This window comes from Arthrobacter sp. SE2 (assembly GCF_058244265.1).
The window spans coordinates 1-55,999 of sequence record NZ_JBZAYA010000017.1; the positions used below are offsets into that span (position 1 = coordinate 1).

General features: G+C 64.4%; 53 protein-coding genes, 5 tRNA genes and 1 riboswitch (1 of these 59 cut by a window edge). Of the genes, 24 read left to right on the forward strand and 34 right to left on the reverse strand.

Translation table 11 applies throughout. The features are described 5' to 3' along the window. Window positions 1-100: 100 nt before the first annotated feature. The 14 genes from hisF to AC4CS3_RS19060 all read right to left on the reverse strand — a co-directional run bounded on the left by hisF (window position 101) and on the right by AC4CS3_RS19060 (window position 11,736). Window positions 101-877 (reverse strand): imidazole glycerol phosphate synthase subunit HisF, encoded by a 777-nt coding sequence (hisF, locus tag AC4CS3_RS18995; RefSeq protein WP_345446576.1) that lies wholly within the window; start codon window positions 875-877, stop codon window positions 101-103. Between the two features lie 24 nt (window positions 878-901). Next, window positions 902-1,762 (reverse strand): ATP phosphoribosyltransferase, encoded by an 861-nt coding sequence (gene hisG / locus AC4CS3_RS19000; protein ID WP_345446579.1) that lies wholly within the window; start codon window positions 1,760-1,762, stop codon window positions 902-904. Window positions 1,763-1,903: 141 nt separating this feature from the next. Continuing rightward, window positions 1,904-2,167, reverse strand: coding sequence for a phosphoribosyl-ATP diphosphatase (locus tag AC4CS3_RS19005; RefSeq protein ID WP_018778638.1), 264 nt, complete (start codon window positions 2,165-2,167; stop codon window positions 1,904-1,906). 117 nt (window positions 2,168-2,284) lie between these two features. Further along, the gene (gene ribH / locus AC4CS3_RS19010; RefSeq protein WP_490784732.1) at window positions 2,285-2,770 is read right to left on the reverse strand and encodes a 6,7-dimethyl-8-ribityllumazine synthase; all 486 of its coding nucleotides are present in this window, start codon (window positions 2,768-2,770) and stop codon (window positions 2,285-2,287) included. 56 nt (window positions 2,771-2,826) lie between these two features. Further along, window positions 2,827-3,528 (reverse strand): GTP cyclohydrolase II, encoded by a 702-nt coding sequence (ribA, locus tag AC4CS3_RS19015; RefSeq protein ID WP_490784733.1) that lies wholly within the window; start codon window positions 3,526-3,528, stop codon window positions 2,827-2,829. Next, window positions 3,525-4,145, reverse strand: a complete 621-nt coding sequence (gene ribB / locus AC4CS3_RS19020; protein WP_490784784.1) for a 3,4-dihydroxy-2-butanone-4-phosphate synthase — start codon at window positions 4,143-4,145, stop codon at window positions 3,525-3,527. Before ribB ends, ribA begins: the two co-directional genes overlap by 4 nt. Window positions 4,146-4,216: 71 nt before the next feature. Then, window positions 4,217-4,855: a riboflavin synthase gene (locus AC4CS3_RS19025; RefSeq protein WP_490784734.1), complete on the reverse strand. Its 639-nt coding sequence runs from the start codon at window positions 4,853-4,855 to the stop codon at window positions 4,217-4,219. Then, a complete protein-coding gene (gene ribD, locus AC4CS3_RS19030; protein WP_490784735.1) occupies window positions 4,855-6,006 on the reverse strand; it encodes a bifunctional diaminohydroxyphosphoribosylaminopyrimidine deaminase/5-amino-6-(5-phosphoribosylamino)uracil reductase RibD in 1,152 nt (383 codons plus the stop codon). Before ribD ends, AC4CS3_RS19025 begins: the two co-directional genes overlap by 1 nt. Next, window positions 6,003-6,701, reverse strand: coding sequence for a nicotinamide riboside transporter PnuC (pnuC, locus tag AC4CS3_RS19035; protein WP_490784736.1), 699 nt, complete (start codon window positions 6,699-6,701; stop codon window positions 6,003-6,005). Before pnuC ends, ribD begins: the two co-directional genes overlap by 4 nt. A gap of 84 nt (window positions 6,702-6,785) precedes the next feature. After that, window positions 6,786-6,940: riboswitch (FMN riboswitch) on the reverse strand. A 79-nt stretch (window positions 6,941-7,019) separates the two neighbouring features. Further along, entirely contained in the window at window positions 7,020-7,682 is a 663-nt protein-coding gene (gene rpe, locus AC4CS3_RS19040; RefSeq protein ID WP_234750213.1) for a ribulose-phosphate 3-epimerase, read from the reverse strand. A gap of 91 nt (window positions 7,683-7,773) precedes the next feature. Then, complete coding sequence (locus AC4CS3_RS19045) at window positions 7,774-9,324, reverse strand: RsmB/NOP family class I SAM-dependent RNA methyltransferase (protein WP_490784737.1); 1,551 nt, start codon at window positions 9,322-9,324, stop codon at window positions 7,774-7,776. Continuing rightward, window positions 9,321-10,241, reverse strand: a complete 921-nt coding sequence (gene fmt / locus AC4CS3_RS19050; protein ID WP_490784738.1) for a methionyl-tRNA formyltransferase — start codon at window positions 10,239-10,241, stop codon at window positions 9,321-9,323. The genes AC4CS3_RS19045 and fmt overlap by 4 nt, the downstream gene beginning before the upstream one ends. Further along, window positions 10,238-10,804, reverse strand: a complete 567-nt coding sequence (gene def, locus AC4CS3_RS19055) for a peptide deformylase (RefSeq protein WP_345446608.1) — start codon at window positions 10,802-10,804, stop codon at window positions 10,238-10,240. The genes fmt and def overlap by 4 nt, the downstream gene beginning before the upstream one ends. 50 nt (window positions 10,805-10,854) lie before the next feature. Continuing rightward, window positions 10,855-11,736 carry a cytochrome gene (locus AC4CS3_RS19060; protein ID WP_490784739.1) on the reverse strand — a complete coding sequence of 294 codons (882 nt, stop codon included), beginning with the start codon at window positions 11,734-11,736 and terminating at the stop codon, window positions 10,855-10,857. A gap of 538 nt (window positions 11,737-12,274) precedes the next feature. Between AC4CS3_RS19060 and AC4CS3_RS19065 the strand changes: the two genes are divergently transcribed. Continuing rightward, window positions 12,275-13,048, forward strand: a complete 774-nt coding sequence (locus AC4CS3_RS19065; RefSeq protein WP_490784740.1) for a GGDEF domain-containing protein — start codon at window positions 12,275-12,277, stop codon at window positions 13,046-13,048. A gap of 93 nt (window positions 13,049-13,141) precedes the next feature. Here AC4CS3_RS19065 and AC4CS3_RS19070 read toward each other — a convergent pair. Beyond that, window positions 13,142-13,216, reverse strand: a tRNA-Val gene (locus AC4CS3_RS19070). A 261-nt stretch (window positions 13,217-13,477) separates the two neighbouring features. Here AC4CS3_RS19070 and AC4CS3_RS19075 point away from each other — a divergent pair. The 6 genes from AC4CS3_RS19075 to AC4CS3_RS19100 all read left to right on the forward strand — a co-directional run bounded on the left by AC4CS3_RS19075 (window position 13,478) and on the right by AC4CS3_RS19100 (window position 17,307). Then, window positions 13,478-13,550: transfer RNA gene (locus AC4CS3_RS19075), tRNA-Gly, on the forward strand. A 55-nt stretch (window positions 13,551-13,605) separates the two neighbouring features. Then, window positions 13,606-13,676, forward strand: a tRNA-Cys gene (locus tag AC4CS3_RS19080). Between the two features lie 41 nt (window positions 13,677-13,717). Next, a tRNA-Val gene (locus AC4CS3_RS19085) sits at window positions 13,718-13,807 on the forward strand. Between the two features lie 56 nt (window positions 13,808-13,863). Next, window positions 13,864-13,939 (forward strand) — tRNA-Gly (locus tag AC4CS3_RS19090). 258 nt (window positions 13,940-14,197) lie between these two features. Beyond that, complete coding sequence (locus AC4CS3_RS19095) at window positions 14,198-15,625, forward strand: amino acid permease (RefSeq protein ID WP_441413326.1); 1,428 nt, start codon at window positions 14,198-14,200, stop codon at window positions 15,623-15,625. Window positions 15,626-16,089: 464 nt separating this feature from the next. After that, a complete protein-coding gene (locus tag AC4CS3_RS19100; RefSeq protein ID WP_490784741.1) occupies window positions 16,090-17,307 on the forward strand; it encodes a benzoate/H(+) symporter BenE family transporter in 1,218 nt (405 codons plus the stop codon). A gap of 34 nt (window positions 17,308-17,341) precedes the next feature. Here the strand turns inward: AC4CS3_RS19100 and zapE are convergent, their stop codons facing one another. After that, window positions 17,342-18,379 (reverse strand): cell division protein ZapE, encoded by a 1,038-nt coding sequence (gene zapE / locus AC4CS3_RS19105; protein ID WP_490784742.1) that lies wholly within the window; start codon window positions 18,377-18,379, stop codon window positions 17,342-17,344. A gap of 209 nt (window positions 18,380-18,588) precedes the next feature. On the opposite strand from zapE, the gene AC4CS3_RS19110 reads away from it, so the two are divergent. The 3 genes from AC4CS3_RS19110 to ybaK are packed head-to-tail and all read left to right on the forward strand — an operon-like array spanning window position 18,589 to window position 20,533. Beyond that, window positions 18,589-19,512 (forward strand): sulfurtransferase, encoded by a 924-nt coding sequence (locus tag AC4CS3_RS19110; RefSeq protein ID WP_490784743.1) that lies wholly within the window; start codon window positions 18,589-18,591, stop codon window positions 19,510-19,512. Between the two features lie 56 nt (window positions 19,513-19,568). Continuing rightward, complete coding sequence (locus AC4CS3_RS19115; protein ID WP_345446647.1) at window positions 19,569-20,024, forward strand: SufE family protein; 456 nt, start codon at window positions 19,569-19,571, stop codon at window positions 20,022-20,024. 17 nt (window positions 20,025-20,041) lie between these two features. After that, entirely contained in the window at window positions 20,042-20,533 is a 492-nt protein-coding gene (ybaK, locus tag AC4CS3_RS19120) for a Cys-tRNA(Pro) deacylase (RefSeq protein ID WP_490784744.1), read from the forward strand. Between the two features lie 49 nt (window positions 20,534-20,582). Here the strand turns inward: ybaK and AC4CS3_RS19125 are convergent, their stop codons facing one another. Beyond that, on the reverse strand, window positions 20,583-21,833 hold the full coding sequence (locus AC4CS3_RS19125; protein WP_490784745.1) for an alpha/beta hydrolase family protein: 1,251 nt from the start codon (window positions 21,831-21,833) through the stop codon (window positions 20,583-20,585). 142 nt (window positions 21,834-21,975) lie between these two features. Between AC4CS3_RS19125 and AC4CS3_RS19130 the strand changes: the two genes are divergently transcribed. The 9 genes from AC4CS3_RS19130 to AC4CS3_RS19170 all read left to right on the forward strand — a co-directional run bounded on the left by AC4CS3_RS19130 (window position 21,976) and on the right by AC4CS3_RS19170 (window position 32,278). After that, complete coding sequence (locus tag AC4CS3_RS19130; protein WP_236817103.1) at window positions 21,976-22,467, forward strand: hypothetical protein; 492 nt, start codon at window positions 21,976-21,978, stop codon at window positions 22,465-22,467. A gap of 13 nt (window positions 22,468-22,480) precedes the next feature. Next, window positions 22,481-22,972, forward strand: a complete 492-nt coding sequence (gene msrB / locus AC4CS3_RS19135; RefSeq protein WP_490784746.1) for a peptide-methionine (R)-S-oxide reductase MsrB — start codon at window positions 22,481-22,483, stop codon at window positions 22,970-22,972. Window positions 22,973-23,186: 214 nt separating this feature from the next. After that, window positions 23,187-24,557 (forward strand): DUF6421 family protein, encoded by a 1,371-nt coding sequence (locus AC4CS3_RS19140; protein ID WP_490784747.1) that lies wholly within the window; start codon window positions 23,187-23,189, stop codon window positions 24,555-24,557. Then, window positions 24,554-25,285 carry an SDR family oxidoreductase gene (locus tag AC4CS3_RS19145; protein ID WP_490784748.1) on the forward strand — a complete coding sequence of 244 codons (732 nt, stop codon included), beginning with the start codon at window positions 24,554-24,556 and terminating at the stop codon, window positions 25,283-25,285. The genes AC4CS3_RS19140 and AC4CS3_RS19145 overlap by 4 nt, the downstream gene beginning before the upstream one ends. A gap of 9 nt (window positions 25,286-25,294) precedes the next feature. Next, window positions 25,295-26,407, forward strand: coding sequence for a threonine aldolase family protein (locus AC4CS3_RS19150; protein WP_490784749.1), 1,113 nt, complete (start codon window positions 25,295-25,297; stop codon window positions 26,405-26,407). Window positions 26,408-26,468: 61 nt separating this feature from the next. Next, complete coding sequence (locus tag AC4CS3_RS19155) at window positions 26,469-27,134, forward strand: DUF3000 domain-containing protein (protein ID WP_490784750.1); 666 nt, start codon at window positions 26,469-26,471, stop codon at window positions 27,132-27,134. 69 nt (window positions 27,135-27,203) lie between these two features. After that, window positions 27,204-28,556: an HRDC domain-containing protein gene (locus tag AC4CS3_RS19160; RefSeq protein WP_490784751.1), complete on the forward strand. Its 1,353-nt coding sequence runs from the start codon at window positions 27,204-27,206 to the stop codon at window positions 28,554-28,556. Window positions 28,557-28,838: 282 nt separating this feature from the next. Continuing rightward, window positions 28,839-30,131 (forward strand): thiolase family protein, encoded by a 1,293-nt coding sequence (locus AC4CS3_RS19165; RefSeq protein WP_490784752.1) that lies wholly within the window; start codon window positions 28,839-28,841, stop codon window positions 30,129-30,131. After that, a complete protein-coding gene (locus AC4CS3_RS19170; protein ID WP_490784753.1) occupies window positions 30,128-32,278 on the forward strand; it encodes a 3-hydroxyacyl-CoA dehydrogenase NAD-binding domain-containing protein in 2,151 nt (716 codons plus the stop codon). Before AC4CS3_RS19165 ends, AC4CS3_RS19170 begins: the two co-directional genes overlap by 4 nt. Here AC4CS3_RS19170 and AC4CS3_RS19175 read toward each other — a convergent pair. From AC4CS3_RS19175 to AC4CS3_RS19210, 8 genes are all read right to left on the reverse strand, one after another. Next, complete coding sequence (locus AC4CS3_RS19175) at window positions 32,275-33,360, reverse strand: nucleoside hydrolase (RefSeq protein ID WP_490784754.1); 1,086 nt, start codon at window positions 33,358-33,360, stop codon at window positions 32,275-32,277. The genes AC4CS3_RS19170 and AC4CS3_RS19175 overlap by 4 nt on opposite strands. Before the next feature lie 10 nt (window positions 33,361-33,370). Beyond that, window positions 33,371-34,348, reverse strand: coding sequence for an aldo/keto reductase (locus AC4CS3_RS19180; RefSeq protein WP_490784755.1), 978 nt, complete (start codon window positions 34,346-34,348; stop codon window positions 33,371-33,373). 39 nt (window positions 34,349-34,387) lie between these two features. Next, window positions 34,388-34,603, reverse strand: a complete 216-nt coding sequence (locus tag AC4CS3_RS19185; RefSeq protein WP_028266791.1) for a helix-hairpin-helix domain-containing protein — start codon at window positions 34,601-34,603, stop codon at window positions 34,388-34,390. 30 nt (window positions 34,604-34,633) lie between these two features. Then, window positions 34,634-35,194, reverse strand: coding sequence for a hypothetical protein (locus AC4CS3_RS19190; RefSeq protein ID WP_490784756.1), 561 nt, complete (start codon window positions 35,192-35,194; stop codon window positions 34,634-34,636). Window positions 35,195-35,288: 94 nt separating this feature from the next. After that, the gene (dxs, locus tag AC4CS3_RS19195) at window positions 35,289-37,262 is read right to left on the reverse strand and encodes a 1-deoxy-D-xylulose-5-phosphate synthase (protein WP_490784757.1); all 1,974 of its coding nucleotides are present in this window, start codon (window positions 37,260-37,262) and stop codon (window positions 35,289-35,291) included. 142 nt (window positions 37,263-37,404) lie between these two features. Next, window positions 37,405-40,236 (reverse strand): aconitate hydratase, encoded by a 2,832-nt coding sequence (locus AC4CS3_RS19200; RefSeq protein ID WP_490784758.1) that lies wholly within the window; start codon window positions 40,234-40,236, stop codon window positions 37,405-37,407. A gap of 139 nt (window positions 40,237-40,375) precedes the next feature. After that, complete coding sequence (locus tag AC4CS3_RS19205) at window positions 40,376-41,773, reverse strand: class I SAM-dependent RNA methyltransferase (protein ID WP_490784759.1); 1,398 nt, start codon at window positions 41,771-41,773, stop codon at window positions 40,376-40,378. Then, complete coding sequence (locus tag AC4CS3_RS19210; protein WP_490784760.1) at window positions 41,773-43,746, reverse strand: APC family permease; 1,974 nt, start codon at window positions 43,744-43,746, stop codon at window positions 41,773-41,775. Before AC4CS3_RS19210 ends, AC4CS3_RS19205 begins: the two co-directional genes overlap by 1 nt. A 110-nt stretch (window positions 43,747-43,856) precedes the next feature. On the opposite strand from AC4CS3_RS19210, the gene AC4CS3_RS19215 reads away from it, so the two are divergent. Further along, entirely contained in the window at window positions 43,857-44,531 is a 675-nt protein-coding gene (locus AC4CS3_RS19215) for a potassium channel family protein (RefSeq protein ID WP_490784761.1), read from the forward strand. Continuing rightward, window positions 44,528-45,256 carry a potassium channel family protein gene (locus AC4CS3_RS19220; RefSeq protein WP_490784762.1) on the forward strand — a complete coding sequence of 243 codons (729 nt, stop codon included), beginning with the start codon at window positions 44,528-44,530 and terminating at the stop codon, window positions 45,254-45,256. Before AC4CS3_RS19215 ends, AC4CS3_RS19220 begins: the two co-directional genes overlap by 4 nt. Here the strand turns inward: AC4CS3_RS19220 and AC4CS3_RS19225 are convergent. From AC4CS3_RS19225 to dut, 4 genes are all read right to left on the reverse strand, one after another. Then, entirely contained in the window at window positions 45,229-46,014 is a 786-nt protein-coding gene (locus tag AC4CS3_RS19225; protein WP_490784763.1) for a DUF3159 domain-containing protein, read from the reverse strand. The genes AC4CS3_RS19220 and AC4CS3_RS19225 overlap by 28 nt on opposite strands. Continuing rightward, the gene (locus AC4CS3_RS19230) at window positions 46,011-46,364 is read right to left on the reverse strand and encodes a hypothetical protein (protein ID WP_441413348.1); all 354 of its coding nucleotides are present in this window, start codon (window positions 46,362-46,364) and stop codon (window positions 46,011-46,013) included. Before AC4CS3_RS19230 ends, AC4CS3_RS19225 begins: the two co-directional genes overlap by 4 nt. Beyond that, entirely contained in the window at window positions 46,357-47,106 is a 750-nt protein-coding gene (locus AC4CS3_RS19235; RefSeq protein ID WP_236817035.1) for a DUF3710 domain-containing protein, read from the reverse strand. Before AC4CS3_RS19235 ends, AC4CS3_RS19230 begins: the two co-directional genes overlap by 8 nt. A 111-nt stretch (window positions 47,107-47,217) precedes the next feature. Beyond that, on the reverse strand, window positions 47,218-47,730 hold the full coding sequence (gene dut, locus AC4CS3_RS19240) for a dUTP diphosphatase (protein WP_345446722.1): 513 nt from the start codon (window positions 47,728-47,730) through the stop codon (window positions 47,218-47,220). 120 nt (window positions 47,731-47,850) lie between these two features. On the opposite strand from dut, the gene AC4CS3_RS19245 reads away from it, so the two are divergent. Continuing rightward, window positions 47,851-48,351, forward strand: a complete 501-nt coding sequence (locus AC4CS3_RS19245) for a DUF3093 domain-containing protein (protein ID WP_490784764.1) — start codon at window positions 47,851-47,853, stop codon at window positions 48,349-48,351. Here AC4CS3_RS19245 and AC4CS3_RS19250 read toward each other — a convergent pair. Beyond that, a complete protein-coding gene (locus AC4CS3_RS19250; protein ID WP_078105507.1) occupies window positions 48,348-48,647 on the reverse strand; it encodes a DUF4193 domain-containing protein in 300 nt (99 codons plus the stop codon). The two genes, AC4CS3_RS19245 and AC4CS3_RS19250, sit on opposite strands and share 4 nt — an antisense overlap. Window positions 48,648-48,930: 283 nt before the next feature. On the opposite strand from AC4CS3_RS19250, the gene sepH reads away from it, so the two are divergent. Then, complete coding sequence (gene sepH / locus AC4CS3_RS19255; RefSeq protein ID WP_490784765.1) at window positions 48,931-50,301, forward strand: septation protein SepH; 1,371 nt, start codon at window positions 48,931-48,933, stop codon at window positions 50,299-50,301. A 23-nt stretch (window positions 50,302-50,324) separates the two neighbouring features. On the opposite strand, the gene AC4CS3_RS19260 is transcribed toward sepH, so the two are convergent. The 4 genes from AC4CS3_RS19260 to AC4CS3_RS19275 form a co-directional block, all read right to left on the reverse strand. After that, window positions 50,325-51,041, reverse strand: a complete 717-nt coding sequence (locus AC4CS3_RS19260; RefSeq protein WP_490784766.1) for a thymidine kinase — start codon at window positions 51,039-51,041, stop codon at window positions 50,325-50,327. Then, window positions 51,034-52,263, reverse strand: coding sequence for an alkaline phosphatase family protein (locus tag AC4CS3_RS19265; protein ID WP_490784767.1), 1,230 nt, complete (start codon window positions 52,261-52,263; stop codon window positions 51,034-51,036). The genes AC4CS3_RS19260 and AC4CS3_RS19265 overlap by 8 nt, the downstream gene beginning before the upstream one ends. Further along, on the reverse strand, window positions 52,263-52,991 hold the full coding sequence (locus AC4CS3_RS19270; protein WP_236817024.1) for a DUF5998 family protein: 729 nt from the start codon (window positions 52,989-52,991) through the stop codon (window positions 52,263-52,265). Before AC4CS3_RS19270 ends, AC4CS3_RS19265 begins: the two co-directional genes overlap by 1 nt. Before the next feature lie 67 nt (window positions 52,992-53,058). Continuing rightward, window positions 53,059-55,761 carry a bifunctional acetate--CoA ligase family protein/GNAT family N-acetyltransferase gene (locus AC4CS3_RS19275; RefSeq protein WP_490784768.1) on the reverse strand — a complete coding sequence of 901 codons (2,703 nt, stop codon included), beginning with the start codon at window positions 55,759-55,761 and terminating at the stop codon, window positions 53,059-53,061. Between the two features lie 54 nt (window positions 55,762-55,815). Between AC4CS3_RS19275 and AC4CS3_RS19280 the strand changes: the two genes are divergently transcribed. Next, a protein-coding gene (locus AC4CS3_RS19280) for a DNA gyrase/topoisomerase IV subunit A (protein ID WP_490784769.1) crosses the window boundary here: on the forward strand, window positions 55,816-55,999 show its 5' portion. The gene runs 2,354 nt beyond the window's last position; only the first 184 of its 2,538 coding nucleotides appear in the window; the start codon lies at window positions 55,816-55,818; its stop codon lies beyond the right edge, outside the window.

Here is a 55,999-nt window from a genome sequence, read left to right on the forward strand (position 1 = left end):
ACCTACTCTGCCAGCCAGTCCCAGACCAGCCACAACAATCCTCACAGTCGTTATGAGGCTTCAAAACGACGTTAACTGCGAGTCAGTTGGGTTGGAAGCCTTAGCGGACCAGGAAGCCCGCTTCGCGGATCGCTGCCTTGACTTGGGCGATCATGTCATCCGGACCGAAGTGGAACACCGAGGCGGCCAGAACCGCGTCGGCACCTGCTTCCACTGCGGGCGGGAAATGCGCCGGTTCTCCAGCGCCCCCGGAAGCGATGATCGGGATGTGGACGGCCGCACGGACCAGGCGGATGAGTTCGAGGTCGAAGCCGTCCTTGGTGCCGTCGGCGTCAATGGAGTTGAGGAGGATCTCCCCCACGCCGCGTTCCGCAGCTTCCTTGGCCCACGCGATGGCGTCGATTCCCGTTCCCTGGCGTCCGCCGTGGGTGGTCACCTCGAAGCCGGAAGCCGTCGGCTCGGAGCCGGGCCTCGTCCGCCGCGCGTCCACCGACAAAACCAGCACTTGCGATCCGAAGTGGCGGGTGATCTCGTCGATGACGTCCGGGCGTGCGACGGCGGCAGTGTTGATGGATGCCTTGTCCGCGCCGAAGCGCAGGAGCTTGTCCACTTCGGCCACGCCGCGGACGCCACCGCCGACGGTCAGCGGGATGAAGACTTCCTCGGCGGTGCGGCGAACGACGTCGAACGTTGTTTCCCGGTTGCCGGAAGACGCCGTGACGTCGAGGAACGTGAGCTCGTCCGCCCCGGCGTTGTCATAGCGGTGCGCCAGCTCGACGGGATCTCCGGCGTCGCGAAGACCCTCGAAGTTGATGCCCTTCACCACACGGCCGGCGTCGACATCTAGGCAAGGGATGACCCGTACTGCTACAGCCATTGCTACTCCTGGAATTGTCTCGTGTCAGATGCGGCAGGCGTGGATGCTGCTGACCAGGATGGCGCGGGCGCCGAGGTCGTACAGCTCATCCATGATCCGGTTGGTTTCCTTTTTCGGAACCATGGAGCGGACGGCAACCCAGTCCGAGTCGCGCAGCGGCGACACCGTGGGCGATTCGAGACCCGGTGTGAGGGTGGCGGCTTCTTCCACGAGATCCTTGCGGATGTCGTAGTCCATGAGGACGTACTGGCGGGCGACGAGCACGCCCTGCAGGCGCCGGATCAGGACCTCGATCTCCTTCGCGGTGCCGTTTGCGGCACCACCCTCGCCGGTGCGGCGGATCAGGACGGCTTCGGACTTGAGGATGGGCTCGCCGAAGATCTCCATTCCGGCAGCCTTGAGCGTGTTTCCGGTTTCGACGACGTCGGCGATCGCGTCGGCGACGCCGAGACGCACGGAAGACTCAACGGCGCCGTCGAGGCGGACGACCTTGGCTTTGACGCCGCGCTCGGCGAGGTAATCGCGTAGGAGGCCGTCGTAGCTCGTCGCGAGGCGCTTGCCTTCAAGCTGCTCGACGCCGGAGAAGTCACCGACGGGGCCGGCGAAACGGAAGGTGGACGCGGCGAAGCCCAGGGGAAGCAGCTCTTCTGCTTCGACCTGTGCGTCCAGCAGGAGGTCGCGGCCGGTGATACCGACGTCGAGCGTTCCTTGGCCGACATACACGGCGATGTCCCGGGGGCGGAGGAAGAAGAACTCAATGTCGTTGTCGGGATCGACCATGACGAGTTCGCGGGTATCGCGGCGCTGGCGGTATCCCGCCTCGGTCAGCATCGCGGAGGCGGCTTCGGACAAGGACCCCTTGTTGGGGACGGCTACTCGCAGCATTGGGGGACTTTCTTGGGGAGTGGAAGGGGATGTTTCAGGCATTGTGCCCACGGCACTGTCCGCAGAGGGACGTGCAGTGAGCGCTGGGGCCACGCTGGGGCACTGTCAGGGCCTCTTCAGGTCCTGACAGAGCGGACGTGGCTAGAGATGCTTGTAAACGTCTTCCAGGCTCAGACCCTTGGCGAGCATCAGGACCTGCAGGTGGTAGAGCAACTGGGAGATTTCCTCAGCCGCGGCTTCATCGGATTCATACTCTGCAGCCATCCAGACTTCGGCTGCTTCCTCCACGACTTTCTTGCCGATGCCGTGGATTCCGGAGTCCAATTCGGCGACGGTGCGGGAGCCTGCCGGACGGGTCGCTGCCTTTTCGCTCAGTTCTGCGAACAGCGTCTCGAAATTCTTCACGCCCTACAGCCTACTTGCTCGGGGCCGGTGACCGCCTGTCGGGTCATTGCATGACGGAAGGGATGTGAGCGAACGCACAATGTGCGCAGGCACGCCCACATCCCTTTCGTCGATTTGCTAGGTGTACTGCTTGAGAGTCAGAGCGGTGGAGAGCGCGGCGGTCACGGCTTCGTGGCCCTTGTCCTCCGAGGAGCCTTCCAGTCCGGCGCGGTCCAGGCCCTGCTGCTCGGTGTCGCAGGTGAGCACGCCGAAACCTACCGGGACTCCGGTGCGGACGCTGACTTCAGTGAGTCCTGACGTCGCTGCCTGGCATACGTACTCAAAGTGCGGTGTACCTCCGCGGATGACGACGCCAAGGGCAACGACGGCGTCAAAGTGCGGCGCGAGCCGTGCCGCCGCGACGGGAAGCTCAAAGGATCCAGGGACGCGCAGCACGGTGGGCTCGGCGATGCCGGCTTCCTTTGCGGCACGCAGCGCCCCGTCGAGGAGCCCGTCCATGATCTGGGTATGCCAGCTGGCAGCAACGATGGCGAGTTTCAGCTGGTGGGTTTCCTCCGGGTTGAGGGTGGTGAGGTCGATGGTGGGGGCGCCGTGTCCGCTCATGGGTGTGTGGTAGTCCGTTCAGTCTTGGTAGTGCAGTTCAGTCTTGGTAGTGCAGTTCAGTCTTGTTCGAGGTCAAAAGTGCCGGCAGCTGCATGGGTACCGGCCGGTTCGGTGTCGCCGAGGGTCAGGCGGTGGTCCATGCGGTCCTTCTTGGTCTGAAGGTACCGAAGGTTCTCTTCACGGGACGGAACCTCGGTGGGCACCATCTCGATAACCTTCACGCCAGCCGCGGCAAGCCTGTTCTGCTTGTCCGGGTTGTTGCTCAGGAGGCGGATTTCGTGAAGGCCCATTTCGGCAAGGATCTGCGCAGCCGCTTTGTAGCAGCGTGCGTCCACCGGCAGCCCGAGCTGCTCGTTGGCCTCGACCGTGTCGAATCCGGCCTCTTGCAATGCGTAGGCCTTGATCTTGTTGGCCAGGCCGATGCCGCGGCCTTCCTGTCCGCGCAGGTAGAGCAGGGTGCCGCCCTCTTCGCGGATCAGCTCAAGGGCGTAGGCCAGCTGTTCGCCGCAATCGCAGCGGTACGAACCGAAAACGTCGCCCGTGAGGCACTCCGAGTGAAGGCGCACCAGCGGGGCCTTGCCTGCACGCGGCGCTTTCGGGGAACTCACCGCCAGGTGCTCCGCACCCGTTGCAAGGTCGGTCCATGCTTGTGCCACGAACTCACCGAAGGCGGTGGGTAGCTGGACAATCGGGCCGCCGCTCACGGGATGCGTTGCGCGCGCGGGCGTGCCGCCGTCGTGCGTTGTCGCTGTAGTCATCGCTGCTCCTCGTTTCCTGCCGGAATTGCAACCTGGTTCTCAGCCTCCGACGCTACAACATAAGCCACGAGGTCCTCGATCGAAATCAGAGGACATCCGTGCTCGGCAGCGAACTCCCGGAGGCTGTCCAGGCGCATCATTTCACCATCGTCATGTACCAACTCGGCGATCACGCCCACCGGGGCGAGCCCCGCAAGCCTGCAGAGATCAACTGCCGCTTCCGTGTGTCCCGGACGTTCACGCACTCCCCCATTAACGGCCCGGAGCGGAAAAATATGCCCGGGCCGGGTGATCGAGGACGGTGTGCTGCTCGAATCAGCGAGAATCCGGGCCGTCAGGGCCCTGTCCGTGGCGGAAATACCGGTACTGACGCCCAAAGCGGCATCGCAGGACACCGTGTAAGCAGTGCCCTTGGCGTCTTCATTGACCAGGACCATGGGCGGCAGCGCCAGGGCATCAGCCCGCGAGCCCTCGAGGGGAACGCAAATAACTCCCGAGCTGTAGCGGATGGTCCAGCCCATGAGAGCAGGCGTGGCGTGTTCGGCGGCGAAGATGATGTCGCCTTCGTTTTCGCGGTCTTCATTGTCCACAACAATGACGGGACGGCCGGCCCTCATGGCCTGCACAGCTTTCTCAACGGGATCCAGCCCCTGGCGCACCACTGTGGTACTGCCGTTGCTTGCGGCGCTCACTGGGCAGCCCCAGCGGCGATTGCCGGCGAACGGAAGGACAGCAGGCGCTCGGTGTATTTCGCGAGGACGTCCACCTCAAGGTTGACGCGCCCGCCTATGGCCTTGGCCCCGAGACCGGTTTCGTCCAGCGTGGTGGGAATGAGGCCCACTTCAAACCAGGGCTTCTCTTCTTCGGCCGGGCTGACGGCCGTGACGGTGAGTGAAACGCCGTCGACGGCGATCGACCCTTTTTCGGCGATGTAGCGTGCCAGCGGGGCCGGCACGGCGAAGCGGAGGCGGTCCCAGTTGCCCAGCGACTCGCGCTCCAGAAGCTGCCCGACGCCGTCGACGTGGCCCTGGACAACGTGGCCGTCCAAGCGGCCGCCCGCCTGGACACAACGCTCGAGGTTCACAGTGTCACCCGCCGTCAGTTCGCCGATGGTGGTCCGGACGAGGGTTTCGCCCATGACGTCGACGCTGAACTCCCGGCCGTCGATGTCCGTTGCGGTGAGGCACACGCCGTTGACGGCGATGGAGCCGCCCAAGCCAAGGCCTTCAGTGGTGCTGGGGGCCATGAGGCGCAGCGTCGCGCTGGCCTCGCCGTCGTGCCCGACGGACAGGACCGTGCCTTGTTCAGCGACGATTCCGGTAAACATCAGTGTCCTCCTGTGGTGGTGTCCGAGGCGTCCTTGCCCGGAAATGGTTCGTGGTGTTCGGTATGGGCCTTCATCCAGGCCGGCTTGTTTCCGTCCGATGGTCCGGACCTCAAATGCAGCCTGAGGTCTCGGCCCAGTGCATGGACCGCACCGCCACCGGCGTCGTCCCAGTTCCAGCGCTGGGCGTCGGCGAGGGTGGAGATGCCGAGATCCGTCAGGGCAGGTGTACCGGAGCCCAGCAGGGTAGGCGCAAGATAGACGATCAATTCGTCCACAAGACCCGCGGCGAGGAAGGCGCTCAGGATGCGGGAGCCGCCTTCCACCATGACGTGCCGGACGCCTTCGGCGAACAGCAACTCCAAAGCTTCGGCAGGATCGCGGGTTGGCAGGTGGATGAACTTGCCGTCGCTCCCCCGGACAGCGGCATCCGAAGGGACATCCCGCAGCCCCATGACGGCCCGGAGTGGCTGGCTTTGCGATACTTCGCCATCCGGCTCCCGCGCCGTCAGCCGCGGGTTGTCCACCAGGACGGTTTCGGTGCCCACCAGAATGGCGTCGATCAGGCGGCGCAGTCCGTGGTTGTCGGCGAGTGATTCCGGACTGGAGATCCATTGGCTGGTCCCGTCGGTAGCCGCGATCCTACTGTCGAGGGTCTGCGCAATGTGAAGCGTAACGAACGGACGCCTCGCCTCCACCGCATTGAACCACTCGCGGTTCAGTTTCCAGGCCTCGGCGTCAGCCAGCCCGGACCGCACGTCCACGCCGGCAGCGCGCAGTCTGCCGGCACCTCCTGCGGCCGGATCGTGGGGGTCGTCGACGGCGTAAACCACACGTGAGATGCCAGCGTCAATGATCGCCTGGGTGCAGGGTCCCGTGCGCCCTATGTGGTTGCAGGGCTCCAAGGTCACCACCATGGTTGTTCCGGCGAGGTCGAGGCCCCTTGCCTGCGCTTTCGCGATCGCATCTGCCTCGGCGTGGGGCGTGCCGGCGCCGCGGTGGTAGCCCGTGACGAGTTGCTCTCCGTTGGGCCCAAGCACAACCGCTCCCACCAAGGGATTGGCGCCACGGTGTCCCCGGAGGGCCACGTGCAGCGCCGTCTCCATGGCCGCGGACTCAGCCTCCGGGAAATTCAGCTTCGAGGCGTCGCTCATGAAAGGGCTCCTGCAGTTTCCGGCTCGGGCGTTGGCCTGAGCGGCCGGCTTTCACGTCGATCTGCGCGCCACCAGACAAAGAGTCCGGCAAGTGTGAAGAACCCGTAAAAGAGGTACATGAATGCGCTGGCAAAATAACCCGCGCTGAAAAGCAGCGGAACTCCCACAATGTCCACGGCAACCCAGATCAGCCAGAATTCAGTCCAGCCGCGTGCCATCCCATACGTTGCCAGAAGTGAACCCATGAAGGTCCAGGCATCTGCCCATACAGGAGGGTAGGAACCCATGGAATCGAAGACGGGAGTCAGGGCGGCGGTTCCCGCAATCATGGCTGCCACCATTCCGATCCGCACTTTGGGGCTTGCCCAGCCGGGCACGATGGCGCGGCCGTGGGTGCCTGCTTGGAGGCCTTGCCGCCAGCGGTACCAGCCGTAGGCGGCAACGCTGATGAACATGATCTGGCGTCCGGCTTGGCCCCACAGGGTTGCCGGCGAGGCGGCACCGAAGACGTTGCCAAGAAATACCGTCAACAGGAGCAGGTTGCCTGCGATCCCGACGGGCCATGCCCAGACTTTGCGGCGCATGCCGCCCAGGGCGCTGGCGAGCCCGAAAATATTGCCTAGCACTTCGCGAAGAACAAGGACAGATCCACCTACGGGAATCTGTGCTTCGAAGAGCCATCGCAGAAAGTCCATGTCGTTCCTTCCCTCGAATGCCGCGATGGCTCCGGGGGTGTACGACAGCGCAATGCCGGGCGCACGGAACGCCCAAGCATGACTGTACGTGCTTCTCCCATCCAGACTTTAACTGTCGGTACTGGAATTCCACCAGTTCAACCGTCCGCCGTCGTGATTCCCGTGAAGGAAACGCGATGGCTCGCGGGTCGCGGACTATAACCGCCGGTTCGGAATTACACCGACCCCGGAGCACGTATGTGTGTTGCTATTCTGACACAACTGGAGCAATGGCCGTTGTATTCCCTGACCAATATGCAGGCAATTGCGTCATTGTTGTCACATAGCCGCGAGGCCGGCGGCGCGCAGCCGCTCGATAGCCGCAGCGGGGTCCGCATGGCCGTAGACGGCGGATCCGGCAACGAACACATTTGCGCCGGCTTCTGCTGCCCGGACAATGGTCTCCTCCGTGACGCCGCCGTCGACCTGGATTGCGACGCCGATGCCGGAGCCGTCGATCGCCGCACGCGCCCGCCGGATCTTCGGCAGCGTGACGTCGAGGAAGGACTGCCCGCCGAAGCCAGGCTCCACGGTCATGATAAGGAGCATGTCCAGCTCGCTGAGCATGTCCAGGTATGGTTCCACGGGCGTGGCCGGACGAAGGGCCATACCTGCCTTGGCACCGCGGGCACGGAGCTCACGGGCGAGCTTGATGGGAGCCATCGCCGCTTCCGCGTGGAAGGTCACTGAAGCCACACCGGCATCGGCGTAGGCCGGCGCCCAGCGGTCGGCGTCGGCGATCATCAGGTGGGCGTCCAGCGGGACCGGGCTCACAGCCTGGATCCGCTCCACGACCGGCAGGCCGAGCGTCAGGTTCGGGACAAAGTGGTTGTCCATGACATCGACGTGGACGGCGTCGGCGTTGCTGATTCTCTTCAGCTCGGCTTCCAGGTTCACGAAATCCGCGGACAGGATGCTCGGGTTGATACAGCACTCAGTCAAGGCAGTTCCCTCAAGGTTGGTGGCGGTCTGGTGGTTGGCAATTCTCCAGCTTAGGCACGCGGGACTTTCAGCCGGGGAAAGGCGCCGAAAGTTACGGCTTCTTCCGGATAAGCGCCAGGAACATCGCATCGGTTTGATGCACGTGGGGCCACAATTGTGCGGTCAACTCGTGCCCGGCGCCGAGGTTGCCGGTCAGGCTGACCGAGTCCAGGGCCGCACCGGAGTCGATCTGCTCCAGGTCGTCCCGCTTGCGCAGGACATCGCTGACGACGGCGGTGGTTTCGGCCGGATGCGGGGAGCACGTCACGTACGCCACCACTCCGCCCGGTTTGACGGCGTCGATTGCCGAGTTGAGCAATTCACGCTGCAACGGACCGAGATCGGCAAGGTCCTTTGGGGTCCGGCGCCAGCGTGATTCGGGGCGGCGGCGCAGCGCTCCGAGGCCGCTGCACGGGACGTCGACCAGCACGCGGTCGAAAGTTTCCGGTTGTTCCTTGCCTACATCGCGGCCATCGCCTACCCGCACGCTCCAGGCGTCCCCCGGAACCGCCGAGAGGGCTTGGCTGACCAGCTTTGCCCGGTGTTCTGCGGGTTCATTGGCCAAGAGGCTCGCACCTTCCTGGCGGGCGAGGGCGGCCAGCAGCGCGGCCTTGCCACCGGGGCCGGCGCAAAGGTCCAGCCACTTCTCGCCTTCTTTGGCGCCCCGTCCGAGGTCCACGGCCGCAACGGCGCGGGCTACCAACTGGGAACCGACGTCCTGGACGCGCGTGGTGCCTTCGCGGATGGAGGACATGCGCCCGAGGTCGCCGCCGCTGGACAGCGCCGAGTCGATGACGAGTTCGCCGGGAGTGGCCCCGCTTTCCAGTGCTTCATCAAGATTGCCGATGCCGGGCAACGCCACCAGGTTCACCACAGGGGCCGCGTTGTCGGCTTCGAGCAGCTCGGTGATTTCGCTCGCGGGACGGCCATGCATGACGAGCGATTGGCGCAGCGCCCTGACAATCCATTCCGGGTGCGCGTGGCGTACGGACGCGATCCTGGTCTCGTCGGTCTCGTTTTCCAGCAGGTGGTCGAGCCACTCCGGAAGCGTCCTTGCGGTGACTTTTCGGAGCACCGCGTTGATGAGCGACGACGGGCCTGCTCCGATGACCGCGCGGGCCAGCCCGACAGTCTGGTCGAGTGCGGCGTGGGCAGGAACGCGCATCGCGAGCAATTGGTGGGCACCAAGTCGCAACGCATCCAGGACTGCCGGATCCAGTTGGGCGAGGGGCCGGTCGACACACTCGGCCAGGACGGCGTCGTACATCCCCTGGCCGCGCAGTGCCCCGTAGCTCAGCTCGGTGGCGAATCCGGCGTCGCGCTTGTCGAGGTGGTGGTGGCGGATCCGTGAAGGCAGCACGAGGTTTGCGTACGCGTCTTCCGAAGCGACTGCGCGCAGGACTTCGAACGCCACCAATCGTGCCGGATCCGCGCGCCGGGTCCGCTGGGACGGTGCGTTGGTGGAGAAACCGCGTTGCGGGCCCCTGTTGCGTTCGCGGCCTTGGGCGTCGCGGTTGCTTTCGCCGCGGGGACCGCGGTTGCCGTGGCCCCCGCCGTCCCTGTTCCCACTGTTGTTGGGGCCGCGCCGGCCGGACTCATTCATTCGAATTCCACGCTTTCTGGTGTTGCCAAACCACGGGCCCAATCGGCCGACGGCATCATCTTCTTGCCCGCAGGCTGGATCCCCCTGAGCTGCACTGCATGTGATCCGGTCCCGACCAGGACGTTCTTGCCGTCAACCCGGACCTGGCCGGGTGCAAGGTCCCGGATGTCCGGGCGCAAAGCTACAGGCTCCAGCTTGACGCGCTGTCCGTCGAGCATGGTCCATGCTCCCGGTTCGGGCGTGACCCCACGGGACCTGCGGTTGATGGCGAGGGCCGGTTGCGTCCACTCGAGCCGGCCGTCGCCGAGCGTCAGTTTGGGCGCGAGCGAGACGTCGCCTTGCTGCGGCTGGGGGGCCGCTTTGCCGGACTCGACGGCGGAGAGGGTCTGGGCGAGCAGGATCGCGCCGCTGCGCGAGAGCCGCTCCAGCAAGTCTCCGGCCGTGTCTTCAGGGCGTACGGTTTCCGTCAACGTCCCGAAGACCGGTCCAGTGTCGAGTCCTTCCTCGAGGAGGAAGGTAGCGGCTCCGGTGATGTCGTCGCCGGCGATGACTGAACGTTGGACCGGCGCGGCGCCGCGCCAGGCAGGGAGGAGGGAGAAGTGGAGATTGATCCAGCCGTGGCGCGGTACTCCGAGCGCGGCCTTGGGGACGAGGCCCCCGTAGGCGACGATCGCTGCGACGTCCGGCTCGTACGAAGCGATCCGCTCGGTGGTCCCGGCGTCCACCTTGGAGGCGTGGATGATGTCGATGCCGAGTTCAGCTGCACGTGCTGCCACGGGCGACGGCGTCAGGATCCGTTTGCGGCCGGTAGGGGCGTCCGGCCTGGTCAGCACCGCCACGATCTCAAAACCGGCCTCGATCAGCGCGTCAAGGGAAGGGACTGCGACTGCCGGAGTGCCGGCGAAAAGCACCCTCATTCGGCGGCTCCGAAGCTGCCGAAGCTCGAGCCCACAGTGTTGGCCCTCTTGGCGGTGGTCCGTTCAGTCACGGAGTGGTAGTTCGCTGCGCGGATGGCACGGAGGGCGGTTTTCCGGTCCTCACCCTCCAGGCGGTCCGTGAACAGGATCCCGTCCAAGTGGTCGGTCTCGTGCTGGAAGCAGCGGGCGAGCATGCCCTCTGCCTCGACGGACACGGGGTTGCCGTTCAGGTCCACGCCGGTGGCGCGGGTGGTCCTGCGGCGGCGAACCGGGAACGCGAGTCCGGGAATGGAGAGGCAGCCTTCTACCTCGTCAGGTTGGAAGTCATCGCTGCTCTCGAGCACGGGGTTGATGATGTGGCCTTCCACACCCCCGATCCGGTAAGTGAAGACCCGCTGGCTGACGCCGATCTGCGGCGCGGCGAGCCCGGCACCGTCCACGTCTTCCATGGTCTCGGTCATGTCCGACACGAGTTTGGCGAGCTCTGGCCCGAATTCCGTGACTGGATCAGCAACCGTGCGGAGCACGGGGTCGCCGATGATACGGATACTCAAAATGGCCATGTGCTGTCTTTCCTCACGATCGGCGAAGCTTGGATCCCCGCAAAAGGGGCCTAGGCCAGTTTAGTTGAGGCCGCGGGCGCCGCGGCGGCAGGGTACGACGGCGGAGCTACAGGGAGCAACGCCGTTCCGGCTGCGGCCACATCGGCAGACATCTCCCACACCCGTTTCAAGGCGCAGAACTTCCACCAGTGGTGCTTGAGGACGTCCGGGTTGGCGCGCTGGGGACGCACCTCGGTCTCGCCGATAGCCACCGCGAGCAGGACAGGGTTTTCACCGTATTTCCACGGCTCCCACTCCCCTGCCACTGGATCCACAAGGCTTTCTTCGGCCTTCATGCCCGCAACCAGTTGCATCACCACCTTGTCGTCGAGAGGTTTCACTGTTCCATCGCGGGTGGTGCCTTTGGTCTTGTAGTCGATCAGGCAGACCCTGCCGTTGATTTTGGCGACGAGGTCCAGGGTTCCGGCATAGCCAACGCTGGCGTTCCACACAGTGATCTCCGGCGCAATGGGCTCCACCCGGTACAGCTCCCACCACTCATCGAAACGGGCCGCGAAGGCTTCCTCGCCGTTTGAAGCGAGCTCGTCGCGCGTTTCCTTCACGCGGTGCGGGCGTCCGAGAGCGCGGAGGGCCACTTGCTCGCAGTAGTTATGCACGCGGTCACCACGGCGTGCGGCATCGTCCCGGTACACCTCCGCAGCCTTTGCTGCCTTGTTGACGGCCTGCCTCATCTTGGCAGGACTGGAAAGATGCTGCGGGAGCTCAGGGTCTTTCGCCAGGCTGCTGGCACCCATGTAGCCGAACCAGCCGTCCAGGGAGTGGGCCTGCTGGCCGATCACCGTGGTGATGGAAGGGACCGAGAAGGTCTCGGACGTGGACCGGGCATACATCCGGCCGTATTCGGTGGCATGGGCAAGCAGTGGATCTGTCATAGGAAAACTCTTTCACACACCGCTGACAGGAAGATGCGGAGCCTTAGTGGCTGCGGACGGAACTTCACGGCCTGGTAATTAATTAAACCCTCATGCATGGCGCACAGGGTTCTTTGACTCCCGGTGCCATAATTGGTCACGTCCGCGGATACGGGAGCGAATAGTGGTCCTCGATATAACAACACTGCGAGTGGCTCTAGGCGTGGTCGCCCTTACCCTGCTCCTTCTGTTTTACGCATCGTTTAGGCGCACGCGGTCGTCCTACAACGGGTGGTGGTGCATCGCCCTCTTGTTCTTCCTCGCTGGAAACCTCGCCTTCCTTCTCAACGGGACGCCACACCAAATCTGGGCGAATCCCTCGGGGAACGTCCTCTTGGTGGCTGGAGCGCTGAGTGTGTGGACCGGCGCCCGGTCTTTGAGGATGTTGCCGCCGCCAAAATGGCAGTTTGCTACGGCCTGTGGAATCACGGCCCTCGCGTCCGTATTGGAGAGCCCCGGTTACAACACCTGGTCCGGGGGCTTGGTATATCTAGGATTCATGACGTTGGGCATCGCGTTGGCGTCGCGCGATCTGTGGCTGCTGGATTCCAGCTACTCCCATGTGCACAAGTCGATGGCGTTGGCCGCGGGATTCCTTGCCGCGTACTATTTCTGCCGCCTGGCCGTGTACCTCGTCGAAGGTCCAACCGGGCCGACCTTCCGCATGTATTTTGGCCCGTCGATTGCCAGCCTGGTCACGCTGATACTTCTGGTTGCCGTGTCTTTCAGCATGACCGCCCTGAGCAACGATCAGTTGATCAACCGGCTCAGTGAACGCGCTGCCCGCGACAACCTGACCGGGCTTCTCAATCGCGGCACGTTCATGGACCTGGCCACGAAGGAACTCGAGCGCCTGCACACCACAAACTCCGTCGCTTCCTTGATCCTGGCCGACCTGGACCACTTCAAAGCGATCAATGACGAATACGGTCATGCCGCCGGGGACGCCGCGCTACAGGCGTTCGCGGTTGCGTGCACCGAGTCGGTACGATCCACGGACCTGGTGGGAAGGTATGGGGGCGAAGAGTTCATCTTGCTCTTGCCGGGGGCCAGTCAGGAGCGGGCTGAAAGCATCGCGGCCGACATCAATCGCTCTTTGGCGACAGCCAAAAAGCTCGACGACATCCACGTTCCAACGGTGAGTTACGGGGTCACCTCAACTGAGTTCGACGCCGTCGACCTCACCGCGATGATTGCGGCCGCCGATGCTGCCCTCTACGAAGCCAAGTCACTCGGAAGGAACCGGGTGGTAAGGGCAGAGCCTCGCGCATGATCGGGTCTCGATGGGCTTGACGCAAGGAACTCGTGGGCAACGACAAGAGGTCCTGTGCGAAACATGAACAATGTTTCGCACAGGACCTCTTCTTGGTGGGCGATACTGGGTTCGAACCAGTGACCTCTTCGGTGTGAACGAAGCGCGCTACCACTGCGCCAATCGCCCGTGCACAAGAAGACTAGCCGACCCCGGCCGGAATTCAAAAATCCGGAAAGTATCGGCTCGACCGACTAGGCAACAAACCAGGAAAAGGCCTACGAATCACACTGGTGTAATTCGCAAAATCCGCGCCAATTCAAGGAACTTAAGCCCATTGCCTACGATTCGGACAGATCGATTTGGAGTTTCCCGGAACCTCCTATAGAGTTTTTACTCGTCGGAAAGCGACGGAATGCCCCCTGCGGGCAGGCCGCCGAAGAAGACTATGCGGACGTAGCTCAGCTGGTAGAGCACCACCTTGCCAAGGTGGATGTCGCGAGTTCGAATCTCGTCGTCCGCTCGCAGGACACTGTCACGGCATTGATTTCTTGGAACCCCAGGAATAGTGCTTACACGGTGGGTTGGCCGAGAGGCGAGGCAGCGGCCTGCAAAGCCGTATACACGGGTTCGAATCCCGTACCCACCTCGGTGAAAACCTTGGTTTCCGGTCCAGGCCGGATTGCATTTGGGCGATTGGCGCAGCGGTAGCGCGCTTCCCTGACACGGAAGAGGTCACTGGTTCGATNNACACTGGTTCGATCCCAGTATCGCCCACCAAGGCAAGGCAACTTGCTTGTTGATGAGAGTCCGGCCTCACCGGATGATCGTCATGTGCGGACGTAGCTCAGCTGGTAGAGCACCACCTTGCCAAGGTGGATGTCGCGAGTTCGAATCTCGTCGTCCGCTCCATTTCCTCGACATCTGGCCAGCGCCGCTGGTCAAAAGCAGTGACACCGCCCAAGCAGCTCCGCCGGAGCTGCTTTTTTTGTGCCCGCAGACGCCCATCACCCGCGCCCCCTACTCAAAAGATCAGCAAAACCGATCAATACCACTCAGCAAAAATCACTTTATCCAATGTGATTCCTATCGCATACTTTCTTCAGTCCCAATTCGTCCACGCCCACACGCAGGAGCACGGTGAATCAACAAACAGTCGTTCGTTCGATCATGAGAAAGAAACCCATTGACGACATCGAGGAGGAAAGCAAGCACAGCGGGCTCTTCAAAAGCCTGGGCCTCTGGCAACTGACAGCCATCGGCGTCGGCGGCATCATCGGCGTCGGGATCTTCTCCCTGGCCGGGCTCGTGGCGCATGGAAGCGCGGACACCCCGGGTGTCGGCCCCGCAGTGCTGATCTCGTTCCTGGTCGCGGGCCTTGCCTCAGCGGCCGCGGCACTTTCCTATGCCGAATTCGCCGGCATGATCCCCCGCGCCGGATCCGCCTATACCTATGGCTACGTTGCCCTTGGCGAGGTCATCGGCTGGTTCATCGGCTGGGACCTCCTGCTGGAGTACATCGCAATCGTCGCCGTCGTCGCGATCGGCATTTCCGGCTACTTCGACGCGTTCCTTTCCGGGATCGGCGTCCACATGCCGGCGTGGATGACCTCGACGGCGGACGAAGGACATGGCGGCATCATCAACCTGCCGGCCATCCTGGTCTGCCTGCTGGTCACCTGGATCCTGTCGCGTGGAACCAAAGCCTTCGGCCGCTTCGAACTCGTGGCGGTGGCCATCAAGGTGGTCCTGATCCTGTTCATCATCGGCCTGGGCATCTTCTACATCAACACGAACAACTACAATCCGTTCATGCCCAGCGGCTTCGGCCCGGTGGTGGCCGGTTCGGCGACCGTGTTCTTCGCGGTGTTCGGCTACGACGCCATGAGCACCGCGGCCGAGGAAGCCAAGGACGGCAAGAAGCACATGCCCAAGGCAATCGTGCTCTCCCTTGTCATCGCGATGCTTCTCTACGTTGCGGCGACCCTGGTGCTCACCGGCATGCAGAACTACAAGGACATCAACCCGACGGCCGGTTTCGCCTCCGCCTTCAGCAGTGTGGGCCTACCTGTCATCGCCACCATCATCTCGGTGTTCGCCGTGCTGTCGATCCTCACCGTGATGTTGACCTTCCTGCTCGGCGTTACTCGAGTCTGGTTCTCCATGAGCCGCGACGGTCTGCTCCCGGGCTGGTTTGCCAAGACGGACCGCCATGGCACCCCGCAGCGCGTCACCTGGATTGCGGGCATTACGTCAGCTTTCCTGGCGGGCGTGTTCCCCATCAAGGCCGTTGCGGACCTGACCAACATCGGCATCCTGGCCGCGTTCGTCGTCGTCTGCCTCTCGGTCATCATTTTCCGGTACAAGAAGCCGGACGCGCCGCGTACCTTCCGGCTACCATTCATGCCGCTGGTTCCCGCGTTCGGCATGCTGGCATCCGCCTTCCTCATGACCCAGTTGCACTGGGAAACCTGGCTTCGCTTTGTCGTGTGGCTGGTCATCGGACTGGTCATCTACTTCGGCTACGGTCGCAAGCATTCGCTCATGAATCCGGACAGTCCGCGCCACCATGAGCTTTCTCCCGACAAGCAGCTGTGACCCCCTCGAAAATTCGTTTGACATCCCAGTCAAAATTTTTCCTTGGCACCTCCAAGGTCTCGGGTTAGGATCGAAAACGGAGGAGCGAACTGGCTCCGTGATTGAAGGGAGGTGCCCGTGGGATTATTTGACGATCTGAAGGGCAAAGTTCAGGACCTCGTTGGTGGCAAGGAAGAAGCCATCAAGGACGGCATCGAATAGGCCGCCGATTTTATCGACGACTAGATGCGGTTCAGAGAGCCGCTTCCGAGTTCGTGGGCAACCTCGACGGTTTGCTGTAAGGGCTACGGCCTGGACAGCTCCCTCCGCCAATGAGGCTCCGTAGCCGGTCCAACCGGCCAGAGCTCCCGAATACAGTTACGTCAACGGGGCACCGGTCCCGCCGCGAGGCGCCGCCGGTGCCCTTGGCGTTTAACCGTGGTCGCCTCGGCAGGCGGGCCACGGCTCCGGTAACGTGATGGACTATGCCAGCGTCATCTCTCCACACCGGACAGTCACGTCCAGCCACCGCTTCCCGGCAGCTCTCCCGTCCGCTCGTGGCCGGAATTGTGACCGCGCTGGTCGGCTTCACCTCATCCTTCGCGGTGGTACTCGCAGGCCTCCGGGCGGTCGGGGCCACACAGGAACAGGCCGCCAGCGGTCTCCTGGCCCTCACCCTCACCTTCGGGCTCGGCGTGCTCTGGCTGTCCTGGCGGTCGCGCTTGCCTGTCACGCTTGCATGGTCGACGCCTGGTGCGGCGCTGCTCGCAGGAACCGGAGTGCCCGACGGCGGGTGGCCGGCCGCCGTCGGCTCCTTCCTCATCGCTGGTGTGCTGATCGCCCTGACGGGGCTCATCCCGGCCCTTGGAAAGCTGATGGCGAAGATTCCCACGGCCCTCGCGCAGGCGATGCTGGCCGGAGTGCTCCTGTCCCTCTGCCTCGCCCCGTTCAAAGCCTTGGGCACCGCTCCCCTATTGGTGGCTCCCGTGATCCTCTGCTGGCTGGTCATGATGAAGCTGGCGCCCCGCTGGTCGGTACCTGCCGCGCTGATGGTGGCTCTCGCGGTTATCGGAATCTACATCGTCGTCAACGGCGTAAGCATCCCCACGAACCGGCTGTTGCCTGAATTGCATTGGACCACTCCCGCTTTCACGCTCAGCACGGTGGCCGGCATCGCCTTGCCCTTGTTCATTGTCACCATGGCATCCCAGAACATTCCGGGGGTGGCAGTGCTGAAGTCCTTCGGCTACACCGTCCCGTGGCGCCAGTCGATGCTGGTGACAGGCGCAGGGACTGCGCTGGGGGCTCCCTTTGGCGGACATGCGATCAACCTAGCCGCGCTGAGCGCCGCGCTGGCTGCAGGAGAAGAAGCGGGTGAGGACAGGGGCCGGCGCTGGATCGCAGCCTTCACGTCAGGCCTGGCCTACCTCGTGCTGGCAGGCTTCTCCGCCGCGCTGGTAACGGTCGTGGCGGCGGCACCGCCAGGGCTCCTGGAAGCCGTCGCGGGCTTGGCGCTGCTGGGCACCCTGGCCTCAGCCATCGCTTCGGCCCTGGCTATTGCCGAAGAACGCATCGGAGCCTCCGTGACGTTCCTGATCGCCGCCTCGGGCCTCAGCTTCGCAGGGATCGGCGCCGCGTTCTGGGCGCTTGCCGCCGGAATCCTGGTGCGTTGGGTCCTCAAGACGAGGGAACCCCAAAAGTAGAGCGGCGTCTCTGATTCTTACCAAGGCTCGTGTTCTACGAAGGCTCGTGGTTTTGGCCCTCACGCGCCAAGGCGGTCAGACGGGACACGGCGCGGAAGTACTTCTTCATGTACCCGCCGGTCATCATTTCCTCCGTGAAGAGCTTGTCGAAGGGCACGCCGCTGGCGAGGATCGGGACGTCCTTGTCGTACAAACGGTCGGCCAGCACCACGAAGCGAAGGGCGACTGCCTGCTCTGTAATGGTTTCGACGTCACGCCAGACAACCGCATCGATTCCTGCGATCAGCTTGCGATACCGGCTGGGGTGGACACCGGCCAGGTGGTCGATCAGGCCGCGGAAGTCGTCCACGGCCACGGTCTGGCCATCGAACTCGGCGTGCATCTGCCGCTTGAGGTCTTCGGTCTTCAAGGGTGCCGGAGCTGCGGGCAAGCCGCGGTGCCGGAAGTCTTCCCCGTCGATCCTGACAACATCGAACTGGTCCGCGAGGACCTGGATCTCCCGCTGGAAGTCGACGGCCGCAAAGCGGCCGTCCCCCAGTGAACCAGGCAGAGTGTTGGACGTGGCAGCAAGCTTCACACCGGCGTCGGACAATTCACGCATGAGGCGGGACATCAGCACCGTGTCGCCCGGATCGTCGAGCTCAAATTCGTCGATGCAGACAAGCTTGTAGGTGCTCAAAGCCTCCACGGTCTTCCGGAAGGACAGAGCACCCACCAGGTTGGTGTACTCCACGAACGTCCCGAAGGCTTTCGGTCCCGGAGCCGAGTGCCACAGTGAAGCCAGCAGGTGGGTCTTTCCGACGCCGAATCCGCCGTCGAGGTAGATCCCGGCCCTGCTGTTGACCTTCTTGCTGAAAAGGCGCTTGAACAGGCCGTCTCCGTCGCCGGCCCCCACTGTCGCCCCAAACGCTTCCAGGGACTTGACCGCTGCCGCTTGGCTGGGCTGGTTCGGATCAGGCCGGTAGCTCTTGAAGGACACCTCTCCGAACCGTGGCGAAGGGTAGAAACCCTTGAGAATCTCATCCGCTGAGACCGCCGGCGTGCGAGCGGCGAGCTGTTCGATCTGTACCAATGCGGTCCGTTCTTCGTGTCGTAAGTCCCCAGCAAGAATACCGGCAATGCCACGCCCCGGGCGGACACGTGATGAAGGCCATATTTCACCATATGAACGGGGAGGAGCTTTAGTCCCCGGCCCTCGATACTGTGGGATTAATGCCCGGGCACGTCTTATCGCCCGGCGCCGCCCGGTGTCAGTGAAAGTGTCAGTGAAAGGCCATACCAATGTCCTACCCCGTTGAACAGAACGAGAAGTTCGCCGCGTACGCCCACCCCGAACGTCTGGTGTCCACCGAGTGGCTTGCCGCAGCCCTTGAGGGCGGCGCGCTCGGCGACGGCAAGCTGGTTGTTGTCGAATCCGACGAAGACGTCCTCCTGTACGAGACCGGCCACATTCCGGGCGCAGTCAAGATCGACTGGCACACGGACCTGAACGATGAAGTCACCCGCGATTACGTCGACGGTGAAGCGTTCGCAGCCCTGGCAGCCGCCAAGGGCATCTCGCGGGACACCACCGTGGTGATCTACGGCGACAAATCCAACTGGTGGGCCGCTTACGCCCTCTGGGTTTTCACGCTCTTCGGCCACGAAGACGTCCGGCTCCTGGACGGCGGCCGCGACAAGTGGATCGCCGAGGGCCGCGAAGTCACCACCGACGTCCCCCAGCCCGCCCCGGGCGACTACCCCGTGATCGAACGGAACGACGCCCCGATCCGTGCCTTCAAGGATGACGTGCTGGCGCACTTCGGCAAGCCGCTGATCGACGTCCGCTCCCCCGAGGAATACACCGGCCAGCGCACCCACATGCCGGCTTACCCCGAAGAGGGCGCCCTGCGCGGGGGCCACATCCCCACCGCAGCTTCCATCCCGTGGGCACGCGCCGCTGCCGAAGACGGCACGTACCGTAACCGGACCGAACTCGAGGCGCTCTATCTCGGGGAAGCCGGCCTCACGGAAGGCGACGACGTCGTGGCCTACTGCCGCATCGGCGAACGTTCCAGCCACACTTGGTTCGCCCTGAAGTACCTTCTTGGTTTCGAAACGGTCCGCAACTACGACGGTTCCTGGACGGAGTGGGGGAATGCCGTGCGCGTCCCGATCGTCAAGGGCGCTGAGCGGGGATCCGTTCCCGTACTCGCCGGAAAGTAGTCCGGAATTGAAGCAACGGGGGCCAGACCGGCACGGACTTGCGTAAGCTGGAAGTGATGAGTACCAATACCTTGCCCTCCGCACTGGCGGAAATTGTCGATGACTTCCAGGCATTGACCGAGCCCGACCGCCTTCAGCTGTTGCTTGATTTCTCGCGCGGGCTCCCGGCCTTGCCGGAACGGCTGCTGGATCACCCTGAACTCCTGGAGCAGGTGGTGGAGTGCCAGTCGCCGCTGTTCCTGACCATTGAGCAGGAAAAGAAGCCCGACGGCGTCGCTTACCGTTTGTTCTTCAAGGCACCGCCGGAAGCGCCCACGACGCGCGGCTTTGCTGGCGTTTTGCACGAAGGCCTAGACGGGCTGACCGCCGCGGAGATCCTCGCCGTTCCGGATGACATGCCGGAACTGTTGGGCCTCACCCGGGCAATCACGCCGCTGCGCATGCGCGGCATGACGGCCATGTTGGGTCGGATCAAGCGCAAAGTCGCTGCGGCGGACCGCTTGTTGTCCTGATCCGGGATACCCAGCGAATGGCCAAGAAACAGGCTTCACAGGGAACGCCGGCCACAGCCGTACTGGCTGCGGCCGGCGTTCCCTTCACCCTGCACCCCTATGCGCATGATCCTTCGGCCGCGAGCTACGGGCTTGAGGCTGCCGAGGTCCTGGGTATCGATCCCGGCAGGGTCTTCAAGACCTTGATGGTGGACATTGAAGGCAAGCTCGCGGTGGGCATCGTCCCGGTGAGTGGCACCCTCGACCTCAAGGCAATCGCAGCGGCTCTCGGATCCAAGAAGGCAACCATGGCCGATCCCAAAATGGCCGAGCGACGCACCGGCTATGTCCTGGGCGGGATTTCCCCGCTGGGCCAACGCCAGCCATCGCCCACTGTGCTCGACGAATCGGCGTTGGCCTTCGGCACGGTCCTGGTTTCCGGTGGACGCCGCGGCCTGGACATTGAGCTGGATCCCGCAGACCTTATCCGGCTGACCCGCGCCCGGACTGCCCCGATCGGCAACCCTTAGGAAACTCCGGGGCCAGCGCAGGTACTCTCAAGCGGCGTCCGGCCCGTTCTCAATCCGACACCGGCCCGCCACGGGGCGTGAGGTGCGGAGCGAGCCATGAGCGGACCAGCCGTTCCCATTTCTGGGGATCCACGTTCCACTCTTTCGTGTGGCGCGCGCCCTCGAAAGGCTCAAAGGTGACCATATCCGGATTCTTTTCGGCGAGGCTGGCCGAGGGTTCGTAGGGGACGTACTCATCATCCACGCTGTGGAGCACCAGCGTCGGGGTCCGCAGTTCGACGGCTCGGGCATCCCAGTCCATTGCCTTCAAGTCGACGGGCGCGGCCAGGCCGGTGAGGCGCCGGCCCAACGGGTGCCCCAACATCAACTGCCCGTAACGGCCCACGGCGTAGGGGATCCTGTTGATCTGCGCGTGGTGCGCCAGGACATTGACCCAGTTGATCACCGGCGCGTCCAGGACCATGGCCCTGATCACGTGCCTGTTGTGCGAAAGATCGGCCGTCTGCAGGCAGATCGCCCCGCCCATAGACCATCCGAACAACACCACTTCGTGGGCGCCTTGGGCGAGTGCGTACTCAATGGCGGCGTCGACGTCGTGCCATTCCGTAGAGCCCAGGCCGTAACGCCCGTCCGGGGCAGAGGGGGCCAGGCCGTCGTTCCGGTAGGAAACCAGCAGGCTGTCGAGTCCAAGATCGTGCGCGACGCGCACTGCGCGCAAGCCTTCGAGGCGGGTCGCACCACGGCCATGGACCATGATGGCCCACACCTTCGCGGGCTTCCCTGCGGCTAACGGAACCAGCCAGGCAGGCGCCTGGCCACCCTCGACGTCGATCTGTATTTCTTGCGAATCCAGGCCAAGCGCCGCCGGGGAGTCGTAGACGGCACCGCTCCACCATCCGCGCCGGGCTGTGGCCAGATCCCCGCTGTAGACTTCCTCGACTTCGCGCTGCACCGTCCGCTCTGCGGGCGAATAGGACACGATCCTTCCGATCCGCGCGGCCCCTGTCCCGCCCGCGAAGAAGAGGCTGAACACTCCGTCGATGGTGGTGTCCGGGGTAGCCGCGAGGATGACCTGGAGCCCGTCGTCACGGCGCACCACCGCCAATACCTCCTGGTCGGCCTCGCGCGCCGAGGGGGTAATGACGCGCCTGGCGAAATAGGCAGCGAGCGCCGAAGACCCTGCGGCCAGCAAGCCGGCAATGCTGCTTCCTGCAACGATCCCCGCAACGGTCCATTTGGCGCGGGCGGACATTTTCGCGCCGTTCTCGACGGTTGGCGCAGCTCGGGTCATGGATGCCATGTGACCATTCTCCCGGTTGCGGGGCGGGTGTTCCGAACAGCGCCCTCCGTGGCGTTTCTTCCCGGGAGTCGACGCCGCGGCGAGAACAGAATTGCCGCACGAAACCATGCCTCAAGGCGCGGCTCAGGTCTACGCTGTAGCCATGAGTGAACCAATCGTCATCCTTACCGAAGAGCCTCTCGGCCCGGACGACCGCGTCAATATTGCCAAACTGATCGACGGCGGTGACTCGCCCCTGGTGGTGTTGGTCCCCGCGAACACGGAGCGGCACTTGTTGGTGGACTTCCTTGAGAATCTCTCCTTGCTTGAAATAGCCAAGGCATTCCGGGACCTGCTCGCGGAGGCGCCGGATCCCCAGTCGGAGCGGGCCCAGGCTGCCGAGACCTTGTCGGCGTCGCTCGGGGCCCTGGATGGGCTGGGTGGCGGGGTGACTGGTGAAATCGTCGACGGCGGTGCCGTGGCCGGCTTGGTGTCCAAGGTCAAGGCACTCAATGCCGCGCAGGCCGTCGTCGTCACCCGCCCTCACGCGATAGCCGATACGTTCCATACGGACTGGGCGAACAAGGCCCAGGACCAATTGGGGCTGCCCGTGCTGCATCTCTATGCGGGCTCGGGATTTATCGGCGACTCGTGAGCGTTGACAGAACATGAGCACTGCAGACAACAGGAAATACTTCCAAGCCGCGGACCCCTTGGCCGGGGTTCCCCACCAGGATGTCCCGAAGGACGGGCAATGCGCGGAGAAGACGGACGCGGAGTGGCGCGAGGAACTTAGCCCGGAGGAGTTCAGGGTCCTTCGCCAGGCCGGAACGGAACGCCCGTACACGGGTGAGTACTGGGACACCCATACGGCCGGCGTCTACCAATGCCGGGCGTGCGGCGCTGAGCTTTTCACGAGCAACGAGAAATTCGATTCCCATTGCGGCTGGCCGTCCTTCTGGGCACCACTCGCGGAAGGCACAGTCCGTTACATCCACGACCGTACTTTGGGAATGGAACGGGTGGAGGTCCGGTGCGCCAACTGCGATTCACACTTGGGACACGTTTTCGAGGGTGAGGGCTACGGCACACCTACTGACCAGCGGTATTGCATAAACTCCGTTTCGCTCAAGCTTGTCGAGACCCCTGCCGGGCAGTAGTCCGGGGCGATAATTCGAGCCCGGGCTCGCCACGCAAACGCCAAGCTACCGGCAGCCCCCCCAAGGCCAGCCCTCCCCGGGCTGGATCTTCCGGGGCCGTCGGAACCACTTGCGAAAGAGTTTCTTATGCTCGGGCCACTTTTGAATTAGCGACTCTGGCCGCTTGCTACGCTCGCCTCAGAACAATGATTCTTGAGGAAAGGCACCGTCGACGATGACCACCACCGTTACCACCACCCGTCCGCGCATCACCTCGGACAACCGGGACTGGATCTCCCTGAAAGCCGCAGCCACCGCCCTTCAGGCGTTCCAGAGCCAGGATGGTTCCATCCAGGATTCCCTCCACCATGAGGCTGCCCGGGCATACACGGCCACCATCATGGAGGCCATCACAAGCCTGGCTCCTGCGTTCCCCCATGACGCTGCCTATCTCGAACTCCTGGTCACGGATTTCGGCCGCTGGGCCGACGCCGGCTTCGGAGTCCCGGACTTCCTCGACTCGCTGCTGGCCTTCCAACCGCAGGAACACCGCGAGGACGGGCTCCAGCATCTCGTGGTCTTCCCCATGTACACCCAGAACGGCAGCACGAGCCGTCTTGTGGAAGCGGTCCTGATCGAGGTGATCTGGCCAGAGTTCATCGGCGCATTGGAGGCCGGCGACTACTCCAACAAGCTGTTCGTTCCCATCCGTTTCCTGGACTTCACCCCCGGGTACGACACCAATTCAGCCGTGCTCTTTCCCGAGACCGTCGCAGTGCGGGAAACGCCTGCCTTCACGTGGGGCGCCATCTTCGCCGACCGCGAGGCCGCCCGCTTCCGCCGCGTCCTCAAAGCAGCCGCCGCAACAACCTCCCTTGAGCTGCCCGCGGATGCCGCCGAGCTGTTGGATGACCAGGAACTCACGCAGCGGACCTTCGTCATGTGGGACCTGATCCATGACCGCACCCATATGCGCGGCGACCTTCCCTTCGATCCGTTCATGATCAAGCAGCGGATGCCGTTCTTCCTCTACTCGCTCGAAGAGCTCCGCTGCGACCTGACGGCATTCCGCGAATCCGTCAGGATCGAGAAGGACGAGGACGCTTCCCCCGACGCGCGGCGCCACGCGAAGCTCGTGCAGTACGCCGTCATCTTCGACCGCATCTTCCGCTTCGCGATCACGGGCAACCGGGTCCGCAACTACGACGGCCTGGGCGGCCAGCTCCTCTTCGCCTGGATGCACCAGCACCACGTCCTGCACTGGACCGACAGCAAGCTCAGCATCGACTGGGACGAGGCCGCCGACGTCGTCGTCGAGCTCGGTGCCCGGATCGAGGAACTGTACTGGCGCTCCATCGACCGCCCCAAGGCCGCCCACTGGCTCGCAGCGTATAAGCTCATTTCCGGTACGGTCACTCCGCACCCGGCTTCGGTCTGGGCGAAGGGCCCAGAGGCACTGCCGCTCGACGGGCCGCCCCGCGGCCTCACCGACCAGGTCCTCGACGACGAATTCCCCCTGTCCATGTTCTACGAAGCACTGGAGAAGAAAATGCGTCCGATCATCGAATCAACCACCGGTATCACCGGGCAGACCGCAGCCTCATGACCGGCGGACCGCTGACTGTCGTCGTCACAGGTGGCAGCAACTCTTCCGGCATCGCCGTGGCCCGCGCCTTCGCGCTGGCCGGGCACCGGGTCTTCACCATCGGCTCGAACGAGGCCCGCATCAAGGCCGCAGCGGCCGAAGCGGGCGACGACGTCACTCCCCTGGTATGCGATCTTTCCCGGCTGGAGTCCGTCCGCGAACTCGCCTCGGAGATCCACGGGAGCACCGAAAGGGTCGACGGCGTCATCCACCTGGTGGGCGGGTGGCGCGGAGCCAAGGGAATCGAAGACCAGCCGGATGAAGACTGGGCCGCCCTTGAGCAAAGCGCCGTCACCACCCTGAGAAACGTTTCCCGGGTCTTCTACAAGGATCTCGCCTCCTCCCCCACGGGTCGTTTCGCCATGGTGAGTTCGACGGCGGTCGCCGCACCTACCGCCGGGGCCGCCACCTACGCGGCGGCCAAGGCTGCCGCGGAGACCTGGACCCTGGCCGTGGCTGACGGGTTCCGCCGCGATCAATCAGGCAATAAGGACGAACCCACGGAGCAGCACAGCGCGGCCGTCGTCTTTGTGGTCAAGTCGCTCTTGGACGCGGCGATGCGGCGGGAACACCCGGAGCGGAAATTCCCCGGATACACGGACGTAGAGGACTTGGCGGCGGCCGCCGTCGGGCTCTTCGACAAGCCGGCAGCGGAACTGAACGGACAGCGCCTCCTCCTGGCCAAATAGACTGAAAGCGTGAATGAACAAGTGACGAGCACCACAGAAGAATTCCCGGCTGCCCTCGATACGGAAGCCAGTGGACGACTCCACGACCCCTCCGTCCGCGGTTTCGCCTCGGACAACTACTCCGGCGTCCACCCTGAAATCCTGGCGGCCCTTGCCGCAGCCAACGGAGGCCACCAGGTCTCTTATGGGGAGGACCAGTACACGGAACGGCTCCACGAAGTCATGGAGCAGCACTTCGGCGCAGGCATCGAGTGCTTCCCCGTCTTCAACGGCACCGGTGCGAATGTGTTGTCCCTGCAGTCGCTGCTGCCGCGTTGGGGTGCCGTCATCTGCGCCTCGACCGCCCACATCAACATGGACGAGAACGGCGCGCCGGAGCGGATCGGCGGCATCAAGCTCCTCCAGGTCCCGACGTCGGACGGCAAGCTGACTCCGGAATTGATCGACCGCGAAGCCTGGGGCTGGGGCGACGAGCACCGCGCGCAACCCTTGGCCGTCTCCATCACGCAGACAACGGAACTCGGCACGTGCTACACCCCGGAGGAAATCCGGGCGATCGCCGACCACATCCACGCCAAGGGCATGAAACTGCACATGGACGGCGCCCGGCTCGCCAATGCGGCCGCCCACCTTGGCGTGCCGTTGCGGACTTTCACCCGCGACGCCGGCGTGGACATTTTGTCCTTCGGCGGCACCAAGAACGGGCTGCTGTTCGGCGAGGTAGTGGTCGCCCTGAATCCGGAAGCCGCCCACGGGCTGAAGTTCCTGCGCAAGATGAACATGCAACTGGCCTCCAAGATGCGCTTCATTTCGGCCCAGTTCATCGCGCTTCTGGAGTCCGGGCTGTGGCTTCGCTCTGCGGAACACGCAAATGCCATGGCCTCGCGGTTGCGTGCGGCAGTCGACTCGATCGAGGGTGTGGAGCCTACGCAGGCCACGGAGTCCAACGGCGTCTTCGCGGTCCTGCCCGCCGGCGTCGCCGATCGCCTCCGCTCCTCGTTCAAGTTCTACGACTGGAACGAAGCGAACCGCGAGGTGCGCTGGATGTGTTCCTTCGACACCACCGAAGAGGACATCGATTCCTTCGTTGCCGCAATCAAGCGCGAACTGGCGTCCGCATAGGGCACCGGACGGGGCGGCGTGGCTTCAAGGTTTCGCCGCCCCGGACACATAATCTGCGAAGGTGAACGCACTCGCACAGGTTCCCGCGGATTTCTTGCATGCGTTGGGAACGCTACGAAAAGCAAAGCGCCGGAGCGAGCTGCGGCTCGCGGAAATCCCGGCGCCCTCCCGCTTGGCGCCATACGCGGTGGCTTTAGGGGCAGAGGTCTTCAGCCGGTCGACCCGTCCCGGCCGGACCCCGGTCCATGGCCCTGCAGCCATGGCATTTTCCAGCGAGAACAACCCGGGATCCCCCGGTGCCGCCGATGACGAAGACGACGAGCTTGCAACAGGCAGGTTCATCTTGCTCCACGATCCCGACGGCTCGGCTGTATGGGACGGGGAATTCCGGATCGTCACCTATATCCGGGCCCAGCTGGAAGCCGACATGGGCAACGACGCCATGCTCGGTTCCGTTGCGTGGACATGGCTCGTGGACGCGCTTGAGAACCATTCAGCCCAGTACCGCGCAGCGGGCGGAACGGCCACGCGCATCCTGTCCGAGAGCTTCGGGACTCTGGCCGATAGACCGGAAACCATCGACATCGAACTCCGTGCCTCGTGGACACCTGCGTCTTCAGATGTCCAGGCCCACCTGGAGGCATGGTGCGACATGGTCTGCACGTTCGCGGGACTGCCTCCCCTGCCGCCCGGCGTCACTCCCTTGCCTAATCGGCGGCTCACATGAAGGCCGTGAACGTCCGCTGTAATCCCCGGCCGGACCGGCCGAGCACAGAGTCGGTAAACTGAAGGCACCATGACCCCTGAAAATCTGGAACCCACCACAGCCGGCGCTCCGGCTGCTGATCCCACACCACACATCACGGTAGACGGCTTCGAAGGCCGGATACCTGAGATCATCGACCTGGATGCCCCGCGCGAGGGCGTGCCGCTTGTCATCGACACCCTGTCCGGCCTGGAGCGGTGCGCCGTTGCCATCGCCGCAGGATCCGGCCCCGCCGGGGTCGACGCCGAACGCGCCTCCGGCTTCCGCTACGGGCAGCGTGCCTTCCTGGTGCAGATCAGGCGCGACGGCGCAGGCACTTGGCTGATCGACCCCGAGCCTTTCGATGACCTGAAGATCATCAACGAGGCGCTGCGCGGTGTCGAGTGGATCTTGCACGCCGCGACACAGGATCTTCCGTGCCTGGCCGAGCTTGGCATGTGGCCCGACAAGCTCTTCGACACGGAACTCGCCGCACGCCTTGCCGGACTGCCTCGTGTAGGCCTGGCAGCCGTCATCGAGCAACTCCTGGGCTTCGGCCTCGCCAAGGAACACTCTGCCGCCGACTGGTCCACCCGACCCCTCCCCGAACCCTGGTTGCGGTACGCGGCCCTCGACGTCGAAGTGCTCGCCGAATTGCGGGAAGAACTCATCGAACTCCTGGAAGCGGATGGCAAGCTGGAATTTGCCGAACAAGAATTTGCCGGCATCCTCGGAGCAGGCCTTCCGGCCGCGCGGGTGGACCCGTGGCGCAAGACCTCTGGACTGCACCAGATCCGTGACCGCCGTCAGTTGGCTGCCGTGCGCGAGCTTTGGTACGAACGGGATCAGCTCGCGCGGAAACGGGATGTTGCTCCCAGCCGACTCATTCCCGACTCTGCCTTGGTCGCCGCAGCCAAGGCCATGCCCACGACCGTTCCGCAGCTCCTGGCCACCAAGGGCTTCCACGGGCGGGCCGCACAGCGCGAAGCGCCACGCTGGCTGCGCTGCATTGCCGGCGCGAGGAACACCGAAGATCTTCCACCGCTGCATCTTCCAACCAACGCTCCCCCGCCACCGCGGGTCTGGACAGACCGCGATCCCGAAGCGGCAGCGCGCCTGGGGACCGCCCGTCCCCGGCTTCAAGAGGCGGCCGATGGGCTCAAGCTTCCCGTGGAGAACCTGCTCACTCCGGATTACATGAGGCGCGTGCTGTGGCGGCCGCCGTCGGACATCACTGTGGAGTCCGTATCCGAAGAGCTACGCGCTCTCGGCGCCCGCGAGTGGCAAATTGCCATCACGGCGCCGATCCTCGCCGAGGCGTCACTGAATCCGCAGCCGTTGCCGCCCAAGGAGCCCAAAGAGCCCCGAAACCCGCCGTCCCAGGAACGAACCCCGGCCCCCTAGACCAAGGTGCCCGCACTCCCTCCGTGACGCTCGCTCACATATGGACCCTTCAGACACGACGCCCGCTCACAAACAAGCCCTTCAGGCACAACGCTCGCTCACATCAACACCCTTTCCAAGGGAAATCCTCGGGTGATGTGAGCGAGGGTCCGCCGGAAACCCTTGATATGTGAGCGAGGGTCTCCTTGCGCGCTAAGTTACCGGCGAGTAACATGGCCGTCAATGACACCGGCTTCCCGTGTGAGGGCTGTCCGGCATCCATGTCTCAACGAGGAGCCCCACATGATCCAAACCCGGAACAGTGCCAAGCCGCGGGCAGTCCGTGACGTCGTCTTCGTGGACGGCGTCCGGACGCCATTCGGCAAAGCGGGCGAAAAAGGCATCTATGCGGGCACCCGTGCCGATGACCTCGTGGTCAAGTGCATCCGCGAACTGATGCGGCGTAACCCGGGCCTGCCCGCCGAACGCGTTGACGAAGTCGCCATCGCCGCCACGACCCAGACTGGCGACCAGGGCTTGACCATCGGCCGCACCGCGGCCCTCCTGGCAGGCCTCCCCCGCAGCGTGCCCGGCTTTGCGATCGACCGCATGTGTGCCGGAGCAATGACCGCGGTCACCACGACGGCGAGCGGCATCGGTTTCGGCGCGTACGACGTCGTGATTGCCGGCGGTGTGGAACACATGGGCAACCACCCCATGGGCGCCGGAGCGGATCCCAACCCCAGGTTCATGTCCGAGCGGATCGTTGATCCGGCCGCCCTGAACATGGGCAACACCGCGGAGAACCTGCACGACCGTTTCCCGTCGATCACCAAAGAGCGAACCGACACCTACGCCGCGGCCTCCCAGGCAAAGCTAGCCGCCGCCTACGGCAAGGGCCAGATCCAGCCCGACTTGGTCCCGGTTGCCACAATGAAGCCTGGACAAGGCTGGACAGTGAACACCGTCGACGAGCCGCCACGCCCCGGGACCACGGTGGATGACCTAGCGGAGCTGCGCACTCCGTTCAGGGCCCACGGCCAGGTCACCGCAGGCAATGCCGCCGGCTTGAACGACGGCGCGACGGCGGCAGTACTGGCCTCCGCGGAGGCTGCCGAGGAGCTCGGCCTGTCCGTGAAGATGCGCCTCGTCTCCTATGCCTTCGCCGGCGTCGAACCCGAAGTCATGGGAATCGGACCGGTCCCGGCCACCGAGAAGGCCCTCAAGAACGCCGGACTCGGCATCGAGGACATCGGCCTTTTCGAGATCAACGAGGCCTTCGCCGTTCAGGTCCTGAGCTTCCTGGACCACTTCGGAATCGCTGACGACGACCCGCGCGTCAACCGCTACGGCGGGGCAATCGCCGTCGGGCATCCCCTCGCATCGTCCGGCGTGCGGCTCATGAACCAATTGGCGCGCCAGTTCGAAGAAGACCCGTCAGTCCGGTACGGCATCACCACCATGTGCATCGGCCTGGGAATGGGCGCCACAGTAATCTGGGAGAACCCGCGTCACGAGGATTACAACAGCTACAGAGACTACGACAGCGCAACAGAGACCTCCGCCGACACCGAGAGCAAGGGAGCCGCAGCATGAGCGCCGCAGAATTCCAGAAACTGGCCGGACTGTTCCCGGACGAGACCGTGACCCACTCCTACGTCCAGGACATCGAACTCCCCGGCAACGCCGGAACGTTCGCCCTGATCACCCTCGACAACGGCCTGGACCACACCAAGCCCACCACCCTCGGACCCAATACCCTCGTCGAGCTCGGGACGGCACTTGAAGGGTTCAAGGATCGCGCTGCGCGCGGCGAGATCGCCGGCGTCGGCGTCACGGGCAAGCCGTACTTCCTGGTGGCCGGAGCGGACCTCTCAGCGGTCAAGCGGCTCGAAGAGCGCGAACACGGCCTGTGGATGGCGCAGCTTGGCCACGACGTCTACGCGACGCTCGCCGACCTGGGCGTTCCCAGCTTCGCCTTCATCAATGGCCTCGCGCTCGGTGGCGGCCTCGAAATCGCCCTCCAGTCCACCTACCGCACGGTTTCGACCGGCGCTGGCGCCCTCGCTTTGCCCGAAGCCTTCATCGGGCTCGTCCCCGGTTGGGGCGGCGTCTACATCCTGCCGCGACTCATCGGCCCGGAAAACGCCCTCAAGGTGATGATCGAGAACCCGCTGAGCAACAACCGCACGCTCACCGGCCCCCAGGCTTTCCAGTTCGGCATTGCCGACGCCATCTTCGAACCCGCGGATTTCGTGGAGCAGTCAATTGCCTGGGCCGCCAAGGTGATCGCGGGCGAGGTCGTCCCCGAACGGAGCAACTCCGTGGATCCGGCGGATCCCGCAGTTGCCGAACGCTGGGCCGGCGCTGTGGCAGCGGGCCGGGCGTTCGTGGAAGCCAAGACCTCGAACGCATCACCGGCTCCGGCCAAGGTGCTGGACATCCTCGAGGCCAACCGGACCATGGGCAAGGCGGAATCCGCGGCCCTGGAATGCGAGACACTCGCTGATTTGATGCAGACGGATGAGTTCCGCTCCACCGTCTACGCCTTCCTGGACCTCGTGCAGAAGCGGTCCAAACGTCCTGCCGGCGCGCCCGACCGCAAGCTCGCGCGCCCGGTGACGAAGATCGGCGTCGTCGGTGCCGGCCTGATGGCGAGCCAGCTCGCCCTGCTGTTCGCACGCCAGCTCAAAGTACCCGTGGTCCTCACGGACATCGACCAGGAGCGCGTGGACAAGGGAGTCGCCTACGTCCATGCGGAGGTGGACAAACTGCTCGGCAAGAAGCGGATCAGCTCCGACGCCGCCAACAGGACCAAAGCCCTCGTCAGCGGCTCCGTCTCCAAAGACTCATTCGCCGATGCCGACTTCGTCATTGAAGCAGTCTTCGAAGAACTCAATGTCAAGAAGCAGGTCTTCGCCGAAGTGGAGGCCATCGTCTCCCCCGAATGCATCCTCGCCACCAACACGTCCTCGCTGTCCGTGACCGCGATGGCCGAAGATCTCCAGCACCCGGAGCGCCTGGTCGGTTTCCACTTCTTCAACCCGGTTGCGGTCATGCCGCTCCTGGAGATCGTGCGTGCTCCGAAGACCGACGACGCCGTGCTGGCCACCGCGTTCGAGCTCGCCAAGGGCTTGAAGAAGACAGCCGTGCTCGTCAAGGATGCCGCCGCTTTCGTCGTCAACCGGATCCTGCTGCGGCTCATGGGCGAAGTCATTGCCGCGTTCGACGAAGGGACGCCGGCGGAAGTCGCCGACTCGGCGCTGCGCCCCATGGGCCTGCCGATGAGTCCTTTCACCCTCAGCGCGATGGTTGGCCTTCCGGTCGCCCAGCACGTCCAGGAATCGCTGCACGCTGCCTTCGGCGAGCGTTTTGCGGTCTCCCAGAACCTGCAGAAGTTGGTTGACAACGGTGTGAAGTCACTCTGGGCCCCGGGTCCTGAGGGAAAGCCGGTCATCCCGGCGGAGACGTTGGCGCTCATGTCCTTCGGCACCACTCCGTCCACGGCCGAGGAAGTCCTGCGTCGCACGCAGGACGCCTTGGCCGAGGAAATCGGGCTCATGCTGTCCGAAGGCGTGGTGGCAGGGCCGGAAGACATTGACCTCTGCGTCATCCTCGGCGCAGGCTGGCCGATGTTCCTGGGCGGAATCACACCCTACTTGGACCGGGTGGGCGCCTCCGAGCGTGTCAACGGCAAACGCTTCCTGGCACCCGGGATCGCGTCGAAACCGAACGCGGGCTAGCGTTCCCGCCCGCTAGGGTCCGGCAGCCTCCGGGCGAGGCCACCCAGTGAGCTCACCAATTCGGCAAGCGCCTCCCTTGGGTGGTTCTCCGAGACGATGCGCGCGTTGGAAGGCTCGCCCCACAGTCCGCGAAAGTCCGCCACGGTGGTCCCGATGAGCCTGGGGGCCGCTGTCTCGACGTGCACTGTTGCCGTGCGTGTACTGTACCTGGCGGGGCCGGCGGCGACGGACGCCGCGAAGTAGTCGTGGATGTGCGCCACATAGCCTTGGTCGTAACGGCGATGGAACTCGAAATAAAAGCGCAGCATATCGCTGAGGTGCCGCACGAGTTCATTCGAAGCGGTGCTGCGCCGCCCTTCGGGCTGTTCCGGACGGACAAGTTCCGGCTCCGTGCAGCCTGCCTCGGAAGCCAAGGCGGCCACGTGTTCGGGTGTCAGTTCGATCCGTTCCGTGGTCTCCAGGGCGCACACCACCGGCAGGCGTTCCTCAGGAAGTCCGGAGAACGCAGCAAACACCTCTGCCGCGGCGTGCGGATCAACGTGGGTGTTCCACTCGGCCGTCGGCGTCGTGTTGCCTTGGTAGTAGTAGCTGCCACCCATGATCACGACGCCGCGCAGCAGCTCCGGTAGCCGCGGCTCAGCCCGCAGGGCGAGGGCGAAGTTGGTGAGCGGGGCCGTCATCAGGGCGGTCAGCTCCCCCGGCCGTGACCGTGCCGCTTCGACCCAGAGCGCGACGGCGTCGGCGTCGTGCACTTTTCCGTGCGGTTCCGGCAGCTCGGCGTAGCCGACGCCTTGGGGCCCGTGGGTTTCGGGCGTGGTGGTGAGCGGGATCCGCAGCGGAGCCCGGGCACCGATGGCGACGGGCACGTCGGGGCGGCCGCACAGCTCGAGCAGGGACAGGTTGTTGCGTGCCACTTGCTCCGCTGCGACGTTGCCCGGGGTGCTGCTCACGGCTATCAGCTCGACATGGGGCTGGCTGCAGAGGTAGGCCAGGGCGAGGGCGTCGTCGATTCCTGTGTCGCAGTCCACGAGCAGGCTCACGGGCTCGCGCTGGCCTGCAACCGCTGCCTGCTCCCCGCTCATGGAACGCTCCCTAGAAGAGGGCGACCTTGGGCGTGCGCGGGAAGATGTCGTCCATTTCGGCGCGTTCTTCTGCCGTGGGCACCCAGCGGACCGCTTTCGCGTTCTCGGCGATTTGTTCAGGGCGGGTGGCTCCCGCAATCACGCTGCTGACTGCGGGCTGGGCGGCCAGCCAGGAGAAGGCCAGCTGCAATTCGTTCAGGTCCCGCTCTTTGGCGAATTGGCTGAACCGGCCCAGCTGGACCCAGTCGGCGTCGTTCACCATGTTGGTCCGTGTGTGGCTGAGGCGCGATCCTTCCGGGGCGTTGCCCGGAGCATACTTGCCCGTCAGGAGGCCGTTCGCCAAGGGGAAATATGGCAGCACACCGAGCCCGAAGGCCTGCGCGGCCGGCAGCACTTCGAGTTCCGCGCGGCGGTCCAGCAGGTTGTAGTGGTTCTGCGTCGAAATGAACCGCGCACCGCCCTGCATCCGGGCTACGTATTCCGCTTCGGCGATCTGCCAGCCAGCACGGTTGGAATGGCCGAGGTACCGGACCTTGCCGCTTGTCACGAGGTCATCGAGGGCGGCGAGGGTCTCGTCAACCGGGGTGAGAGGGTCCGGGGTGTGGTACTGGTACAAGTCAATCCAGTCGGTGCCGAGGCGGCGCAACGATGCCTCGGCGGCGTGGATGATGTAGCGGCGCGATCCCCGGGCGCCAAAATCGTTGCCGTTGGCGCCGTGCATGTCCATGCCGAATTTCGTGGCCACGATCGCGTCATCTCTGCGACCCTTTAGGGCTGCGCCGAGCATGGTCTCACTGAGGCCGGGCTCCCGGCCGTACACGTCTGCAACGTCGAAAAGGGTCACGCCGGCATCCAAGGCGGCATGCACTACCGCATTGGTACCCTCCTGCGATTCCGTGGCCGTATTGGCCCGCCCGAGATTGTTGCACCCCAAACCGACTACTGAGACGGTCAATCCGGAATTTCCAAGGCGGCGATATTCAGTCATGGTTTCACCCTACAACGCCCGCAGGGGCCAGTCCGCCGCTCAGGATCCGAACGCGATTCCTGCCTCTTCCATCGCGTCGTGCAACTGGGCCATGACCTTGGGGCCCATGCCGTGCAGGGCCGCCACCCGCCCCTCACCGAATTCGGCGAGCTGTTCCAAGGTTTCCAGGCCCTCGTGGGCGAGTGCCCTTCGTGCGGGAGCGGACAAGCCCTTGGGCAGCGGAGTGTGTCCGGGCCAGTTGCTCTTGGGCGCCATGTTTGTCCCTTCGAAGCGGTGAAGCTGTCCTTAGAGGGTAAAGCCCGGACCGGTTTTCGGCGAGTGTTTTACTTTCAATGCGGTGGGTTCGGCATGGGCTGCGGCCGCGATGCTCAGCTTGGTGAAGTCGAGGTCTTCTCCCCGGATGCACACCTTGATGGCGTTGACGGCCTTGTTGACGTCCGGGCACAGGCAGAAGATGTTGAGCTTCGAGTCCCTGATATCGGAACGATCCACGATACCCAGGCCGCGCCAGGCCAGTTCACTCGTCAGCGCGGCCTTGGCCTTGCGTTCAAGGTAGCGGTCCCGATCGGTCCCGTCCTTCGTCTTCAGCGCGATCTGCGCGACCACCCAAAACTGCTCAGTCTCGGGAATCTCCGCATAGCCGTCCTCTTCGCATTGCGCGGCAAAGGCCGTCATGAGTCCTTCGACGGCGGATTCGTCCTCGACGTCGGTTTCGTCCGTGCTGCTCTGGTGTCCCACAACCCCGCGGTTGATCACGAGCTGCTTGAATTCGTCGTCATACCAAGCCTCCCGGAAATGCAGGACCGCTTCGTCGTCGCGCTTATAGGTGCGGATGATGCCGCTCATGCCTGTCCTTTTCTGGACCACTCCGCGCAGGTGCTGTTTTGGACCTTTGCCGTCGAAGGGTGCCTGTGTGTTTGATTCCGCTGGGAACAGCCGTTCACAGCTTGGGGAGACTGCCCGTCGTCGGATGTTCTTGTCCTGGCAGGGGCCGCGCGAAAGGCACCTTTGTCCCCAGGACCTGCGCGACGACGTCGTGGGTTATCTGTTGGGCGGTAAGCCCCACCCGCTCAAGGACCTGGCTCCGGGTTCCATGGTCGAGGAATTCGACCGGAAGCCCCACCTCGTTAAGGGCCGTGTCCACACCGGCAGCGCGCATCTCCTGGCGGATCCGGGAGCCGACGCCGCCAGCACGGACCCCGTCTTCGATGCAGATCACCAATCGGTGCCGGGCGGCGAGGGCGATGATGGACTTGCGTACGGGCAGGACCCACCGTGGATCCACCACTGTGGAACTGATGCCTTGGGATCCGAGCCGGGACGCGACATCGAGCGCGAGCTCGGACATGGCACCGACGCTGACAATCAGGACATCGTTCTCCGTGGAGCCTTCGGGGCGGCGCGCCAGCACGTCGACGCCGTCGGAAAGCCGTTCGATCGCTTCGATCTCACTTCCCACGGTGCCCTTGGAGAAGCGCACCACGCTGGGCGCGTCCGCGATGGCAACAGCTTCGCGGAGTTCTTCCCGCAGGCGGCTGGCATCCCGCGGAGCCGCCAGGTGCAGCCCCGGAACGATCTGGACCATCGCCATGTCCCACATGCCGTGGTGGCTGGCTCCGTCCGGGCCCGTCACGCCGGCACGGTCCAACACGACCGTCACACCGGCTTTGTGCAGTGCAACGTCCATGAGGAGCTGGTCGAAGGCGCGGTTCAGGAATGTCGCGTAAACGGCAACGACGGGGTGCAGTCCGCCAAAGGCCATGCCTGCGGCCGAGGTGAGGGCGTGCTGTTCGGCGATCCCGACGTCGATCACCCGTTCCGGGTGCCTCTCCGCGAACTTGTGCAGTCCGACGGGGATCAGCATGGCCCCGGTGATGCCTACGATGTCGTCGCGCTCATCGGCGATGTCCGCGATTTCCTCGGCGAAAACCGATGTCCAGGAGCGGGCTCCACCGGCTTCGGTGGGTTCGCCGGTTTCGGGATCGATGATCCCGACGGCGTGGAACTGGTCCGCCTCGTTGGCGAGGGCAGGTGCGTAACCGTGCCCCTTTTCGGTCATCGCGTGGACGATCACGGGGCCGCCGTAATTGCGGGCAGTAGTGAGCGCGTGCTCAAGGGCCCGCATGTTATGGCCGTCGACAGGGCCTATGTACTTCATGCCGAGGTCTTCGAACATGCCTTGCGGAGCCCACCAATCCTTGATGCCCTTCTTCATGGCATGCAGGCTCTTATAGGTGAACTGGCCGATCGGTCCACCGCTCTGAAGTTTCCTCTTCCACCAGTCCAACACCACTTCGTAGGTGGGGGCTGCCCGGAGGGAGTCGATCGTGGGGCGCAGTGAAGCGAGGTAGTCTGCCACACCGCCGACGGTGGGCGCATAGGAGCGCCCGTTGTCGTTGACGACGATCACCACGCGGCGTCGCTTGTCGGCGGCGATGTTGTTGATCGCCTCCCACGCCATACCGCCCGTCAGCGCACCGTCTCCGACGACGGCGACAACGCAGCGATCGCCCTCGCCGGTCAACTGGCGGGCCCGGGAGATACCGTCGGCCCAGGACAAGGAGGAGGACGCGTGGGAGCTTTCCACGATGTCGTGCTCGGACTCTGCGCGATCTGGGTAGCCGGACATTCCCCCTTGCTGCCGGAGGGTGCTGAAATCCTGCCTGCCGGTCAGCAATTTGTGGACGTAAGACTGATGGCCTGTGTCGAAAACGATGCTGTCGCGCGGCGAATCGAAAACTTTATGGATGGCCATGGTGAGTTCCACCACGCCAAGGTTCGGTCCGAGGTGACCGCCCGTTTGGGCGACGTTGGTGATGAGGAAAGTCCTGATCTCGCCTGCAAGCTGCTCCAACTGCTCACCGGTGAGCTTGCTCAGGTCCTGCGGGTTCCGGATTGTCTCCAAAAGTCCCAACGGCCCCTCCTTAGGGTGATTGACGTGCTATACAACTCTAACGCCTTGGCCGGCACCAAGCCGCAGGAAAGGCTACAGCCCCGGCCGGTCGATGACCAGCCGGGGCTGTAGCTGTTGCCTTGCGGCTCAGGCGGAGTTCTCGCTAGTGTGCCGAGATCTGGCGCAAAACGTACTGCAGGATGCCGCCGTTGCGGTAGTAGTCCGCTTCGCCCGGGGTATCGATGCGCAGCACGGCATCGAAGGACTTGGTGCTGCCGTCCTCTGCCGTTGCGGTGACCTTGAGCGTCCTTGGCGTCGTGCCGTTGTTCAGCTCGGTGACGCCCTCGACGGAGAACGTTTCCGTGCCGACCAGGCCGAGCGACGCAGCGGACTCGCCGGCCGGGTACTGCAGCGGGAGGACGCCCATGCCGATGAGGTTGGAGCGGTGGATGCGCTCGTAGCTTTCGGCGACGACAGCCTTCACGCCCAGCAGCGCGGTTCCCTTGGCAGCCCAGTCACGGGACGAGCCGGAGCCGTACTCCTTGCCTGCAAGGACCACCAGCGGGGTGCCGGCTGCCTGGTAGTTCTGGGCAGCGTCGTAGACGTAGGCCTGGGGGCCTTCCGCCTGGGTGAAGTCGCGGGTGAAGCCACCCTCGACGCCCGCACCGTCGTTGAAGTCAGCGAGCAGCTGGTTCTTGATGCGGATGTTCGCGAACGTTCCCCGGATCATGACCTCGTGGTTGCCACGGCGTGAACCGTAGGAGTTGAAGTCCTTGCGCTCCACGCCGTTGGCCAGAAGGTACTGGCCTGCCGGGGTGTCCGACTTGAAGGAACCGGCCGGGGAGATGTGATCGGTGGTGACCGAATCGCCGAGCTTCAGCAGCACGCGGGCACCGGCGATGTCCGTTACCGGTTCCGGCTGCGCCTTCATGCCTTCGAAGTACGGGGGCTTCCGCACGTACGTGGACTTGGCGTCCCAAGCGAAGGTGTCGCCTGCCGGGGTCTCGAGTGCCTTCCAGCGGTCGTCGCCGTCGAAGACGCCCTCGTAGCCGCGGGCGAACATTTCCTTGTCGATCGAGGAATCGATGACCTTCTGGACCTCGACGGGGTTCGGCCAGATGTCCTTCAAGAAGACATCGTTGCCGTTCTGGTCCTGGCCCAGCGCATCAGCGTCGAAGTCGAAGTCCATGGTTCCGGCCAGGGCGTAGGCGATGACCAGCGGCGGCGAGGCCAGGTAGTTCATCTTGACGTCCGGGTTGATGCGGCCTTCGAAGTTGCGGTTGCCGGAGAGGACAGCCGAGACGGAAAGGTCGTTGGCCTGGATGGCCTCGGAGATTTCGGCGTCGAGCGGTCCGGAGTTACCGATGCAGGTCGCGCAGCCGTAGCCCACGATATAGAAGCCGAGCTTCTCCAGGTAGGGAGTCAGGCCGGACTTCTCGTAGTAGTCGGTGACAACCTTGGAGCCGGGAGCGACCGAAGTCTTGACCCACGGCTTGGAGGCGAGGCCCTTGTCGACGGCGTTACGGGCGAGCAGCGCGGCAGCCAGCATCACGGAAGGGTTGGACGTGTTGGTGCAGGATGTGATCGAAGCGATCGAAACTGCACCGTGGTCCAGTTCGAATTCGCGGCCGTCAGCTGTTGTGACGCTCACCTTGTTCGACGGACGACCGTTGGACTTCGGGCCGTGTGCGTGCGGCGCTACGTCGGCCAAGTGGGTCGCGGAGGCGGTGAACGACGGCGAATCGGAGGCCGGGAAGCTCTCGTCGATCGCTTCGTCGAGACTTCCGTCGGCCAGGTCTTCCTTCACGTAGTTGCGCAGGTCCTCGCGGAACTGGGCCTTGGACTCCGTGAGGATGATCCGGTCCTGGGGACGCTTCGGACCCGAGATGGAGGGAACAACCGTGGACAGGTCCAGCTCGAGGTACTCGGAGAACTTGATCTCGTGCGAGGGATCGTGCCAGAGGCCCTGTTCCTTCGCGTAGGCCTCGACCAGGGCGACGTTCTGATCGGAGCGGCCGGTGAGGCGCAGGTATTCGAGCGTGACGTCGTCGATCGGGAACATCGCTGCCGTGGAACCGAACTCCGGGCTCATGTTGCCGATGGTGGCGCGGTTGGCCAGCGGCACAGCCGCAACGCCTTCGCCGTAGAACTCCACGAACTTGCCGACCACACCGTGGTTGCGCAGCTGCTCGGTGATGGTCAGGACGACGTCCGTGGCGGTAGCGCCCGCGGGGATGGAACCCGTGAGCTTGAAGCCCACGACGCGCGGGATCAGCATGGAGACGGGCTGGCCCAGCATCGCAGCCTCGGCTTCGATGCCGCCCACGCCCCAGCCCAGAACGCCCAGGCCGTTGACCATGGTGGTGTGGGAGTCCGTACCGACGCAGGTGTCGGGGTAGGCGCGCAGGACGCCGTCAACTTCGCGGGTCATGACGGTTCGTGCCAGGTATTCGATGTTGACCTGGTGGACGATGCCGGTTCCCGGAGGAACAACCTTGAAGTCGTCGAAAGCAGTCTGGCCCCAGCGCAGGAACTGGTAACGCTCGCCGTTGCGCTGGTATTCGATCTCCATGTTGCGCTCAAGGGCTCCGGAGTTGCCGAAGGCGTCGATCTGCACGGAGTGGTCGATGACCATCTCAGCCGGAGCCAGCGGGTTGACGCGCTTGGGGTCGCCGCCGAGGTCCTTGATGGCTTCGCGCATGGTGGCAAGGTCAACAACGCAGGGAACTCCGGTGAAGTCCTGCATGATGACTCGGGCCGGGGTGAACTGGATCTCGGTGTCCGGCTGGGCATTTGGATCCCAGCCAGCCAGGGCGCGGACGTGGTCGGCCGTGATATTGGCGCCATCTTCCGTCCGCAGGAGGTTTTCAAGCAATACCTTAAGGCTGAACGGAAGGCGGTCTGCGCCCTCAACGGAGTTCAACCGGAAAATTTCATAATCGGTGCCGGCTACATTCAGTACGCCTTTGGAACCGAAGCTGTCCACAGTGCTCATGGCAGGACTCCTCTCGCAACAGCTTTCATCTTTGTCGCGTGGTTGACCGCTAGCTAGTTAGGCAAACCTAATCTGGGCATCGTGCGGCCGGTGGAGAAGTGAAGCGCGACGTAGGACTTCTCCACCATCGTAGTGGCGGCTATGCCGCGGGCACCAGCAACGCAACGGTCTCGAGGTGATGTGTGTGCGGATACAAGTCGAAGGCCCGCAGGGATTCAAGGCGCCATCCGCCGTTCCGGAAGTACCCCAGATCACGCGCGAAGGAGGCCGGATCACACGACACATAAGCGATTGCCCGCGGCCCGGACTCGATGAGCTGGCTGACCACCGCTTTGCCCGCGCCAGCCCGCGGCGGGTCGATCACCAAGGCGTCGAAGCTCCGGGGGCGCTGCCGGAGGACACGCTCCACCCTGCCCTGGACAATTTCCACCTGGGTCTCTCCGTGCAGATTCTTGCGGGCATCCCGGCTGGTCCCGGGCGATCCTTCGACGGAGAGCACCGAACCGGTGATCCCCACCGCATCCGCCAAGGGAGCCGTAAACAATCCGGCTCCCGCGTAAAGATCGGCGACGGCCGATCCCGGAAGGAGGTAGCCGCCGTCGTGCAGGAATCCCGTCACCGCCCCCACCAGGGTCCCGGGCGCATCCTTGTGGATCTGCCAGAACCCTTCTCCCGTCACACGGTACTCGTGACCGGCAGCCGACTCCTGGACCCACGTCCTGCCGCGCAGCTGCAGGACTTCTCCGCCGGCGGGGTCGAAGCTGGCCACCGACACTTCATGCGGGAGCTGGCCCAGGATCCGGTTGAGGCGCCGGGCATCGGTGCCTTCTTCCGGGGCAAGAAGGACGAGCGGACGCGATCCGTTGGCAGGCGCGGCCACTTCCACCCGCGAGATCCCCCGCAGATCGATGTCCCAGAGCCGCAACTCGTTGATCCCCGGCAGTGCCAAAGGCATCTCGTGGACCGGAATCACGACGTCGGAGCGGTGGGCATGCATCCCCAGCCGGCCACCGGGGGTGACGGCAAAGCTGGCACGGGTCCGCCAGCCGAGCCCTGTATCGCCGTCGGAGCCTGCAACGCCGCCGGAGCCCGGGTCATCGGCGGCCGCCGGCTCCACTTCGACATGGAGTTCGACGCCGGCGAGCCGCTTGAGCTGCTCGGCGAGGACTTCGGCTTTGAGCAGGCGCTGCCGTTCCAGTGTCACGTGTCCCAGTTCGGCGCCGCCCACGGGCGGACCGCCCTTGCGCCAGGCGGCAAGCGAGTCGGCGGGCGGCCAGAAATGGCGTGTCCGGTCCTCTGATGCTTCCAGGACATCGACGACGTCGGCACGCCAGAAACGGGAAGACTCTCCCGCGTCGGTCAGCCGGACCCGGACCTTCTCCCCCGGGATGCCGTGCCGGACGAAAATGACCCGGCCTTCGTGCCGTGCGACGAAGTGGCCGCCATGGGCGATGGGGCCGACGTCCACCACCAGCTCCGTGGCGGCTCCGTCCTGGGCCGTGGGCGAGCTGGATTCGGTGTTGCTGGGGTGGGTCATCAGGTATCCTGCAATGCCTTTGCTTCTTCGGAGGACTTCAATTGCCATGGAACGCTGGCCACCATGACGCCGGGTTCAAAGTGGAGCCGGGCCTTGATGCGCAGGGCGGTCTGGTTATGGACGAGCTGTTCCCACCACTTGCCGACGACGTACTCCGGGATGTAGACGACGATCAGGTCACGCGGGGAATCGCGGCGCATGTTCTTGACGTAGTCCAGGATGGGCGTGACGGTTTCACGGTACGGGCTCGCCAAAACGGTCAACGGGACGGGGATGTCCAGCTTGTCCCAGGCCTCGACGGTGTGCGCCGTTTCCTCGTGGTCGATATCGACGATGATGGCGTCCAGCCGGGACGGCCTCGATGCCCGGGCGTAGGCGAGGGCGCGCAGCACCGGTTTGCGGACGTGGGACACCAACAGCACGGCGTGGACCCGGGTAGGCAATGCACGCGGGGAAGAATCCTCGTCAACGGCAAGTTCCTTGGCCACATTGTCGTAGTGGGCGCGGATGCTCCACATGATGAGGAACAGCACGAACATGGCCAGAAGGGCGATCCAGGCGCCCTGCTCGAACTTGGTGATCAGCACGATGGTCAGCACCAGCGCCGTCATGGCGAAGCCGAGCCCGTTGATGGTGCGGGACTTCAGGATCCTACGGCGGACGGCTTTGTCCTGCGCAAGTTTGAGTTCCCTGCCCCAGTGACGCACCATGCCCAGCTGGCTCATCGTGAAGGAAATGAAGACGCCGACGATGTACAGCTGGATGAGCTTGGTGACATCGGCGTTGAAGGAAATGATGAGGACCAAGGCCCCGGCCGCAAGGGCGAGGACGCCGTTGCTGAATGCCAGGCGGTCTCCGCGGGTCCGAAGCTGGCGGGGAAGGTAGCCGTCCTGGGCGAGGATCGACCCCAGGACCGGGAATCCGTTGAATGCCGTGTTGGAGGCGAAGACGAGGATGACGCCGGTGGCGGCGACAACGACGTAGAACGGGATGGACCCGGGGCCGAAGATCGTCTGTGCAATCTGGCTGATGGCGGGGTTCTGGATGTAGTCGTCCGGGAGCGGTTGGCCGTGCAGGAGGAATTCCTTGGCCGGATCCAGCACGATGTGGACCTTGGTGGCATTGGCAAGGTAGATGATGCCGGCGAGCATGGCCGAGGCGATGACTCCGAGCAGCATCAACGTGGTGGCCGCGTTCTTGCTTTTGGGCTTCTTGAAGTTCGGCACGCCGTTGCTGATGGCCTCCACACCGGTCAGGGCGGCTGCGCCGGAGGAGAAAGCCCTGAGGAGCAGGAACGCCCCTGCCAGGCCCACGAGTCCCTGGTCGAATCCCTCTTGCGGGACGATCGTGAAGGCTGCCGAGGGAGCCTGGCCGAGTTGGCCTGTGGCTGCCTGGAAGATACCGACGGCCGTCATGCCCAGGATGCTGAACATGAAGATGTAAGTGGGAACCGCGAAGACGCTGCCGGCTTCCTTGATTCCGCGCAGGTTCACGAGTGCCAGGACAATCACGCCGACTGTGGCGATGAGCGCCTGCTGCCCATGCAGCGAGGGGATCGCCGTGGTCAGGTACGCCGCCGCGGAGGACATCGACACGGCGACGGTGAGGACGTAGTCCACCAACAAAGCGGCGGCGACCGTCAGGCCCGCGAACTTCCCGAGATTGACGTTGGCGATTTCGTAATCGCCGCCACCTGAAGGGTAGGCGTGGACGTTCTGCCGGTACGAGGCAACAACCGTGAGCAAGACCACCATGACCGCGAGGCCTACGAGCGGCGAAATGGCCACGGCACTCACGCCCGCGAGGGCCAGCGTCAGCAGGATTTCGTCAGGGGCGTAGGCCACGGAGGACAGGGCGTCCGAAGCGAAAATCGGCAGCGCGATGCGCTTGGGAAGCAGGGTGTGGGCCAGGCGGTCGTTCCGGAACGGCCGCCCCACCAACACCCGCTTCGCGGCGTTGAGAATTGTCAGCACTCCGCAAAGCTACTCTGAATCGAACGCGATGTCATGACGGCGGACTGGCTTCCGCGACTTGCCCCGGTAGAGTCTTACCGAGCGGCAAGCATAAGAGTTAAGGAGAAACCGTGGCTCACTTTGTGATCATGGGTTGCGGACGAGTTGGCGCAACGTTGGCGCACACCTTGGAAGACGCCGGCCATTCGGTGGCAATCATCGACCAGGACGACCGTGCCTTCCGTCGCTTGCGCAGCGGATTCACCGGCAGGAAAGTCACGGGCGTCGGCTTCGACCGGGACACCCTCAAGCAAGCAGGTTGCGAGGAGGCGTACGCCTTCGCCGCCGTCTCCAGCGGTGACAATTCCAATATCCTCGCCACCCGCGTAGCGCGTGAGACTTTCCATGTTTCGCATGTTGTTGCCCGCATCTACGATCCCGGCCGCGCCGAAATCTACCAGCGTCTGGGCATCCCCACGGTGGCCGCCGTACGTTGGAGCGCGGACCAGGTCCTGCGCCGGATCCTGCCCGAGCAGCACTTGGCAGGCGATTACCGCGAACCCTCCGGCCGACTGGTTCTATCCGAAGTCGACCTCGACGAAAGCTGGATCGGGCACCCGTTGACTGCCATCGAAGCAGCATCCGGAATCCGCATCGCTTTCCTTACCCGCTTCGGTGAGGGCGTCCTGCCTCAGCCCGGAACGGCGTACCAGGAGGGTGACACTGTGCATGCCATGTTGAATCTGGACCGCAGCGCCGAGGTGGCGCGCATCCTTTCCAGCGCACCTGCCAAGGAGTCTGAGTGAAAGTCGTTATTGTCGGCGCAGGCAGCGTCGGTTCATCCATCGCGCGTGAATTGCTTGCCCACAAACACGAGATTATGCTGATCGACCTCAAACCGGAGGTCATCGGGCGCAGCGGGCTCAGAGGGGCCCGCTGGCTGGTGGGCGATGCGTGCGAATTGAGCACGTTGCAGGAAGCGAAACTGGAAGGGGCCGACGTCGTCGTGTCCGCGACCGGCGACGACAAAGTCAACCTTGTGGTGTCCTTGTTGGCCAAGACCGAATTCGGTGTCGGCCGCACGGTGGGCCGGGTCAACAATCCCAAGAACGACTGGATGTTCAACGATTCCTGGGGCGTCGACGTCGCAGTCAATACCCCGCAACTCATGACGGCGCTCGTGGAGGAGGCTGTGGAAATCGGTGACCTCGTCCGCTTGCTGACCTTGCAGACGGGTGTGTCCTCGCTCGTCGAATTCACGGTTCCCCACGACTCGCACATCATCGGGAGCACCGTGGGCGGCATCGAGTGGCCCGACGACGCCACCCTGGTGGCGATCCTCCGGGACCATGCGCCCATCACACCGAGCCGCGACGACGTGATCGACGGCGGCGACGAACTGTTCTTCGTCACGACTATTGTGGCCGAAGACGGTCTCAGGGCCTTGCTGTCCCCGACCGCCGCGGACCACGGTTCAGCTGACGTCGAGGAAGAGTTTTCGGATCAGTCCGACGACGGTTTCGACGGCTGAGGATCGCGGTTCGGCTTCTGGCCCGGCACCGGCCGGGTCAGGAGCCAGGCAATCCAGAGACCCAGGATGTATAGCGGAGCCCCCATGATCAGCCTCATGGTAGCGAGTGCGGCCAGGCCCGGTTCGCCCATGAAATACAGCGGAACCTGGACCACAAGACGCAGTGCCAGCACGGCAATGACCACCCACGTGCCGATGGCGTAGGCCCGCAAGCGCTCCGGGTTCTTCCGCCATTCGAAGCCTTCGTTGCGGACGAATCCGAACAGCAGGCCGGCGATCGGCCACTTGAGCAGGATCGACAGCACCATTCCCACGATGTAGGCGATATTCGTGTAGAAACCCAGAACGTAGAAATCCTCGGCCTTGCCGGTGGTGTTCGCGAGCCAAGCGGAGATGGCGACGCCGGCGATCCCGGCAAGCGCCTGGGTCAGCGGGCGCCGTTGGACCAGCCGGACCACGGTGAAGACGGCTGCAGCCGCGAGGGAGGCAATCAGGGACGCCGGAAGGTCGCGGGTGACCATGAAAGCGATCAGGAAGACGAGGCCGGGCACGGTACTCTCGGCTATCCCCTGAACACCCCCGGCGGACTTGAGGATGTCCACGTGCCCGTGGCTGTTGCGTTGGAGTCCGGCCTTTTCGGCGTACCCGGCGGCAATGTCCGCAATGCTCGGCCCCTCCGTGCCCTGGCGGGGCTCCTCCGAGCCGGGATTTTCGTGCGCTGGTTTTTCGTGGGGGCCGGATCCGTTGGCGACGGTCATTGGTGCTCCTGCCGGGAGAGAATTTCATAGCGCGGATTGAACATGGTGGGCATCCCGTCCCGCGGCGTGACCATGCCTTCGAGCCGCAGGACAGTCCCAGGTTCGATTCCGGGCACTTTGCGGCGCCCGAGCCAGATGACGCGGAGTCGGGTCAACGGACCTGTGTCACCCCTGTGCGCAATCCGGTCGACGACGATCGCCGAGAAGTGTGCTTGTTCGTTGGCGGGCTGGTAGGTCACCGACTCGATGAATCCCGTGCAGTCGACCCGTCCCCGGACGGGGAGTTCAGTGAGGGGCAGGGACGCCGGACCGCCATGGGCGGCAGCGGGACGCGCCGCTTTGTCAGCCAATCTGGGTGATCTCCGGGCCGCGCTCGGGTTGCTGAAGCTCCGGCGCTTCGTGGGGAGCTTCGTGCTGCCCGGAAGCTACAGCGTCCTTGGGCAGCTTCAGCTGAAGCAGCTCACGGGGCGGCATGGGGTTGTCTCCGCGAATGACCACAACCTTGCGGAAGAGGTTCTCCAGTCCTTCGGCCGCCTTCCTATCCAATGCCGCGTTGCCCCCGATGACGCCACGAAGGAACCAGCGGGGCCCATCGACTCCCATGAACCGGGCAGCCCGGAAGCCGCGTCCGCCGTCGGCGGATTCGGTAGGAAGCTTGGCGACGAGTTCGGTGCCGAAGGTGCCGACGATCTCCTCGACTTCGCCTCCTTGGCTGGACACGGACTGGCCGATTTGCTCGCGGATTTCGTCCCAGAGCCCTTCGGAACGTGGAGCGGCAAACGCCTGGAGCTGGAGGCTCGAGCCGTCGAGGTCCATGGTGACTGCCACTACCCGCTGGGTTGCCTCTTCTACTTCAAGGCGCAATTGAAGGCCTTCGGAAGGCTCGATCAGCAAGGCACCAAGATCCACATAGCCGTCCTGGCTATCAATTTCGCTGGCATCCAATGGCCCCTTGGACAAGCGGAAGTCGCCCTTGGCGGCTCCACCGGCTACCGGGCCGGAGTCCTGCCGCGTCGTCGCGGCATTGGCCTGCTCAGTACCGTTGTCTTTCGGCTGCTCAGCCTTGGACTTCTTTCCGCGCCCAAAAAGCATCGGGTTGTCTCCTTAGTAGTGGTCTATCCCCCAGTAAACCGCAGACTGCCCGTCAACTCGCGGGCAGCATGGCAATCAGCTCCATGCAGCGCCGATTGTCGAGGGTTGTTGCTAGCTCACGGCCGGCGCGAAGCCTCCGGTAGATCCAAAGCCGCCGGCGCCGCGCGAGGTGTCGGACAACTCCTCCACGGAAACGAACTGCGCATACTCGACGCGCTGGATCACCATTTGAGCAATTCTATCGCCGCGCTTGAGTTCGATTGCGTGGTTTTGGTCGGTATTCAAAAGCGTCACGGAAATTTCACCTCGGTAGCCGGCATCAACGGTCCCGGGAGCGTTGACCACAGTGAGTCCATGCTTGGTTGCCAGCCCTGATCGGGGGTGGATCAGTGCGACAAAGCCGTTCGGCAGCGCGATCGAGACGCCCGTGGGAACAAGCTTCCGCTCTCCCGGAGCGAGCGATACGTCCGCACGGGCCCGCAAGTCGGCGCCGGCGTCACCAGGGTGGGCGTATGACGGTGCTTCCAAACCGGCGTCGAGCATTTTCAGTTGGACCTGAAGGGTCGGCGCACCGTATTCGGCGGAGGTGTCTGCTGGGTTGGCTACTGCTGTCTCGTGACTCACAGTCACATATTCTATCGCCCGCGGAGTGCTCCCCCGGTTGCGGCCGCACGTCGGTCGCAGGGCAGTCACAGGGCCAGGGAGCGTTAATTCCCGGGGCCACAGTCCCGATAAGCTGGTGGCATGCCTGAATCGACTGCTTCCGTACCCGTGCCGCACCATTCCTCGAGTGGAACGGGCGTCCTGTTTACGGAAAAGCTCTGGCCTTCCCCCTGGATCTGGATTGTGGTGGTCGGCTTGTCCGCCGCGGGCATCCTGATGTTCGCCCCGATCAGCATCGCCGCGGGGATTATCGCCGCGCTGGTCCTCTTCGCGATCATGACCACCATGCTGGTGTTGTCCACTCCTGCGATCGTGGTGGACCGGGACACCGTCCAAGTGGGACGCGCCACCATCCAGCGCGAGTTTGTCGGCGCCGTCACTGCTTACCGCAAGGACGAGGCCACCGCGGAGCGCGGAACCCGCCTCCACGGACTCGCGTTCCTTTGCCTCCGCGGCTGGATTGATCCCGTGGTGCGCATTGAAATCACCGACCCGGCGGACCGCACCCCGTACTGGCTCACGTCCACGCGCCGCCCCGAAGAACTTCTGGCAGCGCTGTCCAAGCAGGCCTCCCGAGGCTAGCTTTCGCATTCCTTGCAGTAAAGGTGCCCGTCCTTCTCCCGCGCAATCTGGGAGCGGTGTTTGACGAGGAAGCAATTGAAGCAGGTAAATTCGTCCGCCTGCGGAGGCAGGACGCGGACCAGCAGCTCTTCGCCAGACAAGTCCGCCCCGGGGAGCTCGTAGGCGTCCGCGAGGTCAGTCTCATCGATGTCAACAGCCGATGATGACTGTTTCTCGGTGCGATGCGACTTGAGTTCCTCGATCGAGTCCTCGGTGTCTTCTTCGGTCTTCCGAGGGGCATCGTAGTCCGTTGCCATGGTCTCTTCTTCGTTCTCCCTTGTACGTCACGCAGGGCTTGCGGTCCGGTCGACCGGAACCTGCTCCGGTCTAAGGATGTAACGCAGCGGGTCACATTTTTGTGCCCGATACCGGGCAGATTGTCCTCCCGGAAGACTCGAATGTCCATACCCCGGTTCTTATCGCCGTCGCAGGGAATGCCGGAAATCGCGGAATATCGCGGCGCGCCCTTTGTCCTAGTAGGAAAAGGCCGTACCGGGTGGCAGAGTTTCGAATGTCAGATAGGCCATGGTGGAGGATTTTATGCGGGATCTACGGCTGGTTGGCGTCCACGACGACGGCGGACATCTCCTGTTGAGCGGTACCGGCGGCGAGATGTTCCAGCTTCCGATTGATGAGGCGTTGCGGGTTGCAGCGAGCCGGACACCTGCCCAGGTGGCCGCACGTGCTTCCATCACGCCCGTCGCCATGTCCCCGCGTGACATTCAGTCGCGCATCCGCAGCGGCGCTACGGCCGCTGAGGTGGCGGAGCTGTCAGGGCTGCCGCTCGCCAACGTGCAACGTTATGAGGGTCCGGTACTTGCCGAGCGCGAGTACATCGCCCAGCAAGCCCGCAAAGTCGAAGTCGCTGCCCCTGCCCCCGGCCAGGACACCTACCGCGCGGCGTTCGGCGACGAACCCGCAAGCCTGGGCGAAATGGTTGCACACCGGCTCAGGGCCCATGGGATCGATTCGTCTACGGTGGAATGGGATTCGTGGCGCCGGATCGATGGCACGTGGACCGTCGTCGCGCGCTTCGAAACCAAGCCAGCCAGCCTGGAAAGCATCGGCGAAGAGCCACCTGCCATGTGGACCTTCCATCCCGCCCGCAAATCCATCCAGAATGCCAACCGCTGGGCCCAGCAGCTCAGCGAACTGGAACCCCTCGATGGACCTGTACCGGCCCGGCGACTCGCGGCCGTCTCCGACCGGCCCTTTGACTTTGAGGCCGACGCCGGGACCGCCGCCCGTGCGGCCGCAGCCGCCGCCACCAAGGAAGCCGATGGGCTCCTTGACATGCTGCGCTCACGTCGCGGACAGAGGCTGGGACTTGACGAAGACAGCGACGACGCTTTGGCGCTGCTTCTAAGCAGCGGCGTCCCGGCTGCGCATCCGCGGCCGGGCGATGTTGAAGACGGGCTTGCGGACAGCGAAACAGCTGACAACGAGCCGGCCGACCCGGACACGGACGAGCAGCTTGAAGCCGAACCCGCCCCCAGCCGCCGTGACGCGCGTGCATCCATGCTGTCGCGGCTGAGCCTCGCCCCGAAGCATGAGGACAAGGAAGACGACTCCCTCCATCTTCACGACGGTGTCAGCACGGATACCCATGAAATCACGGTGATCCCCGGTGCCCTGCGCCCCGTGACCATGTTGCGCGGCAGGAACGACAACGACGGGCAGACCGGGCAGGACGAGGGACGAACCCCTGGAGCAGCGTCACCGCGGGCGGGCTTGGACGAACTGCTCGGCGGGGCTCCCCGGAGGGAACGCGAAGAGGCGAGGGCCGGCCGTGACGGGCAGAAAGATGAGGAAGCTTCCGACGCGGGGGCGGCCGAACGCCAGCCGTCACGGCCCAAGCGCTCCAGTATTCCCAGCTGGGATGAAATCGTCTTCGGGACGCGCGGAGACTAGGCGGCTTTTAGTTCGTTGCGGCTTCAGCTGACGCCGTGCCAAAGGCAAGCGTCGACGTCGAACGGCAGCAACTGATCCCGGCTCGCCATCAGGTTGGCTCCGTGGGCCGTGACCCTGCGCATGTAGTGCCTGCGGCATAGGGTTTCGTATCCGACGACGGGGTGCGACACGTCGACTTGCTCCGGGATGGCCTCCGCCTGGCCGGCATCCCTGGCAACGTCTCCCACTACGACCTGCTCGCCTTCGACCACCATGATGCCGTCCACGGTCCGCGCATTGTGTGTTGCCCGGCGTCCGCACCAACAGAGCGCTTCGACCTGCAGGACCTGGACCCTGTCCGCGAGCTCTACGAAACGCTGGGATCCGGGGAACAGCCGGGTGCGGAAGTCTGATGTGATTCCGAAGGCGAACACGTCAACGCCCATCTCATCAACCACGCGCGCCAGCTGTTCCACTTGCTCTGGTGAGTAGAACTGGGCTTCGTCACAGATCAGGTAGTCCACTTTGAGGCCCGTGGTCCGGCGCCGGACAACTTCGTCCCAGAAATCGGTGGTGTCAACGACTTCGACCGCGTCTGTCTGGAGACCGAGCCGGCTGGAGATGACGGAACCGCCGGCGCGGTCGTTGCAACTGAAGCGGACCCCACCCCGCCCGCGTGCACGGTGGTTGTAGTCCATCTGCAAAGCAAGAGTGGACTTGCCGCAGTCCATGGTTCCGGAGAAGAAGATAAGCTCAGCCACGGCGGCCCTTGGGACCTCCGGCTTGGAAACAAAGCAGCGGAACTTCGCGCTCGGCCCTGGTCAGCGAACCATGCTGCCCCACTACCTCTAAGGCAGTCGGACGGACGCGGCGGACGTCATAGAGCGCCAAAGTGTCCCGGGCTGCGATCATGACGTCCCCGATCCGGGGGGAAACCTCCGGTCGGAAAACACCGAAGAGTCCGGCGTCAAGAGCCTGCTCGCGTGTGAAGGCCCAGATCCGCTCGCCGAAGCGGGCGCGCCAGGCATCCAACAGGGCTTTCCGGTGACGCTCTCCGGCGTCGGGCTCCAGGTACAGGTGGACCATGCGCGGCTCCCCTGCCGTGTGCCGGACCCCTGCGATAAGGGCAGGATCGGCGGAGTAGTCGATGCGCTGCGACTCGGGAACGTCGAGCATTCCATGGTCGCCGGTGAGCAGGATGGTTGTCCCCGCGGGCAGTGAGGCAGAGAGCCTTTTGACCGTTGAATCGATTTCTTCGAGCTGGTGCTCCCAGCGATCGGACTCGCAGCCGTAGCGGTGCCCGGCTTTGTCCAGCTCGTTGACGTAGAAGTACATGAGCGAGGCGGTTCCAGCGGCCATTTCCTCCCCTGCCGCTGTTGTCCGGGCGTGGAGCGAGGTGCCGCCCACGAACCGGCTTCCCCGGAGCGCCGCACGGGTCATCGGCGACGCGCCGAACTGGGGCAGGCTCACTGTGACGACGTCGGCGTCAGCAGCCACGCGTTCGAAAATTGTCGGGAACGGCTGCCAGCGCAGGGGATCGACTCCAGCGTCCCAATTGCCGAGCAGGTTGACTACCTTGTCCTGATCAGGATCCAGGACGTCATAGCCCACCATGCCGTGTTCACCGGGCGTGCGGCCGGTTCCAAGGCTGGCCAAGGACGATGCCGTGGTGGAAGGAAAAGCCGAATCAAGCCACACCGGGACGGCCCCCTGTCCCGAGTTCGCAATTGACCTCAGAAACGGAGTGTGGGCGGCCTTCTGCTTCAGGAGATTGCGCCCCAGGCCATCAGCGAGGACAACGCACACGCGCTGCGTTGACGGCAAGTGCAGCTTATTTTCGAAGCCGGGCAGGCCCATGCTCGCCGCGGCGCTAGTGAAGACCTCGGCGATCGACTTGCTGCCATACAGCGGCGCGCCGGGAAGCTCAGGGACGGCGCTGGAAACGCGGACGGTTTCCTGGGCGACGGGTTCCGACGTCGCCATCAGCGCTGGTGCCCGCGGCTCAGCCTGTTGCCGAAGACGCCCGAGCGCAGTCGCGGAGCGGAGATGGTACCGGGGTGGACCGAGGGCCCGGGAGCGCCTGTGTTCACAGCCCGCAACGCGCGGGCGAAGACCTTCGCGTCCTGGACAGCCCTGGGTCCGTCGGCCTCGGAGCTGATCCGCAGCACGATGTCCTCCTGCGAGATGGTGCCCGTGTAACCATGGTCGGCTTCGCACTGGGGATCGCCGCAGCTGGCGGGTCCCACATCCAGGCGCTGGCCTCCTGACCAGGCAATGGACAGGGTCAGCTCCCTGACGGGGTCGCTTGGAGTGTAGTTCTGCGGCTGCGCATACATGTAGCTCAGGACCACCGAGCGGATTTGTGCCACGGGCACGGACTCGGTGGAAATCTGGGCGACGATCTGCTCGCCGGCTTCGTCAAGCTGCTGGTCGTCGACGTGGGTGATCACCAGCATGTCCTCGGTGAGGACCAGGACCGTGATGTGCCGCCGGACCTCGGCACGGTCGAAATGCGTTTCCAAATGCACCAGGTGCGCAAGGCAGTCGCGCCCGTCCAAGGCGTCGGCCACAACATCGGCAACAAGGACAGGATAGAAACCTGCCCGTTGAAGTGCCTGGTCCAGGCTCTGCCCCTGCGAGCTGTGGTTGTGTGCTGCATGGTGCCCGGTGGTAGCCGGACCGGACGGAGGCGTCGGGGACTTCGAGCTCATTCCCCCATTTTCACAGATCGGCTGGGGACTTCATAACCGTCCGGCCCTCCGACGGTCAACTGCCAGCTCAGCCGAGCATCGCACGGCGGGCACTGTCCGTACGCTGTGCGGCATTGCCAATCCAGACCTCGCCGGCAAGAATTTTGACGCCCCGGGCCCCGGCCAGGACGGGATTGAACTCCACCAGGGCAATCCCTGGGTGTTCGTCCTTGAGTCGGACCAGCCGTGCTCCCAGGTCTTCGAGGGCCGGCACGTCCACCGCAGGCAGCCCTTGGTAGCCAAACAGTTTCAGGGAAGCCCGGGGCGCCCTGATGAAGTCGTGGAGATCGGTGGAGGACAAGGGAGGCACGCGGTGCGCCCAATCGTCCAGGAGGTTCACGGCGTCTCCCGCCAAACCGAAAGAGACCACGGGCCCCAGGAGCGGATCCTCGATGGCCCGGAACGTGCAGGCCTGCCCCACGGAAACCATGGCCTGCACCTCTATCGCAGCTGAACCGTAGGGTTCGAGGGCGCGACGCATCTGCGCGATATTGCGCCGCAGCGAGTCCGGATCCTCAATGTCCAGCCGCACGCCGCCCAGGTCCAGGCGGTGCCGGAGGGCGGGATCCGTGGTCTTGAGCACCACCGGCCAGCCGAGCCTTTCGGCAGCGGCTACCGCTTCGTCGTCGCTCTCGAACACAGCTGAGGGCACAACCGGGATGCCGTAGCGGGACAGCAGCGCGGCCGCTTCGCCGTCGTCGAGCCGTACCAATTGCTCCCCCGGGACGGAAGACAGGAGCCGCTCGATGTGTTCGCGGGTGCCCTCGCGGTCGCAACCAGGAGGCTGTGTGAACATGCCTTGGTCCCGGTCCAGCCACTTCGCGTAACGGACCACTGCCGCCAAGGCCGCCACCGCGCTGCCCGCGCTGGAGTAGCAAGGAAGGGAGGGTCCGGACTCACTGGACTCCCCTTTTGGCGCGAGCAATCCATCCAGCTGCACGGAAGTGTCGAGGATCCCGGTGAAAGCAGCCACGACGGGCTTGCCGGCCTCTGCCGCGCATTCGGCGAGCACTCCTGCGATCGCTTCCATAGTGAGGCTGCGGGACGGCACCATGGCCGCCACCACGGCATGCACGGAATCGTCGGCGAGGTTCTTCCGGAGGCTGCGCCGCAGCCCTTCCCGCGATGCGGACATCCCCGCGTCCAGGTCCACGTCGGTGACGATCCTGTCGACGACGAGTCCCTGGGGCGCCGCGTTGTCCGCCACGACCTTCCCGAAGGCCGCGGAATTGCTGTAGACGGCGAGCGCCGGGCCCTTGGGCAAGGGCTGGCTGGAAACGATTTGCGCCACATCCATGAGCTGTTCGATGGTTTCGACGGCGATGACGCCGGCTTGGCGCATCATCGCGTCCAGGGCCGCCACAGGGGCCAGCGTGGTCCTGACGACATGCCCCGGCGGAAGGCGCAGCCCGGTGACATCCGATTTGGCAACGATGACCGGTTTGCTGCGCGACAAGCGGCGGGCGAGTCGGGAGAACTTGCGGGGATTGCCGATCGACTCCAGGTAGAGCCCGACGGCCACGGTATCGGGATCGTCTTCCCAGAACTGCATGACGTCGTTTCCGGAGATATCGGCACGGTTGCCGGCGGACAGGAACGAGGAAAGGCCCAGGCCCCTGCGGCTCGCCGCAGCGTAGACGGACACCCCGATGGCCGCGGACTGCGAAAACAGCCCCAATCCCCCGCGTCGCGGAAGGCTCGGGGCCATCGACGCGTTGAGCGAAACCTCCGGGTTCGTGTTCACGATCCCCAACGACTCGGGGCCTATCACGCGCATCCCATAGGACCTGGCCTGGCGCACCAGCTCCCGCTGCCTCCGCAGCCCCTGCTCGCCGTCGTCCGCGTACCCGGCTGTGGCGACCACGAGGCCTTTGACCCCGGCCGCCCCGCACTCGTCCACGACTTTCGGCACTTCCTCGTAAGGCACGGCGATAATGGCGAGCTGCGCCGGCCCGGGGATGTCGGCGATCCGGGCGAAGGACTTCATGCCGGCCACCTCGAATGCCTCGGGGTTGACCGCATAGACCGCGCCGGTGAAGCCACCGTCCAGGATGTGCTCAAGAAACTGGTGCCCTACGGTCCCCCACCGGCGGCTGGCGCCCACCACCGCGATCGACGACGGCGCCAGCAAGTCCCGTACGCTGCGGGCCTCCGCGCGGTGTTCCCGCGATTCCATGACGGCCAGGGACTTTTCGGTGGGGTCGATGTTGAATTCAACGCTGACGACGCCGTCGTCGAATTTGCGCGCGAGCTCGTAGCCGGCATCTGCGAAGACCCGGAGCATTTTGCGGTTCTCCGGCAGGACCTCGGCCGTGAAGCGGCGGATGCCGTTCTCCCGGGCAGCCGCGGCCAAGTGTTCGAGCAGGATGGAACCGATCCCCCGGCCCTGCTGGACATCGGAAATATTGAAGGCCACTTCGGCCTCCGTCGGGTCATCGAGCCGGTCGTAGCGGCCGACGCCCACGATCTCTCCGCCGATGGTGATGACGAACGCCACCCGGTCCTTGTGGTCCACTTCGGTGAAGCGGTGCAGTTCCTTGCTGGAGAGTCTCGGCTTGAACGAGAAGAACCGCATGTAAATGGAGGTCTCGGACTGCGCGGCGTGGAAAGCCTGGAGGGCGTCCGCATCCCCGGGTGCAATAGGTCTCAAGTGGGCTGTTCCGCCGTCGCGAAGCACGACATCGGCCTCCCAATATTCCGGATATACGCCGGCGCCGGGCTGATCCACCATAGGCTTAGCCTAGCTAAGTCTTCCGCAGTACACGTTTAAGGATCCACCGACTCCATGGCACGCAGCCAAAGTCCCTCCCGCGCAAACGCGGCCTCGGCCGCCGTCGACGGGGACTTCACCGAGAACATCATCGATATCGACGTCACTTCCGAGATGGAAGGCTCCTTCCTGGAGTACGCGTATTCGGTGATCTATTCCCGCGCTCTCCCCGATGCGCGCGACGGCCTCAAACCCGTCC

What these genes read in the sequence shown, in the direction of transcription:
- hisF (WP_345446576.1), bottom strand. Translation starts at nt 877, where the DNA reads ATGGCTGTAGCAGTACGGGTCATCCCTTGCCTAGATGTCGACGCCGGC.
- hisG (WP_345446579.1), bottom strand. Translation starts at nt 1,762, where the DNA reads ATGCTGCGAGTAGCCGTCCCCAACAAGGGGTCCTTGTCCGAAGCCGCC.
- ribH (WP_490784732.1), bottom strand. Translation starts at nt 2,770, where the DNA reads ATGAGCGGACACGGCGCCCCCACCATCGACCTCACCACCCTCAACCCG.
- ribA (WP_490784733.1), bottom strand. Translation starts at nt 3,528, where the DNA reads ATGACTACAGCGACAACGCACGACGGCGGCACGCCCGCGCGCGCAACG.
- ribB (WP_490784784.1), bottom strand. Translation starts at nt 4,145, where the DNA reads ATGAGGGCCGGCCGTCCCGTCATTGTTGTGGACAATGAAGACCGCGAA.
- AC4CS3_RS19025 (WP_490784734.1), bottom strand. Translation starts at nt 4,855, where the DNA reads ATGTTTACCGGAATCGTCGCTGAACAAGGCACGGTCCTGTCCGTCGGG.
- ribD (WP_490784735.1), bottom strand. Translation starts at nt 6,006, where the DNA reads ATGAGCGACGCCTCGAAGCTGAATTTCCCGGAGGCTGAGTCCGCGGCC.
- pnuC (WP_490784736.1), bottom strand. Translation starts at nt 6,701, where the DNA reads ATGGACTTTCTGCGATGGCTCTTCGAAGCACAGATTCCCGTAGGTGGA.
- AC4CS3_RS19045 (WP_490784737.1), bottom strand. Translation starts at nt 9,324, where the DNA reads ATGAATGAGTCCGGCCGGCGCGGCCCCAACAACAGTGGGAACAGGGAC.
- fmt (WP_490784738.1), bottom strand. Translation starts at nt 10,241, where the DNA reads ATGAGGGTGCTTTTCGCCGGCACTCCGGCAGTCGCAGTCCCTTCCCTT.
- def (WP_345446608.1), bottom strand. Translation starts at nt 10,804, where the DNA reads ATGGCCATTTTGAGTATCCGTATCATCGGCGACCCCGTGCTCCGCACG.
- AC4CS3_RS19060 (WP_490784739.1), bottom strand. Translation starts at nt 11,736, where the DNA reads ATGACAGATCCACTGCTTGCCCATGCCACCGAATACGGCCGGATGTAT.
- AC4CS3_RS19065 (WP_490784740.1), top strand. Translation starts at nt 12,275, where the DNA reads ATGACGTTGGGCATCGCGTTGGCGTCGCGCGATCTGTGGCTGCTGGAT.
- AC4CS3_RS19095 (WP_441413326.1), top strand. Translation starts at nt 14,198, where the DNA reads ATGAGAAAGAAACCCATTGACGACATCGAGGAGGAAAGCAAGCACAGC.
- AC4CS3_RS19100 (WP_490784741.1), top strand. Translation starts at nt 16,090, where the DNA reads ATGCCAGCGTCATCTCTCCACACCGGACAGTCACGTCCAGCCACCGCT.
- AC4CS3_RS19110 (WP_490784743.1), top strand. Translation starts at nt 18,589, where the DNA reads ATGTCCTACCCCGTTGAACAGAACGAGAAGTTCGCCGCGTACGCCCAC.
- AC4CS3_RS19115 (WP_345446647.1), top strand. Translation starts at nt 19,569, where the DNA reads ATGAGTACCAATACCTTGCCCTCCGCACTGGCGGAAATTGTCGATGAC.
- ybaK (WP_490784744.1), top strand. Translation starts at nt 20,042, where the DNA reads ATGGCCAAGAAACAGGCTTCACAGGGAACGCCGGCCACAGCCGTACTG.
- AC4CS3_RS19125 (WP_490784745.1), bottom strand. Translation starts at nt 21,833, where the DNA reads ATGGCATCCATGACCCGAGCTGCGCCAACCGTCGAGAACGGCGCGAAA.
- AC4CS3_RS19130 (WP_236817103.1), top strand. Translation starts at nt 21,976, where the DNA reads ATGAGTGAACCAATCGTCATCCTTACCGAAGAGCCTCTCGGCCCGGAC.
- msrB (WP_490784746.1), top strand. Translation starts at nt 22,481, where the DNA reads ATGAGCACTGCAGACAACAGGAAATACTTCCAAGCCGCGGACCCCTTG.
- AC4CS3_RS19140 (WP_490784747.1), top strand. Translation starts at nt 23,187, where the DNA reads ATGACCACCACCGTTACCACCACCCGTCCGCGCATCACCTCGGACAAC.
- AC4CS3_RS19145 (WP_490784748.1), top strand. Translation starts at nt 24,554, where the DNA reads ATGACCGGCGGACCGCTGACTGTCGTCGTCACAGGTGGCAGCAACTCT.
- AC4CS3_RS19160 (WP_490784751.1), top strand. Translation starts at nt 27,204, where the DNA reads ATGACCCCTGAAAATCTGGAACCCACCACAGCCGGCGCTCCGGCTGCT.
- AC4CS3_RS19165 (WP_490784752.1), top strand. Translation starts at nt 28,839, where the DNA reads ATGATCCAAACCCGGAACAGTGCCAAGCCGCGGGCAGTCCGTGACGTC.
- AC4CS3_RS19170 (WP_490784753.1), top strand. Translation starts at nt 30,128, where the DNA reads ATGAGCGCCGCAGAATTCCAGAAACTGGCCGGACTGTTCCCGGACGAG.
- AC4CS3_RS19175 (WP_490784754.1), bottom strand. Translation starts at nt 33,360, where the DNA reads ATGAGCGGGGAGCAGGCAGCGGTTGCAGGCCAGCGCGAGCCCGTGAGC.
- AC4CS3_RS19180 (WP_490784755.1), bottom strand. Translation starts at nt 34,348, where the DNA reads ATGACTGAATATCGCCGCCTTGGAAATTCCGGATTGACCGTCTCAGTA.
- AC4CS3_RS19185 (WP_028266791.1), bottom strand. Translation starts at nt 34,603, where the DNA reads ATGGCGCCCAAGAGCAACTGGCCCGGACACACTCCGCTGCCCAAGGGC.
- AC4CS3_RS19190 (WP_490784756.1), bottom strand. Translation starts at nt 35,194, where the DNA reads ATGAGCGGCATCATCCGCACCTATAAGCGCGACGACGAAGCGGTCCTG.
- AC4CS3_RS19200 (WP_490784758.1), bottom strand. Translation starts at nt 40,236, where the DNA reads ATGAGCACTGTGGACAGCTTCGGTTCCAAAGGCGTACTGAATGTAGCC.
- AC4CS3_RS19205 (WP_490784759.1), bottom strand. Translation starts at nt 41,773, where the DNA reads ATGACCCACCCCAGCAACACCGAATCCAGCTCGCCCACGGCCCAGGAC.
- AC4CS3_RS19225 (WP_490784763.1), bottom strand. Translation starts at nt 46,014, where the DNA reads ATGACCGTCGCCAACGGATCCGGCCCCCACGAAAAACCAGCGCACGAA.
- AC4CS3_RS19235 (WP_236817035.1), bottom strand. Translation starts at nt 47,106, where the DNA reads ATGCTTTTTGGGCGCGGAAAGAAGTCCAAGGCTGAGCAGCCGAAAGAC.
- AC4CS3_RS19245 (WP_490784764.1), top strand. Translation starts at nt 47,851, where the DNA reads ATGCCTGAATCGACTGCTTCCGTACCCGTGCCGCACCATTCCTCGAGT.
- AC4CS3_RS19250 (WP_078105507.1), bottom strand. Translation starts at nt 48,647, where the DNA reads ATGGCAACGGACTACGATGCCCCTCGGAAGACCGAAGAAGACACCGAG.
- sepH (WP_490784765.1), top strand. Translation starts at nt 48,931, where the DNA reads ATGCGGGATCTACGGCTGGTTGGCGTCCACGACGACGGCGGACATCTC.
- AC4CS3_RS19265 (WP_490784767.1), bottom strand. Translation starts at nt 52,263, where the DNA reads ATGGCGACGTCGGAACCCGTCGCCCAGGAAACCGTCCGCGTTTCCAGC.
- AC4CS3_RS19270 (WP_236817024.1), bottom strand. Translation starts at nt 52,991, where the DNA reads ATGAGCTCGAAGTCCCCGACGCCTCCGTCCGGTCCGGCTACCACCGGG.
- AC4CS3_RS19275 (WP_490784768.1), bottom strand. Translation starts at nt 55,761, where the DNA reads ATGGTGGATCAGCCCGGCGCCGGCGTATATCCGGAATATTGGGAGGCC.